Source organism: Flavobacterium sp., from assembly GCF_027531905.1.
GTDB lineage: Bacteria > Bacteroidota > Bacteroidia > Flavobacteriales > Flavobacteriaceae > Flavobacterium.
On record NZ_JAPZSU010000043.1, the window covers coordinates 1 to 57,671 of the forward strand.

Below are 57,671 nucleotides of genomic sequence, written 5' to 3' on the forward strand. Positions count from 1 at the left end.
CTTCTAGTTTTTCTTCATCAATTTCTAATTTTGATAATTTCCAGCCGTCTTGAATCGGTAAAATAATTTTCTCTAGTATCGTTTTTATATCGTATTCCATTTTGTAAATTTAACCTTTTCACAAAATATCCAGTAGAAACAACAAAACCAATACGATTCATTTTTAGACAGAACTCAAGAAGAGCGTTACGATATCGCATTTAAAAGAGTGCAAAAAATAAAAGGATTTTATGTGCATCTAATGGTGTATGTTTTAGTCAATATCGGATTAATCGCTATGAGAGCAAGGCATTTGGATTCATTAGATACCAATTTTTGGAGTTGGCAAACACTCAATACCGCCTTCTTTTGGGGCATTGGATTGGTAGCACACGGAGCTTCTGTTTTTGGGAAAGATTTGTTTTTAGGCAAAGATTGGGAGAAAAGAAAAATTGAGGAATTTTTAAAGGAAGAAGATGAAAAACAACAACAGTGGAAGTGATTTCTGTTTTCGGTTCTGAGTTTTCAGTTTTCTGCCTTCTCACATCTGCCTTCTTACTTCTTACTTCTAACCTCTAACCTCAAATAATGACTACTTTAATCATCGAAGACGAAAAACCAGCAGCGCGTTTGTTGCAACGTAAACTCGAAAAATTACAAATCAATGTAACCGTGTTGTTGCACTCGGTAGAAGAGGCTATCGAATGGTTTTCGAACCATCCTCATCCTGACCTTATTTTTTTGGACATTCAATTATCGGATGGCTTGTCTTTTGCCATTTTTGAAGCAGTCGAAATTAAGAGTGCTATCATTTTTACCACCGCTTATGACGAATATGCTTTGCGTGCTTTTAAACTCAACAGTATTGATTATTTACTCAAACCCATCGATGAAGATGACTTGGAAATTGCAGTGAATAAATACAAATCTCGAGTGCCAGAAAAGGCACCTGAAAATCCTTCTCTTGCGTTAGATTTTGAAGCTATCAAAAAGATGCTGACCAACCCATTTGAGAAAAATTATAAAAAGCGATTTACACTAAAAATTGGGCAACATTTGAAAGTGATTTCAGTGGATGAAATTGAATGTTTTTACAGCGAAAATAAAGGAACCTATTTGCATACTTTCGATAACAGAGATTATCTTTTGGAGACCACTTTAGAGGTTTTGGAGCAAGAATTAGACCCTGCTGCTTTTTACAGAATCAGCCGAAAATTTATCATTCCACTAAAAGCTATAAAGGAGATTGTGGTGTACAGCAACTCCCGTTTGAAAATTATTTTACCTACTTATAAAGCAGAAGAGGTGATAGTTAGCCGAGAAAAAGTAGCCGATTTCAAAAATTGGATTGGTTAAGAATTGACTTTATTTTTTAGTTTAGATAAAAACAGTTAAAAATACTGGTTATTAGTTGTTTAGATATTTGTTATAGGATTTATCTATGAGGCTTTTATTCGCAAATAAATCGTTTTCTGATAGATATAAGAACAAAAACCATAAGTGTATAAGCAATAAAAAACGGAGCTATATATTCAATAAGATGCAAAGGTAACATCACGGCTATAATTAGCAATTGAAACCCTAAACCATAAATGGATAACAAGCTCATAAACCAATTTGGAAACGTTTTTACTTTGTAAGCTTCTTTATCTAGAGCGTGAATTATTTTGTCAAAAAGTCCATAAACGATTGTATAAATTCGGAACAAAAGAGTCACCGATTTTTGTGTTTCTCCAGGTAAAGCTTTGGGTGTTTTGTATTCAAAAATTTTACTAGTGCTGTCTCCTCCAACCGATTTATGTCTCAAAATTACATAGTAATAATTGTACAAAGTTCCTTGTAATTGGATGCCAAAAAAAGCGGCAAACGCATACCAAAATGTCGTTTTTGAAACCCAACAAATGGCCATAATAATCATAAAATTTAAGACGATATCAAAGACACTATCGAGGTATCTACCAACGTATGAAGGTTTGTTTTTTAGTCTCGCTAATTCTCCATCTGCAGCATCAATTCCTGATTTTAATACAATAAAAAAGGCAGCCAAAAAGTAGTGGTTTGTGAGTATACAAAAAATGGCAATTAACCCAGAAAGGCCAAAAAGTAGGGTTACGTGAATAGCTGTGAATCGGGTTTCTTTTAATTGTTGTGCAAGGAATTTACCAAATGGACGACCATAATCGGAGAGGTCGAAGAACTTATCTTGTGCAGCAAGTTTAGACATTAATAGTAGATAAAAAAGGAAGGACAATATAGTCGAGGGGCAAAAGTAGCTCTATTTAAGAGAAATAAATGCCTAAACAATAGTTTACTTTGTGTTAAAGTAAAAAAAGTGCGTTTCGAGTTTTAGTACTTTTATGATATTAAAAAACCAAATTTATTGTATTATGGCGGCACCAAATTTAAAAGTAATTCAAGCTCTTAGAGAAACAGCGAAACAAATTGCAAGTAGTGGTCGTTATGAATGGGGGCATATGGGAAGTTGTAATTGTGGGCATTTGGCACAAAATATAACTTCGTTTACCAGAGCAGAAATTCAACAATTTGCCTTGCAAAAACGCGGTGATTGGTCGGAACAAGTTATAGATTATTGCCCAACGAGTGGTTATCCTATGGATTTAATTATTGGCAGAATGATTGAGTTTGGATTTACAGCTTCTGACTTGAGACAACTCGAAAACTTGTCCAATCCTGAGATTTTAGCCCAAGCTGGTGTGACTTCTTTCAATAGAAATGTGATGTCAGATACGGTAAAATATATGAATGCTTGGGCAGATTTGTTAGTGAGTCAATGGATGGAACAAAACATAAATCACATTGTTTTACCTACTTTTGAAAGAGAAGAGATGGTGTATTAAGCCATCTCTTTTTCTTATTTAGTGAAACGGTGTAGCGTGTAAGTCATAGCTGTCAATAAAAAGAAAGCTGTGATTTGGTGCGCCAATCCTAACCAAAGGGGTACGCTATACAACAAAGTCAAAACGCCTAGTGCAAATTGCACAAAAACAAGTATGACAAGCGCATTGAGTCCATTTTGTTGCGCAATTGACAAAGAGTATTTTTTGCTTTTGAAATACAGCAAAACCATCAAAGCCACCACCAGATAAGCGGTAGTACGATGTACGAATTGCACGCCGCTTTTTCCTTCAATCAAGTTAAGGATAAAACTGTTTTTTTCGATAAATACACTATCGTGAATGAATTGACCATCGCTCATTAATGGCCAATGGTTGTGAATTAATCCAGCGTTGAGTCCTGCAACAAAACCTCCGTAGATGATTTGAATAATCAAAAATACAAAGGCAAATCGAGCAATAGTTCTCAACTGAGGATAAAAGTTGTCTTTGTTAGGATAAATTAAATCCAAAGCCACCCAGAGGGTATAAGCAAAGGTGATGAAAGCAAAAGTAAGGTGTAACGCCAATCTAAAATGGCTCACATCTGGATTGTCGATTAATCCGCTTTTTACCATAAACCAACCCAAAAAGCCTTGGAATCCTCCCATACACAAAAGAACAATGCATTTTTTGATAGTAGATTTGTCTAATCTTTTTTTGGCTAAAAAATAAAAGAAAGGAATTAAAAACACCATCCCGATGATTCGACCAATAAAACGGTGAAACCATTCCCAGAAGTAAATAAATTTATAATCGGATAAGCTAAAATCATTATGGATGTTGATTTTTTGATACTCAGGAAACTTTTTGTATTCTTCAAAAGCTTGATTCCATTTCGCCTCTGTCATAGGAGGGAAGGTATCGGTAATCAAATGCCAGTCGGTCATAGAGAGTCCAGAATTAGTCAAACGGGTAATTCCGCCAACCACAACCATTAAAAACAAAAGAAAGCAGCCAGAAAGCAGCCAAATGATAATAGGTTTATTCGTTTTATTCATTTTTTTTAGTGATAAAAAATCAATTATTTAGATGCAAATTTATGGGTTTATCAAAGAAAAAAAGGACTAACAATCGTTAATCTTTAGGCCTAATTTGGCTCCTTTTTTTAAGATAAATTCATAAGCTGCTTGGTACTCATTTTGTATTTCTCCTTCTAAAATAGCTTCTTTTACGGCTTCTTTTAGGATGCCAATTTCTCTAGACGGTTTTAAGTTGAAGAGCGCCATTATTTCCTCGCCACTGATTGGAGGTTGGAAATTACGGACGTGGTCACGTGCTTCAACTTCTACAATTTTTTTGCGTACAATTTCAAAATTACTGTGGTATTTTTTGAACTTGTTTGGGTTTTTAGTGGTGATATCGGCCTCACAAAGGGTCATTAAGTTTTCTACATCTTCTCCTGCATCAAAAACCAAACGACGTACTGCTGAGTCGGTAACAGTGTCTTGCGCCAAGACAATTGGTCTCGAACTCATCACTACCATTTTTTGTACAAATTTCATTTTGTGGTTCAAGGGCATATGCAATCTTTCGAAGATTTTCTTAACCATTTTACCGCCCAAAAACTCGTGACCGTGAAACGTCCACCCTTGTTTTTTGTTGAAGCGTTTCGTTGGAGCCTTTCCGATATCATGCAATAAAGCAGCCCATCGCAACCAAACATCGTCTGTATTCGGGCAAATGTTATCGACTACTTCAAGTGTGTGATAAAAGTTGTTTTTGTGCGTGTGTCCTTCTATCTCTTCTACTTGATTCAAGGCGGTTAATTCAGGTAGAATCAGTTCTAATAATCCCGTTTTGTAAAGCAACAAAAAGCCCAAAGAAGGTTTTTCAGTTAGAAGAATTTTGTTTAACTCTTCAACAATGCGTTCTCCTGAAATTATTTGTATTCTTTCTGCATTTTTGGTAATAGAAGCTAAGGATTCTGGATGTATTTCAAAACCTAATTGCGTCGCAAAACGAATGCCTCTCAACATTCTTAGCGGGTCATCCGAAAAGGTGATATCTGGGTCAAGCGGCGTTTTTATTGTTTTAGATTCTAAATCAGAAATACCAGCAAAGGGATCTAAGAGTTCTCCGAAGTTAGATGGATTCAAAGACAAAGCCAAGGCGTTTATGGTGAAGTCACGGCGGTTTTGATCATCTTGTAGCGTTCCGTTTTCAACGATTGGATTGCGGCTATCGTGGGTGTAGGATTCTTTTCTGGCACCTACAAATTCAATATCGGTATCTTCAAAACGGAGCATAGCAGTTCCGTAAGTTTTGAACACTTGTACCTTTGGTTTTTTAGGTAAAAGTTCTGAAACTTTGAGCGCCAATTCGATGCCACTGCCTACAGCCACCACATCGATGTCTTTTTTGGTGCCTCTTTTTAAAAGTAAATCCCTAACGAACCCACCAATTACATAACTTTCTATGTTTAGTTCTTGGGAAGCTTTTGATATTACTTCGAATATTGTGTTATTAAGTGCTGATTTGTAATTCATATCTTGTTTTTACCACGATTTTTTACCGCAGATTCGCTGATTTTGTATTAAAAATTATGATTTTCAGCTAATTTTTCGACATTACTATTCGTTTGTGTTCTAAAGATGTTTTATTAAAATTTACTAAAAGCGCTAATTTAGTTTTCGACACTTTTAAATAATTTAAACATTGAGAAATATGACTGTTATTAAAAGATTCACAGGATTTTATTTCAAGAATAATACTATCAAAAACTACAAAATCAGCATAGAATTTGTGTTTTAAAATGGTGTTTTTATAATTTACGACATATTCCTTTTCTCTTTCAAATGGAATGTTAGCTGTATTAAATTCATATTCTAAAGCATCTTTATATACAATTTCAGAAAATCCTTTTCCTAGATTTTTATGAACTTCAAATAGAATTCCTATTATTTTATAGGTTTCTTTTTCAAATAAATATTGAGCCATAAATTATAAGATCATATTAATTTCTTCTTTTTTTAAAATCTGCGAATCTGCGGCAAAAAAATTATTTTCGAATCACTTTTACCTGCGAATCATTCGTAAGTTTTATTATGGTTGAAGGTTTTCCTGCAATTTTTTCGTGCTGCAAATTTACAACATAGTCTACGCCTTTTATAATTTCAGGGCTAATTTCTTTGAAAGAACTTGGTGTGGGTTGTCCAGAAATATTAGCAGAAGTAGAAACTAGCGGTTTCTTCATACGCTCCAATAGCTTAAAGCAAAAAGGCTCTTTTACCAATCGAATTCCTAAGGATTGGTCTTCGGCAATAAGGTTTGGAGCCACATTTCTTGGGTTATCTAGTATTAAAGTTGTGGGTTTTTCAGATAAATCTAGAATTTGCCAAGCTACTTCGGGAATTTCCTTGAATACATTGTACATCATTTTTTCCCCATTCATAAGGCAAATCATACTTTTGCTTTCGGTTCTTTGTTTGAGTTGGTATATTTTGGCCACGGCTTCAGGATTCGTCGCATCACATCCTATTCCCCAAACCGTATCAGTTGGATAAAGAATGATGCCTCCGTTTTTTATAACTTCAAAAGCATTGATAATCTCTTGATTCATCTGCATTTTATTTTAATGATTTTGATTTTGTTCCATAAAATGCAAAACTATCCATTTGATTTTTGATAGCGTATAAAAAAGCGTTTTTTTTCTTTGTTCAGAAATAGATTCGGGATGAATGTTAGCTATTGTTTCAAAAAGGGTTCTTGTTCTGAAAGTTTTTAAGAACTACAACTTAGCATCGAACACCCAATTTTAACTCTTGCCCAATCGGGGCGTTTGGCAAACCATTTTTCATATTCGGGTTGTTCTTCGTAAGGCTTTTGTAAAAGTTCAAACAATTCTTTTAGTATCGAATAATCCTCTTGTTCCGCGGCATCAATACATAATTGCGCCATATAATTGCGAAGGACGTATTTTGGATTAACTTGGTTCATTGCAATGCTTCTTTCTGCATCAGATACTATTTCTAATTGCAATCTGTCGATATATTTAGAGAACCAATTGTGCCATTTTAGAGTTATGCTTTCATTACAATCATTAGCCTTATAAAAGGCAAATTCAATTTTTGATAAAGCAGTTGCAGGAGTATCATTTTTGAGCACTAAACTTAAGTTTCGAAAGAAAATAGTCATATCGGTCTCTATTTCTTGTAGCAAATCAATAAGTTCTTGAATTAAGCTGCGATCTGCTATATGTTGTATTTGTAAACCTAATTTTGATTGCATCATTTGAAGATATTTGGCATCATATTCTTTGGTGTAAGCGTCCAAAATTGCCTCGAGACCTTGGGTTTCTTCGATTAATGGATATAAGGCATTGGCCAATTGATACAAATTCCATAACCCAATTTGAGGTTGATTTTTAAATCGATATCTTTTGTGTTGATTGTCAGTTGTGTTTGGTGTCCAAGTTGGGTTGTAGTCCTCTAACCAACCGTAAGGGCCATAGTCAATTGTAATGCCGTGAATTGACATATTATCTGTATTCATAACTCCGTGCACAAAACCTACTCTTTGCCAGTTAAGAATCATTTCTAGTGTGCTTTTAGAAACTGCTTCAAAAAATTGAATGTATTTTTCTTTGCCAGTTTCATTTATGGATGGAAAATAATGTTGAATGGTAAAATCAGCCAATAGTTTCAGATTCGTGTGATCTTGTCTGGCGGCAAAAATTTCAAAATTTCCAAATCGAATAAAACTTGGTGCTACTCTACAAACTACAGCACCTTTTTCGTAAGCTGGATTCCCGTTGTACATAATGTCTCTAAGTACTTCGTCTCCAGTTGAAATCAATGAAAGAGAACGGGTTGTGGGTACTCCTAAATGATGCATAGCTTCGGCACACAAATATTCACGAATGGACGAACGCAGGACGGCAAATCCATCTGCGGTTCGGGAGTAGGGCGTGGGTCCAGCACCTTTTAATTGTAACGTAAAGTTTTTCCCCTCGTGAGTTACTTCCATCAAATTAATGGCTCTTCCATCTCCCAATTGCCCTGCCCAATTTCCAAATTGATGCCCAGCATAACACATGGCAAAAGGTTGTGTGTTGGGATATATTTTTGTTCCTGAAAAAACAGCTAAGAAATCGTCGTCCTCTAATTCTTCTGGTTCTAAGCCAATTTGCTTTGCTACATCAATGCTCAAATGAATTAAGGATGGATTTGAAGGTATTTTGGGTGAAACAAATGAAAAGCATGCTTGATATACTGGTCTAGGAGTATTGTCCGATAGATTGTCTGCGGGTAATTCTTTGGTGAATAGATTGTTGAGGGTGAGCGTCATTTTTTAGCTAAAAATAGTAGTATTTCTTCAAATTTTGCTCCATGTCGAAATACTGAATTAGCTAGTAAAATTAAATCAATCTGTTTTAATTTCTTATTCTTTTTGAATTTTATTAACGAATGATTAGTTTCAGAAATTCAAAGGGTTATACAGAATAATTAATTTTAGTTCTGTTTTTTTAACTATTTTTATAATGAGTTTTGTGATTTTTGTTTGAACAGTGGCTTCAAAACCAGTTTTTTATTTCATTATAATTCCATTTTTTATGAAAATCAGTCCAAAAAGAGTGCGTCAAAATGTTTTCGTTTTAAATTTTAAAAGATGCGTTAGTGTACTCTTTTTTGCCATGACTTTAATCACTTATGGTCAATCCAAAGAAGGGATAAAAAACGATGCAAAAGCAAAAGAGAATAAACGATTAGATAGTCTAATGCAGCAATTAAATGCGGCAAGTTTGAAGGAAAATAAAACAAACTACGCATTTAATGTGCTGACCAATAGACAAAATTCAAGTTTTAATTTAATTAATGAAGAAATTCAAAGAGCTAATACAACATTAAAAGAAGGTATTGATTATAAGGGATTTACAAAAGAGCTGGCATTATTGGTAGAATGGAAAGATAAATCAGTAAAAGGCATTGTGAAGAATGTAAGCAAGATGCAAACCGTTAGAGATTTAACGACAACTTCACTTTTATTGAAAGAATTATTAAAGAGAACCGATTATCAATTAGACAGAATTTCGTCAAACAATAAGTCTTTAAGCGGAATACAGCGTAGAATAGATTCCTTGGCAACCGATAATATTTTTTATCAAATTCCTGTTCAAGAATCAGCCAAAAAAAATTATTACCAAAGGATGGTTTTAATGGTCAAAGATTTAAATAATGCCAATACTAACTTGAAAAATGCCATTGATAGCATCCAAAAGTTAGAAGTTAATGGGAAAATGTTCAAATTTAGTCTTGAGTCAGACTTGGCTATCGTAAATAATGTAAGGAAAAAGTTAAGTAAAAAAGTAAATTCGATATCGCCAGATGTTGTTGATCAAAAAGAAATAGGCTTAACATTAGCTGAGAATTTTATCCACTCCTTTATAAAAGGATATTTATTGTTTGTGTTTTATTTTGCTAATCAAGCAGGGATTTTATCCTTGTTACTTCTCTTTATCATAGGACTCACACTTTATTTGAGAGTCATTAGAAGTAAATATAAGAAGGCGAATTTATATGAGAATTTAAAATACCCGGGCCATGTTTTGAATTACCCTTTGGCAGCTTCTATGCTGATAATGATTTCCATATTTCAATTTTTCTTGCCTTCGCCGCCATTTGTGTTTAGTGCATTTTTGTGGATTATTGGAGGGTTAGCTTTAACTCGCATTTTGTACAAATCCGTAAGTAAATATTGGTTCTTCATTTGGATGGCATTTTTTGTTTGTAATAATTTAGCCTTTCAAGATAACTTATTACTACTATTTTCTGTGTCAGAGTCTCGATTTGTTTTGTTTCTAAGCGTTATTGGTTTTGCTTTAGGGTTTTATGTTTTTTGGAATAGAAAGGATAAAGAGAAAGAGATTCACGAAAAAAGTTTTGTAATTGCGCTGCTCGTCTTTGTGATTTTTGAATTATGTGCTATGATTTTGTCAATTGCAAATTGTTATAATTTGGCCAAAATTTTCATGACCAATGGATATTTTACCATTTTAATCGCGTATCAATTAATTTGGGCATTTGGCTTAAGTTTAGATATTTTAAATTTTTCAAAATACTTATCTCGATCTGAAGAGGAAGTTCTGTTAAAAGAAGAAAAAGAAGAGGAAAATTTTAAAGTACCTGCTTTTATTTACGTTTTATTTGCAATAGGTTGGTATATATTGATAAGTAGAAATTCTTATAGTTTTCAAAGTTTTATAGAACCAATTTCTGAGGCTTTTTATGAAGAAAAACAATTTGGGGAATTCAAATTCTCATTCAATGCCATATTCTTGTTTTTCTTTATTTTATTCATGTCAGGATTAAGTGCTAAAATAGTTTCATTTTTAACAACCGATAGTAAAGGAACAAATAGTGGAAAACCAAAATCAGGTTTAGGAAGTTGGTTATTGTTGATACGCATCGCCATAATCACCATTGGTGTTTTAATCGCTTTTGTTGCAGTGGGTATCCCAATGGATAAAATTGCGTTGATGATTAGTGCTTTAAGTGTGGGTATTGGTTTTGGTTTGCAAAATGTAATCAACAATTTGGTAAGCGGATTAATCATTGCATTTGAAAAACCTATCAATTTGGATGATATTGTCGAGGTAGGAGGGCAGACAGGAAAAATGAAATCAATCGGAATTCGTAGCAGTGTTATTACTACTTGGGATGGGGCTGATGTTATTATTCCAAATGGTGATTTATTGAGTCAACATTTAGTGAATTGGACCATGGGAAGCAATCGTCGTAGATTTGAGATTGATTTGGGCGTGGCGTATGGCTCAGATTTAAAGGAGGTAAAAACAATTTTGATTGACATTTTAATGCAGCACGAGCTAGTATTGAAAAATCCTGCACCAATGGTTTGGGTAACTAAGTTCAATGATAGTTCTATTGACTTTGCCATAAAATATTGGGTACCTCATTTTAACTTTGGTAATGATGTAAAAAATGATTTGATTATAGCTATAGATGTTGCCTTTAAAGTCAATGGAATAGAAATACCATTTCCGCAACAAGATCTTCATATTCGTTCCAATGTTTCTAATTCTAATGATGAAAATCTAGATAAAGAATAATTTTTTCGTTATCAAATGCATCCTTTTGTCAAAGAAAAATATTTATCCGTAATTAGAGTATAATAGAATTTTAGTAACTATTTTAATATTAAAATGAAATGAAAAAAGTAATTGTAGTACTTGTCCTTTTTGTTTTTTGGGTAATATCTTCTTGCAAGAAAGAAGTAAAACCAGAAGAATCAACCACTGATACAACCACTGTTGCGGTAGATTCTTCGAAAACCGAAGCTTTGGTAGATCCTGATCCAACAGATACCATTCCAGCAGGCAGCTACGGTATAAATTCGTCAAGTAGTAAAACCTCCGATTTGATCCGTTTGACTTTGAAAGAATTATATAAAGATGACTTAGCAAAGAATTTTATTGATGACAATAGTAAAAGGTTTATTTTCTTTGAATATGATTTAAACGAAGATGGGAAAAAAGAGATTCTAGTTGGATTAACTGGAGGTTATTTTTGTGGTACTGGAGGTTGTACTCTGCTGCTGTTGGATGATCAAGGAAATGTAGTTACGCAATTTTCGGTATCGGGTAATCCAGTTGTAATTGATACAACTAAAACCAACGGATGGAAAGACTTGTTTATTTACAGCGGAAGTAAATACCATATTGTGAAGTTTAATGGAAAAACTTACCCATCTAATCCGTCAACATTGTCAGAATTAAAAGTTACACCTGGGGATGGTTTACCAAGAGCCTTAGATTTTGAACATGAGCCTTATGCCTGGTTTAAGTTCTAAACAATAAAAGGCTTTTTGAAATAGTATCAAAAAGCCTTTTTTAATTCGGTTTATTCTACTTAATTATTGTTGTTTTTTATAAATGGCATAAATAACATTTAGTGTTTTTTGATCTAAAACTGAGTCGATTTCTGTTTTGATATAATGCAATTTAAATGCTTTGATGGCGGCATTCAAGTTTTTAGTGTCATACCCAATTATTCGTAAAGCCATTTCTGCATTAAAATCTGTAGGAGCGGTTTCTAGTTGTGCGTCTGGCCAGATTCCGAACCCTTTTTCTGCTAATAATTGCCACGGAAATAAAGCGCTAGGATCTACTTTTCTGGTTGGAGCAATATCAGAATGGCCTATGAAATTTTGTGTAGGAATGTTATAGTCTTTCTTCAATTTTGTTAATAGAGCCAATAAACTATTAATCTGTGGTTCTGAAAAGGGTTCAAATCCATTGTTGTCAAGTTCAATCCCAATAGAAGCAGAGTTGATGTCGCTATTTTTTCCCCAAGTTCCATTGCCAGCATGCCAACCTCTCAAATAGTCATTTAGCATTTGCACTACTTTTCCATCTTCTGCTATTACATAATGTGCACTCACTTTGGTACTGGCTAATGTGAAAGTTTTTAAAGTTTGTTTTAAAGAATCTTGTGCGGTGTGATGTATAATTACAAAATTTGGTTTTCTTAGATTAAAGTTTACTGTCCCAATCCATTCTGTAGTTACATTTTCTAACGCTGTTGGGTTAAATTTAGAGATAGAATCCTTTAGGGTATTAATTTGTTTCGTGTAAAGTGTGTCCAAAGAAGTGGTGGTTGTCTCTACTTTTTTTAGAGCTATTGCTTCTTTTTCAGCTAGTTTTTGCTGTAACACCTTTAATTGCTGTTCGTATACTTTATTGCTTTCCTTGTATGGATTAGTTCCACATGAACTTATAAGTAAACCCAAAGTGATACTAAGTATAAGTTGTCTAAACATCGATAATTAGTTAGTTGGTTGAGTGGCTAGCTTTTATTTCTTTTTCTTCTTTTTAAATCCTCCTGCAATAATTTTTTTGTAAAGATCTTTTTGATCGGGATTTAATAACTCTAGTATTTTACGGTCTGTATTTTCGGAAATTACCTTAATATCCTCGCTTTTACTTTCGTTAGAACCTTCTTTTTTGATAATTACGCCTTGGGCATTTAAACTTTGAACCAAAATATTTTTAATAGCAATCTCTTGCAGTGCATCCAAATTGAGTTCTGTTTTAAGATTTTCCATTACTTTGCTAGCCGTTTCTTCATTAGAGGGTGGCTTTGGTGCACTTTGTGTAGGTCCAGATCCCATTTGATTCATTTGGCTCATTCTTCCATTATTGCCATATCCATTATTGAATTGTGCCCAATGGGTTTGAGTGAAAAACAAAGTGCATCCTAAAATAAATAAAAATTGAATCTTTTGCATTGCGATTGATTTATAAATTCAAATATACTAATTAAACGGGTTCTCCGTATAAGTCAAATTCAGTTGCTTCTGTAATTTTAATCATGACGAATTCACCAGTTTTTACATAATGTTTTGAAGCATCAATTAATACTTCGTTATCAACATCTGGACTATCAAATTCGGTTCTTCCAATAAAGTGCGCTCCTTCTTTGCGATCAATAATACATTTGAATGTTTTGCCTACTTTTTCTTGGTTCAAATCCCATGAAATTTGAGATTGTAGTTCCATTAATTCGTTTACACGAGCCTGTTTTACCTCGTCTGGAACATTGTCTTCTAGTAAATAAGCGTGTGTGTTTTCTTCGTGCGAATAAGCAAAACAACCCATTCTATCAAATTTCATTTCTTGAACAAAATCTTTCAAGGTATCAAAATCTTCTTGAGTTTCTCCAGGATAACCTACAATTAAGGTAGTACGAATTGTGATACCTGGAACAGCCGCTCTAAAATCTTTCAACAATTGAGTAGTTTTTGCTTGAGTTGTTCCTCTACGCATAGATTTAAGAATGCTGTCCGAAATGTGTTGCAACGGAATATCAATATAGTTACATATTTTTGGTTCGCGCTTCATAATCTCCAATACATCCATTGGGAAACCAGTAGGGAATGCATAATGCAAACGAATCCATTCAATACCTTCCACTTTTACCAACGCTTCTAGTAAATCGCCAAGGGCACGTTTTTTATATAAATCAAGACCATAATAGGTCAAGTCTTGAGCAATTAAAATCAATTCTTTTACCCCATCTTTGGCTAATCCTTCTGCTTCTTTTACCAATTTTTCAATAGTTTGAGAAACATTTTTTCCTCTCATTAAAGGGATTGCACAAAAACTGCAAGGTCGGTCACAACCTTCCGAAATTTTCAAATAAGCATAGTTTTTAGGGGTTGTAGTTAAGCGTTCACCTAATAATTCATGCTTGTAATCTGCGCCTAAAGCCTTTAATAAACCAGGCAATTCAGTAGTTCCAAAGTATTGATCTACATTCGGAATTTCTTTTTCTAAATCAGGACGGTATCTTTCAGAAAGGCAACCTGTTACAAAAACTTTGTCAACCAAACCTTTTTCTTTCTTATCCGCATATTCCAAAATCATGTTAACCGATTCTGCTTTAGCATTATCAATAAAACCACAAGTGTTAATTACTATGATATTTCCTTCGTCCTCGGCTTTTGCTTCATGAGTAACTTCTTTTCCGCTGGCACGAAGCTGTCCCATCAAGACTTCGCTATCATATACATTTTTAGAACACCCTAAAGTGATGACATTAATTTTATTCTTTTTTGTTGACTTTGTTCTCATAATATAAATTCCCCTTCTTCTAGGAATTGGCAAAATTACGCTTTTTTTTCTTCAGAAAAAGCATAAATTAGGGTTGTTGTCCCATTATGTATTGGATTGTAGATAGATTTTTGAATTGTTTTAGGAGCAGAAAAAGCAGGCTTTCTTGGAGTCAAAGACCCGTCATCCGCTATATCTTTGCCTTTTGAAAGAAAAAGGCAAAGGATGCTCCTGCCGGGGCTAGAAGGAAAATTTGGCTTTTTTGCTAACATTCAAAGGAAGGCTCGATAAAGTAGCAGCAAAAAAAAGAAGCCGAACTTGGCTTCTTTCATTATGTCTTTTTATAATTCAAACAACACCGTTAGCGATACATTGTTATTGATAGCGTCTATACTTGCTGCGTTGGTAAGTCCCGTGCTAAAAAAGCCTTGTTGGTAATTTCGTTTTGCATAAGAATAAGCCAAGTCAACTCGGGTTGCTCCAAAATTGTATCCTAAACCTCCAGAATAGCCAGTTAAGTCTCCAATGGTGGTTTTGTTTTTATAAGGACTTTGTTCCATACGGTAGCCGCCTCTCAAACTCAATGCTTTAATTTTATATTCAGCTCCAATTCGTAATTCACTTGAATTATGAAGAGTTGCATTCATTTCAGCATTCAATCCTCTAAAATAATCGTCGCTTGTAGGTCTAAATTTGACATTATTATAATCTTTTATAGCGTAATCAATACTTATTAATCCTTTTTTGCCAAATACGTAAGCCGCACTTCCAGTAAATTTACTAGGTGTCTGTAATCGATACGGAGCATAATAGTTAGTAATACGCGGATCAATTACATCGGCAGGTAATTCCCCAGAAGTATTACTTCTAACGGAGCTCAGTCGTTGTGTCAATTCGTCACTCAAATTCATCCATGTTGGAGATTCATACGCTGCACCCAATCTTAACCCGTCAGTAATTTTTGCAATTGCGCCTATTTGAAAAGAGAATCCTGTTCCGTTAGTGTATAAATCATTGCTAAAGCGCATTCTGTTAATGCGGTCCACGTTTGTTAAGGTATTGTCGTTGTCTTCGTAAAACCTAGAAGATTGCGTAAAATTAGAAAAATGCGAGTTAAGGTTAATACCTATATAAAGTTTGTCTTTATAGGAAGAAGAAAAATTAAAGGATAGTTTTCCGTTATATCCATTAGAATAAATACCGTTCTCTTGGAAGTAATTGCCTCCCTCACGAACATTTGAAGTATAGGCAGTATTATTCGTAGAATTCGAAACTGGGTTGATAATGTATCCTTGATAGCCCAAAAAAGCCTGTTGTTCTGCGTTATTTAATGCTGAATAATTTCCATTTTCTAAAACATTTAAAGGGATTCCATTAGCAAAATTCAAAAAATAATTCGCAATTGAATTCGTTGGATTTACACCCGCCGAAAATTTAGCGTTGTCAAAATTGTTGGTGTTTTCATAGTTAACGGCAAAGGCTATTTTAGTCCATTTGGCATTTTTATCATGGTTTTTAAAAACAAAAACACCTCCCGCTTGATTCAAATCAAAAGAATTTTCGCTTTCGCTAGTTTGGGTTCCAAAATAGTTGGAATTATTTTTAGTGCTATAATTGCTTATCGTTAGTCCTAATTGGTTGTTGTTAAACACAGCAGAACCTGCGGGATTTACATTGATAGACGATAAGTCACCACCTAATGCTCCAAAAGCGCCACTCATTGCTCTATATCGTGCAGTACCATTTAGGTCATCTACAGAATAACGTAACGCATCAGATATTTCTTGAGCATTTGCTGATGTAAACACAAAAGCAAGTAGTATAAAGAGTTTCTTCATATTGATTGGGTTATTTTGATTGAATAGTTGTAAAAAAGAAGTTTTTATCCTCTTCCGCCTCTTCCTCCGCCGCTAGAAGATCTTGATCCACCCCCTCCGCCTCCAGAAGAGCGCATGCTTCCGCTTGAAGAACTTGAAGAACTTGGAGAATAGGAGCGAGTAGGAGTGTAACTATTATTTCTTGATACTGAAGAGGAGTTAGAGTTTGTGTTGTAATTACTGCTTTCTCTACTTGTTCTCATCGGGTTGTAGGAAGAGTTGTTTGAGTTAGAGCTGCTATTTCTTCTGGTAAAAGAGCTGTTAGAACTGTAATCGGAGCTACTGTTTCTTCTATTGAAAGAGTTGTTAGAGGTGTAATCGGAATTCGAATTTCTTCTATTTAAAGAATTGTTAGAACTGTAATCAGAATTTGAATTTCGTCTAGAGTCAGTACTACTTCTTCTGTTGAAATTGGTAATATTTTGACTGTTGCGGCTGTTATAGGTTCTGTTGATATAGGTTCCGTTAGAGTATCCCGAGCCTCTTCTACTAGAGTTGTAGGCGTAATTGTTGTATCTATAACTTGGGTAACCCCAATGTCCTCCAGGGTAACCCCACCAGCCACCGCCAGGATAACCCCAGCCAATATTCCATCCCCAGCCGGTATTCCAACCCCAACCATCATTCCAGCCCCAAGGGTTATTCCATCCCCATCCGCCATACCAGTTGTTCATGCCCCATCCCCATCCAGCTCCATACCAATTGTTCCAACCGTTGTTGTTAAAATATATAGTGGTACTTTGTGGGTTGCTTCCCCAGCTAGCAAAGCCAGTGTTTGGAGCTTGAATGCTATCATTAACATCTACATAATTATTATAACTTTCTACATCAGTAAAAATGTCTGCTGATGAATTGGTGTTTTGTAGCGAATTGAAATATTCTTGATATTGATTTCCTGCGGTGTTTTGTGATTCATTATAAACAATTCTTGGAGAATTTGATCCATAAACACCATCTGATTCGTAGTAAGAACTATTTTGATAAGAACCACACGAAACTATTACTAAACTTAGAAGCCCAACAAAAGTAAATTGGACAATATTTTTTGAGGGAAAAACGGTAGTTTTCATATCTATAGGAATTTTTATTGTTGAACAATACAAAAATAGTTAGTTTTGCCTAACTTATACGTTAAAAAAAATAAAACAAAATTTGTGCCAAACTATTTGATATGAGCAAGAACCTTACTACAAGAGAAGAAGATTATTCTAAATGGTATAATGAGCTAGTTGTAAAAGCTGATTTAGCCGAGAATTCAGGGGTTAGAGGCTGTATGGTAATTAAACCTTACGGATATGCTATCTGGGAAAAAATGCAAGCAGAATTGGATCGTATGTTTAAGGAAACAGGACATCAAAATGCTTATTTCCCATTGTTTGTGCCCAAAAGCATGTTTGAGGCAGAAGAGAAAAATGCTGAAGGGTTTGCAAAAGAATGTGCTATTGTAACCCATTATAGATTAAAAAACGATCCAGACAAACCTGGGAAGTTAATGGTGGATCCAAATGCAAAATTAGAAGAGGAACTAATTGTGCGTCCAACAAGTGAAGCGATTATCTGGTCAACCTATAGAGGATGGGTTCAGTCTTATAGAGATTTACCTTTATTGATTAATCAGTGGGCAAATGTAGTAAGATGGGAGATGAGAACGCGTTTGTTTTTGAGAACTGCTGAGTTTTTGTGGCAAGAAGGTCATACCGCTCATGCTACAAGAAAAGAAGCGATAGAAGAATCTGAAAAAATGATGAATGTTTATGCTGATTTTGTTCAGAACTTCATGGCGATTCCAGTAATCAAAGGGTTGAAAACTGAAACAGAACGATTTGCAGGAGCCGAAGAAACGTATTGTATAGAGGCTTTAATGCAAGATGGAAAGGCTTTACAAGCTGGAACATCTCATTTCTTAGGTCAGAATTTTGCTAAAGCTTTTGATGTTAAGTTTGCCAATGCCGAAGGAAAGCAAGAATATGTTTGGGGAACTTCTTGGGGAGTTTCGACTCGATTGATGGGTGCGCTAGTAATGACGCATTCTGATGACAAAGGATTGGTTTTGCCTCCAAATTTAGCACCCATACAAGTGGTGATTGTGCCTATATATAAGTCAGATGAACAATTGCAAGCTATTTCTGCTGCTGTTGCTATTGTTTCAGCTGCGCTACGCAAACTTAATATTAGTGTTAAGTATGATGATAGAACCACGCAGAAACCAGGATTTAAATTTGCAGAGTGGGAATTAAAAGGTGTTCCTGTTCGAATTGCAGTGGGTCCAAAAGATTTAGAAAATGGAACTTTTGAAGTAGCTCGACGAGATAATTTGTCTAAAGAGGTCGTTGCTGCAGATGGAATTGAAAATTATATTGCTACTTTACTTTCTCAAATTCAAACGGATTTATTTAGTAATGCGCTAACCTATAGAGAAAGTCATATTACGGAAGTAAATAGTTTTGAGGAATTTAAATCCATTTTAGAAGAAAAAGGAGGGTTTATTTCGGCTCATTGGGATGGTACTGCGGCTACTGAAGAAAAGATAAAAGAGTTAACAAAAGCAACTATAAGATGTATTCCTTTAGATAGAGTAGAGGAGGCGGGAAGCTGTGTGTTTACTGGGAATCCTTCGGTTGGAAGAGTGCTTTTTGCAAAGGCATATTAAAAAAATTTAATTTTTTTTGCATCAGCTATTGTGCTTCTCAAAAATAGTTGTATTTTTGCATCCGCAATACAGAAGCAGGGTCCGTTCGTCTATCGGTTAGGACGCCAGGTTTTCATCCTGGTAAGGGGGGTTCGATTCCCCCACGGACTACAAATTTTGTTTTAAATATAGTTTTCCTGGACTTTAATCAGGATATTGGTCCGTTCGTCTATCGGTTAGGACGCCAGGTTTTCATCCTGGTAAGGGGGGTTCGATTCCCCCACGGACTACGAATTTTTATTGAATTGATTCCCGAACTTAGAAGAATAATGGTCCGTTCGTCTAGGGGTTAGGACGCCAAGATTTCATCTTGGTAACAGGGGTTCGATTCCCTTACGGACTACAGAAAAATAATAAAGATAAAAAAATAATACAATGGCAAATCATAAGTCAGCTCTAAAGAGAATCAGAAGTAACGAAAAGAAAAGAGTGTTAAATAGATACCAACACAAAACTACTCGTAATGCTATTAAAGCATTAAGAATTGCTACGGATAAAGCTGATGCTACAGCTAAATTGTCTGCTGTTATTTCTATGATTGATAAGTTAGCTAAGAAAAATATTATCCATGATAATAAAGCTTCTAACTTGAAATCTAAGTTAACTAAGCATGTTGCTAAATTGTAATACGATATTTTTTATATAGCATACTAAAAAAAACTCCTTTAAGGAGTTTTTTTTATGCTTATTGTTATTTAAATTTTTCTTTCAAATAATCTAGCATTCCTACGGTGATCGGTTTTGGAAGAAAATCAGCAACCACACTAAACGTTTTTGCTTTTGCGAGGTCTTGTGGGTCAATAGTTGATGAAAGTATAATTACTTTTATGTTATTGAATTCTGAATAACAATCACTTGTGAACAATTCAAGAAATTTCCATCCTCCCATAACGGGCATGTTTAGGTCTAAAAAGATTAATTCAGGTATTGAATTTGGATTTGTTGAGGTGTTTTTTTTAGTGGCATCATACATTCGTATGGCTTCTTCTCCATTTAAAGCGGTAATGACTTCCTTTGCAAAGGCAGTTTTTGAGATGATTTTTTTGCTAATCATCAATGATATTGGGTCGTCATCAATGCAAAAAATAGTGTTGTACATTCTGCTTTTATTTAAAAGGTTAATGTGAATTGAGTGCCTTTGTTTACTTCGCTTTCTATACTTATGTTACCGCCTAATGATTCTATTTGCGATTTGACTAAGTAGAGTCCCAAGCCTTTGCTGTCTGGGTAATCATGGAATCTTTGATATAAACCAAAGACATGGTCGGAGTTTCGTTTTAAATCAATTCCAATGCCATTATCTTTGAATTTTAATACCGTTTTATTGTTGATTTTTTTCGTTGAAATTGAAATTTTTAATCTATTAGATTCGGATTTATATTTAATGGAATTGGTTAACAAGTTCATTAAAATACTCTCAAGATACGCTTTATTAGTATAGATTGTTTCAATTGGATCAATATTTACTTTTAATACGGGTTCGGATTGTTCAATTTGAAATTGAAGTTGATTAAAAACATGTTCCAAAACTTCACAAATAGAAACATTTTCTTTTTGTATAGAAATTTGATCTTTTATTACAATAATTTTGACCAAATCATTAATAGTATCGTTTAAAAGATGGGTAGATTTATTGAATCCGTTTATTATTTCTAACAATTCGCTATCAGTAATTGTTATGTCTTCAATTAAATTCAAAAGGCCTATTAAGTTTGATAATGGTGCTCTTAAATTATGAGAAGTGATGTAAGAAAATTGCTTTAGGTCTTTGTTGTTTTGCGTCAATTCGCGTATGAGTTGTTCTTTTTCTTTTTCTTGTTTTCTTTCTGTTGTAACATCTTTTTGAATTGAAATCCAATGGGACAGTTCTTTGTCGGCATTGTAAATGGGAATCATTGAAAAACGAACCCAATATTCTTCTTTGTTTTTTTTTCTAGTTAGAGTTTCGATTTGACATTCCCTTTTTTCGGCAAGTGCAGAGCAGAATTTTTCATATTCATTTTGATCAAAAATGTCTGTGTTGAAAGGATTGAAAGGTTTTAAAAGAATGTTTTTTGATTTATGCCCTGTCATGAGGCAAAAGGCGTCATTAACATAAATGATATTCGGAAACAAAGCACTTTCTGAATCGGATTTGGTAATTACTACTGCATCTTTTGTTTGGGTAACTACAGTTTCTAATAATTTCAGGTTTTGTTCTTCTTCTTTTTGTTTTGTAATGTCTTGAATGGCTCCAATCATCCGTAAAGCTCTGCCTTCTTTGTCTTTTAAAAGAAAACCTCGGTCAAGTACATATTTATAGGTATTGTCGGCGCATCTAAAGCGATATTGGTCTTGCCATTTTTCAGACTTTTGTTCAATGAAAGAATATAATTTCACAGACATTTTTATGCTGTCTTCCGGGTGAATCTTATCAAACCACCATGCAGAGGTATTGCCTACTTGGTCTTCGGTATACCCAAAAATGGATGCTATTCCTTTGTTCCAGGTGATAGAATCTTCTTGTATTTTCCAATCCCAAATAGTGTCACTAGTTGCTTTTGAAACAATGTCGTACTTTTCGTTCGATTCTTTTATTTCATTTGTATTTGTTCTTATTTTATCTAAAATTCTAATGTTGCGATTGTCGTTTTTGGATAAAATGTATCTAAACAACAATCCTACAAATAAAATAAAAATTATGTCTTTGATTAAGTTGTGGAAGAGTGGGTTTTCAAAATGGATTTTGTTTGAAAATTTATACCAAATTATGGCCATAAATATGGAGAAAAGAATGAAAATGCTAATTATTTGGTTGGTTTTACTTCTCATTAATCAAATATAAATAATTTATTTGTTAGAATTTTAAATTTCTGTTACAAAACTTTGTTTCTTAAAAATGACAAATAATGAACTGCTTGTTATTCATTGTTTTAGGAAACCGTGTTCGAAAGTTTTTTATATGAAAATAAAGTGTACATTTGCACCCACAAAAAATCACAGATGGAATCTATTAGAAACATTGCAATTATTGCCCACGTCGATCACGGTAAAACCACTTTGGTTGATAAAATTATGTATCACTGTCAATTATTTCGTGACAACGAAAATACAGGTGATTTAATTCTAGATAATAACGACTTAGAGCGTGAAAGAGGGATTACTATTACATCAAAAAACGTATCAGTTGAATATAAAGGAACTAAAATCAATATTATTGATACTCCTGGTCACGCGGATTTTGGTGGTGAAGTAGAACGTGTATTGAACATGGCAGACGGTGTTTGTTTACTAGTAGATGCTTTTGAGGGACCAATGCCTCAAACTCGTTTCGTATTGCAAAAAGCAATCGATTTGGGATTAAAACCATGTGTAGTTATCAATAAAGTTGATAAAGAAAACTGTACTCCAGAAGAAGTTCACGAAAAAGTTTTTGACTTGATGTTTGAATTGGGTGCACAAGAATGGCAATTAGACTTCCCAACGGTTTACGGTTCTGCAAAAAACAACTGGATGTCTGATGATTGGAAAAATCAAACAGAAAACATCGAGCCTTTGTTGGATATGGTAATTGAGAATGTTCCTGCACCAAAAGTGTCTGAAGGAACACCACAAATGTTGATTACTTCTTTAGATTTCTCTTCATTTACTGGTCGTATTGCGATTGGTCGTTTGGAAAGAGGTGTTTTGAACGAAGGAATGCCTATTTCTTTGGTAAAAAGAGATGGTAAAGTAATCAAATCAAGAATTAAAGAATTACATACTTTTGAAGGTCTTGGACGTAAAAAAGTGGCTCAAGTTGTTGCAGGTGATATTTGTGCTATTGTTGGAGTAGAAGGTTTCGAAATTGGAGATACCATCGCTGATTTTGAAAATCCAGAAGCTTTACAAACCATTGCAATTGATGAGCCAACAATGAGTATGTTGTTTACGATTAATGATTCTCCATTCTTTGGTAAAGAAGGAAAATTTGTAACTTCTAGACATATTAGAGAACGTTTGACAAAAGAATTAGAGAAAAACTTGGCTATGAAAGTAGGTGAGACTGATTCTGCAGATAAATTTATGGTTTTTGGTCGTGGTGTATTGCACTTGTCAGTGTTAATCGAAACGATGAGAAGAGAAGGATACGAATTACAAATTGGTCAACCACAAGTTATCATTAAAGAAATTGATGGTGTAAAATGTGAACCAGTTGAAGAATTAACTATCGATTTACCAGAAAATCTTTCAGGTAGAGCTGTAGAGTTTGTTTCTATCCGTAAAGGTGAAATGTTATCTATGGAAGGAAAAGGAGAGCGTATGATTGTAAAATTCAACATTCCTTCTCGTGGTATCATAGGTTTACGTAACCAATTGTTGACTGCAACTGCTGGTGAAGCTATTATGTCACACCGTTTTATTGGTTATGAACCTTTTAAAGGTGAAATTCCAGGACGTAACAACGGTTCATTGATTTCTATGGAAAACGGAAAAGCAATTCCTTATTCTATCGATAAATTACAAGACAGAGGTAAATTCTTCGTTGACCCTAACGAGGATATCTACGAAGGTCAGGTAATTGGTGAAAACACTCGTAGCGATGATATGACAGTTAACGTTACTAAAACTAAAAAATTATCTAACGTACGTTCTTCAGGTGCAGATGATAAAGCAAGAATTATCCCAGCGATTAAATTCTCTTTAGAAGAAGCTTTGGAGTACATCCAAAAAGATGAATATGTTGAGGTAACTCCAAAATCATTACGTTTACGTAAGATTTACTTGTCTGAAACAGATAGAAAAAGATATAAAATCTAATTCTTTTCAAATACAATACTTAAAATCCCAAATTCCAGAGGCAATGGAGTTTGGGATTTTTTTTATGGTGTTTCCCGCCAGAAAAAGGCGAGCCGGGCTATCCGCTATATCTTTTTGGGGCTAGAAAAAAGCCCCAAAAAGGATGCCGCTGCTATCCCTAACACAATATTGCTACCATCAGAAATTATAGCTTGTCATTCATTTTAATTGTAATTTTTGAGTCAGCAACAAGAGAAAACTTTGCATCTTCATATTTTGGTGGTCCCATAAATCCTTTAGCATTGTTCGAACAAGCTACAGCCTCTTTTGGCATCCCGATGAAGTTTTTGTCCAATTTTCCATTGTTGTTTTCGTCGTGATATACCATAACAGTGTATTCGGATTTGGGTAAATCACTAAACATTACTGTTGCTGTATTTGCTTTTATACTTGTTGAGGTTGTTTTATAAGCGGATTTTAAGAACTTTCCTTTTGAGTTGTAGACTTCTGCCGTAAGCTTTCCAGTATTGTTTTTTATTCCAGTGACAGTAACAGTAAGGCTTGTGTTTTGAGAAAAAGCTAGGCTGCTTATTCCAAATAATAGTGATAAAAGTTTTAACATCTTATATTTAATTTTTTAAAAGAAACAATAGAGGAATATCCAATCGCTTCGCCCAAGCTACTTCTGAATGGTTTTCACCAGGGAAGAATTTGGTTTCCCAATTTTTGTTGGTAAAACCTTTGGCTTTCATCACAACATCTACTTTTTCTTGAAAAGGTTTGTACATGGCATCCAAGGTTTGGTCGCCATAATCAAAGTAGATTTTATGATTTTTAGGATCAGGAAGTTTCTTTTGAAGGTATGCTACAAAGGCATTTGGAATGGGATTATTTTCAGAAGAAAAAGTGCCTGGCCAATGCGTCGATAAACAAGCGGCACCTCCAAAAACTTTTGGATATTCACAAATAGCATACATCGAAATAAGTCCTCCCATACTGGAACCTGCTATAAATGTGTTCTTTTGACTAGGCTTCGTCGAGAAATTTTTATCAATAAATGGCTTTAATTCGGTAACCAAAAACTGAAGGTACAAATCAGAATACGGTTTGAAGATTTCCTTGGTTCTACCGGCTTTTTGTAATTGAGCTGTAACTGTGTCTCTTTGAATTTGAGTCAAACTTTCAAAAGGCTTTTGAGGAAAATATTCGGGATGGCGTTTTGGGCCGTTGTTCCAAATGCCTACAACAATAAATTTTTGAGTTTTTCCCTCGGCAATTAATTTCCCTGCCATTTCATCTATTTCCCACGCTTGTTTATTCCAAGTGCTTTGCGCATCGTATAAGGCTTGCCCATCGTGCATATACAAAACGGCATATTTTTCTTTCTCAGAATAACCTTCAGGCAACCAAACATCAATGTTTCGGGCATCAATCAGTTTTGATTTGAAATTTTCAAAACGCTGTACTTTGCCTGAACTTACTTTTACTTGCCCCACGGAGTATTGAATAAAAAGGATAGAAAAGAATAGGATTAAGTTGATTTTCATTTGTTTATGTTTAGTATTTCTTTCCATTTCTAGCGAGTTTTTTTGACCTCGTAGGTATTGTTGCTATCTTGGAACATACCTACAAGGTTTTGAAAACCTTGCAGGAAATCAAAGGTTTGATAATTGAATTCGGTTTTTATAAGATATAAACTGTCTCCAGCTAAATCTGAATTCAATTAAAACTCGTATTACTTTATTTAATTTCTAAAATTAAAGCCGATTTTGGGGCAACTTCTAGTGTTCCATTGATATTTATTTCTTTACCACTTAGCGCATCTTTTGCCTTGAAGTTGGAAGGAATCATGTCTTGATAGGTTTTCATATCCAATGTGATTTTTTTATCGTTTTTATTCAAAATCACCATTATTTTTTGAGTGTCGTTGTATCGGAAATAGACGTAAGCATCATTTTTTTCGGGTGCATAATGTTTGAATTTTCCATTGTGAATAGCGGTGGCTGTTTTTCTCCAATTGAAAAGATGGGTAAAGAATTTTTGCGCCTCTACTTCTTCATTAGTTAATCCTTTTCCAGTGACAGCATTTTTGGAATCTCCTTCCCAACCGCCATAAAAATCGACCCTTCTGAATCCATCATTACCTGGTTTTTCTTGTCTGTACAATAATTCAGTTCCATAATACATTTGCGGAATTCCTCGCATAGTTGCATATAAGGTCATGGCTAATTTCCAATGGTCCAGATTGTGTTGTAATCTAGTATAAATACGGTCCATATCGTGATTGTCTGGAAAAATCAGCAAATTATTGGGGTTCGGAAATTGATAATCTTGCCCCATACCTCTGTATACTTCTTTCCATGTTGATTCCCAATCATTTTTATTGTTCAAGGCTTTTACCAAATTATCGGTTAGAGCAAAGTCCATTAACGAAGGCAAATAACATTGGTATCCGTCTACATTTTTTTTGTCTTTTTGCCAATAAGCAGCGATTTCTGTGACATGGGTCATTTCTTCTCCTACGATATTAAAGTTGGGATATTCTTCTAGAATGGTTTTGGTCCATTTGGCCAAGAAATCTTTATCAGCATACGAAAAGGTGTCTTCTCTAAATCCAGAAAGTCCAGCATATTCTATCCACCAAATGGTGTTTTGAGTCAAATAACTCGCCATCAATGGGTTTTTTTGGTTTAAATCGGGCATAGTGGTATCGAACCAGCCATCGGTATAGCCTTTTTTGTCTTGTTTTGTGGCATAAGGGTCCAAAAGTGTCGATTTCAAGTGATTGGTTCTTGTTTTGGTATCAGGAAAATTAACCCAATCTTTCATTGGCATGTCTTTGATAAAATAATATTCTAAACCACAATGATTTAAAACAACATCCCAAATCAAGCCTATGTTTCTTTTTTTGGCTTCTTGAACTAATTTCTTAAAATCTTCATTGGTTCCATAGCGAGGATCGATTTTGTAAAAATCGGTAGCAGCATAACCGTGATAGGAATACTTTGGCATATTGTTTTCTAGTAATGGCGTATTCCAAATTTGAGTATACCCAAGCGATTGAATGTAATCTAAGTTGTTAATAATTCCTTGAATGTCACCACCGTGTCTTCCATTTTCGTCAGCGCGATTGGCTTTTTCTAAACTACCGGGCAGATTATCGTTTTTGGGATTACCATTTGCAAAACGATCAGGCATTATTAAGAGTATAGCATCTTTGTTAGAGAAACTTTCTCTGTTGGCGCTGTTGTTTTCTCTTGCCAATAAGGGAAAATCTTTAGTAATGATAGTTTTACCCTTTTTCTTGAAGTCAATTTTAGCTTTTCCAACTTTAGTATCGGGAGCAATATTGATTGTCACAAAAAGATAGTTTGGATTCTCAACTTTTTCTGTTTTTACAATACTTACTCCTTCGTATTTTGTTGTAGGTTCTAAATCTTGAATATGGTTTCCGTAGACCAATAAAGTGATTTGATTGAGTTTCATTCCCACCCACCAATTGGCTGGTTCAATGCGTTGGATTTGTGCTTGAATTGTTGTAGAAATGAGAATTAAGAAGAGCGCTAATTTTTTCATTGCAATCATTTTATTTAGAAATATTTTTTTTGTATTCTCTATAGAATTTCAATAATGAAAATACAATATCCCTAAATTTACATTTATTGAAATAAATTAAATCTGATCTTAACTTTTATTTTAGGAAATTCCGTTACGCAAACGATGGTAGTTTGAAAAAAATAAGTTGAAAAAAATAGTCGTTTTATCGTTTCAGAGCAAAATGGCCTTTAATTTCTCGGCCATCTTCAAGTACGACTGTGTACCAATAGTCATCTGAAGGTAAGGGCTGTCCATTAAACGTTCCGTCCCAACCATTGCTATTAGGGAAAATTTGTTTTAGTAATTTACCGTATCGGTCAAAAATACGAATCACAGATTTCGAGTTGGCGACGGTATTGGTTCCTTTAACATTCCAATAATCGTTATATCCATCTCCGTTTGGAGTGAAGTATTTGGGAGCTCCAACCACGGCCACTTCTTTACTTACAATTCCACATCCATTTTTATCATTTACATAAATTGTGTGAATGCCAGAAGGGATGTTCTCAAACACATTTGAAGAAATAAATGGACCTGAGGCGTCATCTAAACTGTATTCATAATCTCCTTGGCCACTAACATTGATTGTAACTTTGTTTACATCAGTCAAATCAACAATTTCAACCGATACTATTTTGGCAATGTCCGATGCGGTTACTTTTATGGTTCTAGTTCTGCTGCATCCTTGTGGAGTAACAACATCAACGGTATAGAGCCCTTCGCTATTTACATTTAGAGTGTAATTTTTTTGTCCTGTTAGTACAGTTCCGTCTTTTTTCCAAACATAGGTGTAATTAGTTGTTGGACTTCCATCATTAATTCCTCCATTGAGTTGTACCGAGAAGGTCGGTAAATTTGTACATACCAAGGTATCTTCAGACCCATCGGTATTCAAATTAATATTGGGCAATGGATTAAGCACAAAAGCCAACAGGGTTTCTTCTATGCAAGTGGTGTTCTTTGGGTTTTCAACCGTTGCTCTAATGTTTTGCGTAGCGGTGGTGAACGGATTAGGTAGCGGACTTGGTAAAGGAGTATTGTTGGCATCAAAATAGCGAACCACCATTCCCGTTTGCCCCTTTAATAATTGGCTTTCTATAGTGCTGGTATCAAAAGTATTTAAACCATCCGTATCACTAGGGTTGGCATCATCACAAGCAGCAGGAATAGTTACTGCATTGGCTACGGGATGAACGTCTACTATGAATTTGATGGTGGTTTCGTCATAACAAGGAATGCCATTGTTGGTGTTGGTAATGCTATTTGTTACTCGAGCTTTTATGGTTTGTGATTTAGTCGAAAAACTAGACGGAAATGGACTAGGCAACGGATTGTTATTTTCATCAAAATAGGTAACCGCAACGTTGGTTTGACCTTTTAATAAATCAGATTGTAAGGTTGCCGTATTGAAAGTAAAAATACCGTCATTGCTAATTTCATCACATTCTTTGTAATCTGTAATTGGATTTGCAACAGGTAATTTTTCAACGGTTAATGTTACATAATTTCCTAAACCAAAACAAGCGTTGTCAAGAGTAGAATCGACGCGCACAAAAATAGGATGTTGATTTGCTATGGTATTTCTATAGGAAGCAGTATTCGTGATTTCGTTGGTTTCGGCTAGGGCATCGGCTAAATTTGGAAAATATTTTATAGTGTAAGCGGTAGAAGGGGAAGGTAATAATGCTTGAATGTCAGTAGTAACGCTACTAAAGTTAAAGGTTGCGATTCCGTCTTTGTCATCGTTTGCGGCATCTACATAATCATCGCAAACTGTAAAATTTCGTTTAAAAGTTGTTGGAATTTGTGTAGCCGAAACAATTAATTTTATCTCACTTGTACTAAAGCATCCATTGGCGTTTTCTACTCTTGCCCAAACGCTACCGATGCCACTAGTATATTTGGTCGGGTCTGCAATTTTTGTTGCCACATCATTGGCTGTAGCTCCAGCAGCCGTTTTGAAATAGGTAAAAGTTTCATTTAAATAGTTTGCACTGATGAAGCTATTTTTTTCGGTGAGATTAAAATCGGAGATACCGTCAATGTTATCATCGCATTGCTTTAACGTGATACTTGTGGCTACGGTTGGGAGCGCTAATGTGGTTAATGTTGCGGCAGCAGAGGTTAAACCACAGGAGTTTCCAACTCTGTTTAATTGCACACGATAGCTGTAGCTATTCATACTGGCTGCAATGGCATTGACTTGTAGTGTTTTGGTTGTAACGCCAGCATAGTTTGCGTTATTCGTTAGGGTAGTCCAAGTAGTGCCATCGGTACTCAATTCCCATTGGAAACTGTCTGCATTTGATACCACTTCAAAAGTAGTGCTTTGCAATAAACATTGAGATTTGTTGCTAGGTTGCGTAGTAATGGCAATGGGGGCTCCAATAGTATAATTGGTATTTGGAATAGTATATCCTGTACCCGATGTTACAATTCCTTTGTCATTTACCGTTACAGGACTATTTCCTAATAATCCATCAGCGTCACCATCTAGAAAGCCAGCTTCGATGACGTCTTTGCAACCATCATCATCACTATCTAATTCAAAATAGTTAAAGTTGCCATCTGCATCCGAATCCGCAATAGTGTATTTCAATTTTCCGCTATCTGGAGCAGTTTCCAAACTGTCTAATAAACCATTCAAACCAACATTCCCGTCTACTTTGCCATCTTTGTTAGCATCGGTGGCATTGTGACCAGCTTCAATAAGGTCATAAATACCATCATTATCACTATCTAAATCGAGTATATCTTTTACAAAATAGACTGTACCATTTACATCTGAATCAGAATTAATAGCAATTAATCCAGGTTCAAAGGCATTATCCAAGCCGTCTTTATTGGTGTCTACACCAGAGAATGATTTGAATCCTTTTCCTTGTGCTTCAATACTATCTGGAATTCCATCATTGTCACTATCAATATCTATTGCATCTGGAATAGTATCTAGGTCTGAATCTTTGTCTACCGTTTGTCCTATATAAAAAGCGGCTCGGTTAGCTACTGTTTCTGAAAGGTTGTAATGCTTAAAAGTTAAACTACTAACTTTATAACCTTGAATGGTAAAACGTGCAGTGCCTTGTTTTACAGCTGTCGCGCTTTTAAATCGAAAACGGATTTCAAAAGAGGTAAATTCTTTTACACCACTTTCGTAAATGCCATCAAAATTGGTGTCAATAAGCAAGTCACCGAATGGATCTTTAATCGTTAAAGTTTGATTCGTAGGTGCACTTACCACAAAATCGCCATCGCCATTGGCAAAATCTCCTGTTGGAGTGGTTTGAACGTTGCCATCAGCTATATAGCGAAAATCAATAATTTCAGGTTTTGTAAAGTTGATGGTATAAATAGTAGGATTGTTTTTACCAGGCAGAACTTCCGAAACAAAACCATAAACAGGATAGCCCGTTATAGTTCCGGAGCCAGTTACTGTCGCGTTAAAGTTACTAGCCGAAAGCGTGTTACTTTGGTTAAAAAAGTTTGAGCTACTCTCTATCGTGTTAAGCAGTCCATCATTGTCCCAGTCAATATCAATGTTGTTGTTGGTGCCATCATTGTCATCGTCTTTGGCGCAATCACTCACGGGGATTTTATCTGAAAAAACATCGCTCAAACAACCAGAAATACTTCCTCTAACTTGATAATAGCCTGGTGTAGTTGGTGTATAGGAATTGGTAGTAGCCGATGGAATAGCTACATCATCTTTGTACCATTGAAACGTATCATAAGCCGATAAGCTACTAATTTTTAAAACAACATTTGGAATACACGATGAGGTACCCACAGCGATTTTATCAGATACAATTTCTGGTTTTAAATCAAAACCTGAATAGTAACCCCCATAGGTTGCCGCTCCGTTTGTAGCAAAATAAGAAACATAAACTTGTTTGGTCGATTTTACAGCTATATTTCCTGTCAAATTAGAAACAGTGTATTTTACAAAGTTTGTATTTCCAGTAATCGGTTGCGGGCTTGCACCAATAGGAGCGTTGTTAATTAAAACAGTTGCTCCAGTTTCGGTAATTATATTCAAGCCACCATCATAAAAAGTACTTCCAATTTCTTGAATGTTAGGAATGTTATCCACTACATTCGGTGTCGAACAATTCAAAGGTGGGACAAAAAACATGTTTTGATTAGCAGGTGAGGTTGTTCCACCAATACTTTGGTAGGCAAAAACTTTTTCAGAAGTTTTAATATACAAACTACCGTTACTGAATTGAGATCCATCAATAGCGATATATTCTCCTTTGTTTAAGGTTGTAAAAGGAGTAGAATTTCCATTCAAAAAAACGCTTGTGCCGTCAAAATGTGCTACAAGCAAGACCCGCTCCAATTCATCTGTTCCAAAGCCCTTACCAAAAATATACTCGGTTCCTGTTCGTCCCAGAGGAACAATTTGATCAAAACCTACATCTCGTCCTATTGGACTACCAGCACCATTAACCACGGTGCTATTGCTTCCACAAAACGAACCCGCGTTAACCGCCACCGCTTTATCCGATTCTACCAAGGCACCAATCATTTTTCCGCTGTTAGAAGGTGTTCCGCCTGAATTATTATTTTCTAATGCCAGTACGTAACTTTCATTTTTGTTAAGTGTCACGGTTATTGGACCGTTGATCACAGTTCCATTGGTCAAAATAGTTCCGACAGGTAGATTAGAAATAGTAACCTTTGTCCCATTTTCAGTAGCTAAAATAGAGGCAAAATTCAATAATGTTGTATCAAAAAGTGGATTCAACATCGCTCCTAAGCGGAAAGTTTTTCCCAAAGCGCTATTCCCTTTTGAAACCAATCCACCAGCATGATTATAACCTCCAAAACCACTTCTTGCTGCATTCACGCGAATATTGGCATACACCAAATCTTCAGCTTCAATTATATAGCCTTTATTTTTAACAATACCAATGGTGTTTTTTGGGGTAAACAATTGCGTAAAATCCCCCGTTCCAATAAAATAACGAAAAGGAGTTACATTATTCACTACACCCGTAATTACGTTACCACCATTTTCAATGATTTTAAACGGAACATCTTTAGTGTTTGGAGTAGAAATATAAATATAATGATCTTCCACTATACCCGATTGAGCCGTAATAGGAGGCAAATAATGCGTTTTACTAAACTGAGCTTGAGAAGCCACAACAAAAAGGAGTAAAAAAAAGGAAAATAGGTTTTTCATAAGGTAGTTAAAAGCATTATAACGGTTCACCAAATTGTAAAAGGGCTTTTTTAGGAGCAGTAACAATAGGCTTTATTGGGCAACATCGTCCCGTTATCCGCTGTATCTTTTCCTTTTTAAAGAAAAAAGGAAAAGGATGCCGCTACTACCGGGGCTAAAAGCTAAGACATCGATTTCTTGGTTACAATCAAGAACAATGATTTTTAGATTTTAAAACCAAAAATAGGTTTAATAAGTGGATTAAAAAAGAGCGATATAAAGAATATTCTCAATTTTTTATGTAAACTCCTGTTGTTTTTTCTATTTTGTTGCTAGAAAACCAAAAAATATAAAATAGAAGAAATCGCTTAATTCTATTCATTACAGCATTTATTGAAAGCTGTTAATAGTAGAATTAAGCCGAATAAATTATCGCTTTAAACTAAAATGACCTTTAACGATCTTGCCATTGGGAATGATAAGTTGAAACCAATAATCATCCGAAGGCAATGCTACTCCTGAAAAAGTTCCGTTCCAGGAATCACTTGCGTTGTTTATCTCCTTAAGAAGTTTTCCATATCGGTCAAAAATCACAATTCTCGACGGAGGAAGAGCACTCCAATTATTGATTTTCCACGTATCGTTATAACCATCACCGTTAGGGGTGAAAAAACGAGGATAATCCAATACATAAATCAAATCACTAACAGTTATGCCGCAACCATTTTTATCTCTAATCATAATGGTGTAACTCCCGGGAGCCACATTGGTAAAAAGAGGATTGTCTTGATAACTTGTACCATCTAACGAAAATTCATAGTCGCCTTTTCCGCTATATTTTATTGTAATGGTGTTTTTATTCCCAGCAAAATCTTTTACTTCTGCACTCTCATATATCGCTTTTTCAGAGGGTTTTACTATAAAAGTCTTTGTTTTTTTACATCCCTTGTCGTTAGTAACGGCTACAGTATAAGTGCCCACTTGTTGCACAGTAATTGCAGCAGTGGTAGCGCCGGTATTCCATAGATAACTAGTAAATCCCGAATCTACACTCAAATTTAAACTACTTCCAGTACATAAAAAAGAAGCTTCTTCTTCAAAATTTATGGGATTAAAAGTGTTGACCACCAACGTAATTGGTGTTATACCATAGCAATCCTGACCATTTTTAATTCGAGCATAAATAGTTTGCTGAAAAGCTTGGGTATTGGTAAAAATAGGAGTTAATTTATTCTTTTCTGCCAAAGCATCGGCAAACGAAAGGTAGTACTCTGCCCCTAAGCCAGCAGGCAAACCATTCAAAAGCTTTGGGGTAACAAGTGTTGCCAAATCAAATTTATACAATCCATCTTGTGTACCATCTTCGTCACAAACAGCAATAGGATTCGGACTCGGGACCACTGTGGTAGCTGTACTCAACGTAACACTCGCAATTTTAGAACAATCAAAGGAAGAACTTGCCTTCACATAAAGCACTTGATTTGAACTCGTATTGCTGAAGGAAGTTAAATTAGTTATAGCATTGGTCGAGTTTTGAGCGTCTACCAAGCTAAGGTGCCAAGAAGTTTTTGTAATATTTGTGTCATTACTTTTTATGTTGGCATCTGTGGTGGTCAAATCAAAAGTGGTTAAACCGTCTCCATCAATGTCGCATTGCACTAGTGTACGGTTATTCAATATCAAATCTGGGGTAAACTCTATTTTTATTTCTTCAGAAATAATACAAGTTGGAGAAAAAGCCACGTCTACTCTGTACGTTCCTGCCGAGCTAACTTGGTAGGTAGGTTGGTTGGCGCCTGGTATTTTTATTCCATTTTTGAACCATTCAAATGAATTGGTTGCGGGTAAATTAGTATTCAAAAGCAGTTGTTCTCCAAAACATATCGGATTTTTAGTAGCCAATAAGCGATCTGGACCCAAATCGATTTTGGCACTAAAACTTCCAGCTTCAATAAAAACTGCCGAATCATAAACTTCTTCTCTATCATCGGCAACAACTAATTTAATGTGATAGGTTTTGCCAGCAGTAACTTTGGTTTCAGCAGTTAAGACTTTGGTTTGCCCCGCATAATTGATTGGACTATTGAAAGTATTGTATCCCCCAAAATAGATTTCGTTTTGGGCAGGACATCCTGGGATAACATTATTGCTAGTGGGTACAGGGTTGATCAACGGATGAACACTAGTTGAAGCTACAGGAATTGTTGTTCCAGGCAAAACAGCTAAATTTTTGTAAGGAGTAGTGCTTCCTTTCTCTTTGATTAAAAAAGCAAAACCGTCTGAGTATTGACAGGGATAATATAATTGGTATTCATTGGATGCAAAAAAATAATTAAAGCTCACATAATCTGTCAGAGGAACAAAATCAAATTCTATGACAGATGCATTAATACTCGAAATGCCAAGAGCTGCATCTAAATCAGCATCTCCTCCCCAGTTTTTAGAGCCTCCGCCTCTTTGATTATCTATGTAGGGACCTGGAGTGTTATTACTGCTCCATGTACTCAAAAAGATTCCTTGTTTAAAAGGAAATGCACTGCCGTTAAAATCAAAAAAACCTAAACTTTTTTTACCCGTTGTAAAGGTGTCGCCTGTTTCTTTAAAATTAGAAACTTGAGCACATGAACTATTGACCAACACTTTTTCAACTAAATGTTGAGTAGTAAACGTATCGTCTACCTTGATGTATTGCGCCTTTGCTTCTTGAAAAAAACAAAAAACAACTAGTAAAAAAAGTAAGGAATTTGTTTTCATAGTACAGCAAATATACTATAAATCACGTTTTTTTAATATTTTATAAGACAAGAAATTAAAAATAACTGTCCATGCCAAAACAATTAGAATGGCGGTAATTGCTACCCCGTAATCTTTGGTATTTTCGACCCCAATTTGACTGCCAATAGTTTTTACTAACGATAATCTAGAAAAAGGTTCTACAATTAAATTTGACATGGCTTCCAATGGAAAAAATTGGGTAATATAACCTGCCATTGGACTATCAGGGAAAGCTTCAAAGGTTAAAAACCCTTTTACAAAAGCTTCAATAAATGATAAAACCAACAAAAATCCCAATGCAAAAGCGGAACGTTTAACCAAAATTCCTAAGAACAAACACAAAGAAAAGAAACCAGTTAGTTTTACAAAAAAGGCAAAGACGTATTCTAAATCAGAGAATATAATGCTTACCTCAGTGTAGGAAGAGAAACACAATCCCAGAATTAAACTCATTACAAAAACAAATACAGTCGAAGCTAAGGCAAAAGCAACTACCGTCAAAAATTTAGAAAGCACTAGTTCTTTTTTACTCATGCCGTCGATGAGGTTTTGTTTTAATGTGCCATAACTGTACTCATTGGCCATCATCGATACAATGACAATTGCCAAAAAGAATTTTAAGATAGCAGCGATATAAGTGTTAAAATGCCAAATAAAAGGAAAGTTAAAAATCCCCATCTCTGCCAGATGAAATTGGAAAGCACCCAAATCAAATTTGATGGATGCAATTAAGGCAATGAAGGAAAGTAGAATAAAATAAGTAAGCGTAAGGACTCTACTGGCTTTGTTTAACCAGATTTTTTGAAGTTCTATAGAAAGTAATCGTTTCATGATTTATTTTTTGAGAAGGTTAAGAGATAAAAACTATTTTTTGGTTAATGCTAAGAATTGCTCTTCCAAACTGTTTTTTCGTTTGACCAAATGGTTTAGCGTAATACCATGTTCGAATAAATACCGATTCAAATCCGATGCTTTCAAATCACTTTTTAGATACACCAATACTTTGTTTTCGTCTGCTACAATTTTATCCACTGCTGGATGCGAAACAAGGACTGTTTTGAGGGTACTATTATCATCCGCTTCAAGTTCGAAAAAGCCTTCGTTAGCCGCCATTCCGTCTACTAAACCAGCATACAAAATTTCTCCTTTTCTCAAAACTACCACATGCGAACATACTTTTTCTACTTCGTCCAAAAGATGCGAAGCCAATAAAATTGTGGTGCCTAAACTGGCCACTTTCTTAATAATGTCACGAATTTGATGAATTCCTTGTGGGTCTAGACCATTGGTAGGTTCGTCTAGAATTAGAATTTCGGGATCGTTAAGCAAGGCAGATGCAATCGCTAAACGTTGTTTCATACCTAAAGAGAAGGTACTGAATTTACTATCTTTTCTCTCAATAAGGCCTACTAGTTCTAGTTTTTCTTCTATTTTATAATAATTGATGTTTTTTATTTTGCATACTAGTTTGAGATTTTCGTAGGCAGACATGTACGGATAGAAGTTAGGTCGTTCGATGATTGCGCCAACTTTTTTTAGCGCTTCGTGTGTTTCGAGAGCGCCGTCAAACCACTGGTATGCTCCAGAGGTGGCGTTTACTACATTGAGTGTAATGCCTAAAGTTGTTGATTTTCCACTTCCGTTAGGGCCTAAAATGCCGTAAACATTCCCTTTTTTGATTTCAAATGAAACGTTTTTTAACGCTTGAATTCTTCCATAGCGTTTGTTGAGGTTGTTGATGGTTAGAATGGTTTCCAATGGTATTGATTTTTAGTTTCTTGTAGGACGAACCAATTTGATATTTGTTACTTATAAAATAGAAAATACTGTAAATTTGTATAAAAGACAGATTTATGAGTGAGCCATTAATGGTTTTTAAAAAACCCACATACCCCATCAACAAACCTTTGATGGAATATTTAGAGCGATTTGAACGCATTTCTAAAGTCCCTATTTTTTATGATGATTTGTTGCGTTTTTCGGGTTCTATCAACGTCTACGATAAAAATAACAACGATACTTTATGGATTCGAGTATATTATAACGAGTTTGAACGCAAAGAAATCGATTTGACTTTGATGAAAATCTATTCTCTTTTGCATTCTGATGGAAACTTGAATATCATCAAATTCCTCAATGTCGATTCGATTGATTATTGCACTTTTGGTAATTCAAAACCTTTTAGAGTAAAAGTACGAAACATTCTCAACGATAATTACACCCATTTTTATATCAAAAAAGCAGATGCTTCAAGAGTGTATGGTTTGGAATTTGAACATATTTTATCGCCAGACAAAATCAATTTTTTGGTGTATAACGATACTTTGGTCGAAGAACATATTATGGGAATTCCAGGAGATGTGTTTATGAAAACAATTCTAAAAGATTGCACCGAAACCGCCAAAGCTCAAATTGCTAAAGAGTTTGTAAAGTTTAATGAAAGATGTATGATTCGGCTTTTGGGTGACATGCGTGCATATAATTATGTGATTGTACCAACGCATGATTTTGATCAAGTGGTCTATAAAATTCGCGCTATAGATTTTGATCAGCAGTGTTACGAAGGAAATTTTAAAGTGTATCGTCCTCAGTTTTTTAAAGAAAATTATCCAATGGTTATGTTGGTAAAAGAAAAATTGCAAGAAAGTTCGATTGAGCAATATAAAAATGAAGAACGTTCGGCTATGGCCAAAAGAGTACATTCTTCGGAAAACAGAATAAAGCGATTAGTTCAAATTATGTCTGCGGATACCTTAGCGCCAGTCGAACATTTGAATACACTTAAATTGGAACTGTATAACTATACTCACGATTTGAACTTCAAAAATGCAAAATCAATGGGGGGGATAATGACGGCGGTCTTTGATTTTATAACGCGCAATTTTAAAAACATGAATAGCATGCGTGCTGGTTTTTAAATCCTATTTTTATTTTCTTAATTCTATTTCTTTTATATGAAGACATCACCCAATAATGCCTTACTATTTATTTTTATTACCGTTTTAGTCGATGTTATTGGTTTAGGGATAATTATTCCTATTGTCCCAAAATTGATTGAAAATCTTACGGGACTCGGAATCAATGAAGCCTCAAAATATGGTGGCTGGCTGTTGTTTTCTTTTGCTATGATGCAATTTATTTTTTCACCGATTTTAGGAGGACTAAGCGATCGTTTTGGGCGCCGGCCTATATTGCTGTTGTCTCTTTTTGGGCTAGGGTTGGACTATGTTTTTCATGCCTTTGCACCTTCTATTGCCTGGCTTTTTGTTGGGAGAATTATTGCTGGAATTATGGGAGCGAGTTTTAGTACGGCTACTGCTTATATTGCCGATATCAGTTCACCAGAAAAAAGAGCACAGAATTTTGGTTTAATCGGAGCAGCTTTTGGTTTGGGTTTTATCATTGGACCAGTAATTGGAGGTATAAGTAGCAAATGGGGGACGAATGTACCTTTTTTGATTGCAGCCGGACTTACATTATTGAATGTGATGTATGGATTTTTTGTTTTGCCGGAATCCTTATCCAAAGACCATCGTAGAGCTTTTGATTGGAAGCGTGCTAATCCAATTAGTTCTTTGCAGAATTTGAAAAAGTATCCTGTAGTTTCAGGATTGGTAATTTCATTGGTACTCACTTTTATTGCCTCACATGCAGTACAATCCAATTGGTCTTTTTACACTATTTATAAATTCAATTGGACACCAGAAATCGTTGGATATTCACTCGCTGTAGTAGGAGTCTTAGTTGCTTTTGTTCAAGGATTTTTGATTCGGAAGATTATTCCTCGTTTGGGCGAGGTCAAATCCATTTACTTAGGGATGTCTTTTTCAGCCCTTGGATTATTACTTTTTGGATTGGCCTCAGAAAGTTGGATGATGTTTGCCTTCTTGATTCCGTATTGTTTGGGCGGAATAGCTGGACCAAGTATACAAGGGGTTATTTCGAGTCAAGTGCCCGCTAATGAGCAAGGAGAATTACAAGGTGCCCTTACCAGTTTAATGAGTTTGTGTGGCGTTTTTGGCCCTTTGTTAATGACCAATTTATTTGCCTTCGCTACCGCAAAAGACAGTTTATTTCATGCGCCAGGCGCTCCTTTTTTCTTGGCTTCATGCCTGACTTTGATTAGTTTTTATCTCTCGTATCGTACATTGTCTAGGAAAAAAGGTTAGAAAAAGTACCGTAAATTTGAAGATTGTTTGGCATTCTTGGTAGATGGAATTCTCGAATTTTCGACTTTTTTCTAGCAATAAAAAAGCCGACTTGTACCACACAAGCCGACTTTTTTAAACAAATAAAAACTAAAAAAAATCTTAGAAACAGTAAGCGTTTTCAGCTACTAGTTGCGTTGAAATAATTTCTCTTAAACCTACCACGTTTGGCATGTTAGTATATTTAGTATAACGACGAAGTCCCATTAACATCATGCGTTGCTCATCGCCTTCGGCAAAAGATACGATTCCTTCTTTTCCTTTTTGAGTAATAATATCTACTGCTTTATACAAGTATAATTGCGCCATAGCAATTTGTCCTTTTACAGCAGCTTCACCTTTAGCTTTAGCTAATTTTTCGGTTCTTAGAATAGTACTTTCTGCCATGTAGATTTCGATTAAGATATCAGAGGCTGCCATCAATAATTGTTGGTGAGCGTCTAAGTCTGGACCGTATTTTTGAACTGCTCCACCAGCAACCATCAAGAACGCTTTCTTCAATTTGCCAATCATTTCTTTTTCTTCAGCAAATAATTCTGAATAATCAGGTGTTTCGAAAGACGGAATTCCCATTAATTCTGCTTGCACTTCAGAAGCTGGTCCTAACAAATCTACGTGTCCTTTCATGGCTTTTTTAACCAACATACCTACTGATAACATACGGTTGATTTCGTTAGTACCTTCATAGATACGAGCGATACGAGCATCTCTCCAAGCACTTTCCATAGGCGTATCTTCAGAGAATCCCATTCCACCAAAAATCTGAATTCCTTCATCAGAACAGTTTTGAACGTCTTCAGAAACCGCCACTTTCAAGATAGAACACTCGATAGCATATTCTTCAACTCCTTTTAATTCTGCTTCTTGATGCGTAGAACCCGCAGCTTCGCGTTCTGCGATTCTGTCTTCGATGTCTTTAGCAGCACGGTATGATGCACTTTCACCGGCATAGCATGAAGTAGCCATTTCAGCTAATTTAGAACGGATAGCTCCAAATTGAGAAATAGGAGTGTTGAATTGAATTCTTTCATTAGAATAGTTAACAGCTCCCGAGATTACTCTTCTTTGAGCATCCAAACAAGCTGCTGCCAATTTGATACGTCCTACGTTCAAGGCGTTCATTGCAATTTTGAATCCGTTTCCTCTTTCAGACAACATGTTTTCTACAGGAACTTTGGTTTCGTTAAAGAATACCTGACGAGTAGAAGAAGCACGAATTCCTAATTTATGCTCTTCTTCATTCATAGAAATTCCGTTAGCTGGATCGTTTTCTACGATGAAACCTGTAATGTTTTTGTCATCGCCAATTCTAGCGAAAACAATGAAAAGCGAACAAAATCCTGCGTTTGAAATCCACATTTTTTGTCCTGTGATAGAATAATATTTTCCGTCTTCAGATAAAACTGCTTTTGTTTTTCCTGAGTTTGCATCTGATCCAGCTCCTGGCTCAGTCAAACAATACGCACCAAACCACTCACCTGAAGCCAATTTTGGAACGTATTTTAATTTTTGTTCTTCTGTTCCGTACAATGTAATTGGCATAGTTCCAATTCCTGTGTGTGCTCCAAAAGCTGTAGAGAATGATCCCGTAGCTCCAGAGATATAGTCACATACCAAGACCGTATTTACAAATCCCATTCCCATTCCGCCATAAGCTTCGGGAACCGCAACACTTAAGAATCCTAGATCACCAGCTTTACGCATCGTTTCTTCGGTGTAAGCGTAATCTTTTTTTTCAAAACGATCTTTGTGCGCCCATAATTCTTTGTCAACGAACTCTTTTACAGAGTCACGCATCATTAACTGCTCTTCATTAAAATCTTCTGGTGTGAAAATATCTTCACATTTTGTTTCTTTTACGATGAATTGACCACCTCTTGTTTTATTGCTCATAGTTTTTTATTTTTTTAGATGAAAGATGAAAGAATCAAGAAGGAAAATTGTTGTCTAATTTACTTATGAAACCTGTTGTCATCTTTTGAAATTCAATTATTTTATTTTCTATTTCTTCAGTTTTTTCTTTTGATAAATAGCCATTTTGAAAAGCTATCAGTAATTGTGTCTGTAATTCAAATGAAGAACCTAAACTAATATTCAAATAATGTTGAAAATGTTTATTTCCTCTATTTGAACCTTCTGCAATATTTGAAGGCATTGAGACTGAACATCGATTCATTTGACTGGATAAACTATAAGTTTCTGATTTTGGAAAAGTAAAAGTCAGCTTGTAAATGTCATTTGTAATGTCCATAGCTAAAATCCAAATTTTCAAATTCTTAAAGTTATGCCTCATAAATTCTAGTTGCTTTGCTCTTGTACGTTGCTTCTTTATTCTTGCTTCTTTGCTCTTCTTTATAAAACTTCGTATATCCCTGCACTTCCTTGTCCTGTACCTACGCACATAGAAACAATTCCGTATTTGTTGCCTCTGCGTTTCATTTCGTCGAATAATTGAACCGAAAGTTTAGCACCTGTACAACCTAGAGGGTGACCTAAAGCAATAGCTCCACCGTTTACGTTGATGATGTCAGGATTTAAGTTCAATTCTCTAGTTACTGCTAAAGCTTGAGAAGCAAAAGCCTCATTTAGCTCAATCAAATCGATGTCATTTAGTGTCAATCCTGCTTGTTTTAAGGCTTTTGGAATCGCTTTTACCGGACCAATTCCCATAATTCTTGGTTCTACACCAGCAGAAGCAAAGTTTACCAAACGAGCAATCGGCTGAATGTTTAATTCTTTTACCATTTCTTCGCTCATCACCAAAACGAAAGCAGCACCATCACTCATTTGAGAAGAGTTACCAGCAGTTACACTTCCATCGGCAGCAAAAACAGGACGCAAACCTGCCAAGGCTTCCAATGAAGTACCAGCTCTAGGTCCTTCATCTTTAGTGACTACATACGATTTGGTTTCTTTTTTACCATTTTCATTGATAAAAGTTTGCTCAACTGTAATAGGTACAATTTGGTTGTCAAATTTTCCTTCTGCTTGAGCTTTTAAGGCTTTATTGTGCGATTGAAAAGCAAACTCATCTTGGTCTGCGCGAGAAATGTTGAATTGTTTTGCTACCGCTTCAGAAGTCAATCCCATTCCCCAGTAGTAATCTTCGTGACCAGCTGCAGCCACTTTGTAATCTGGAGTTGGTTTGTAACCTCCCATTGGAATATAACTCATACTTTCAGCTCCACCTGCAATGATGCAATGCGCCATTCCAGATTGAATTTTGGCTGTTGCCATCCCGATAGTTTCTAATCCAGAGGCACAGTATCTGTTTACGGTTACACCTGGTACATCATTCACTTTTAATCCCATCAAAGAGATCAAACGTCCGACATTCAGACCTTGCTCAGCTTCTGGCATGGCATTTCCTACCATGACATCGTCAATGCGAGTTTTGTCAAAATCAGGCAACTCATTCATCATGTACTGAATGGTTTCTGCTGCTAATTCATCAGGGCGTTTGAATCTAAAAACTCCCTTTGGTGCTTTTCCTACGGCTGTACGATAAGCTTTTACTATATATGCTGTTTTCATTGTTATAAAGTATTAAGATTGGAGAATTAAGTATTAAGATTTTCCAATCGTTATTTGTTATTAGTTTTTAGAGATTTTTGAAGGGCAAAATTCATATTACTCACTTCAACTAAATTATGGATGATTGGAGTAATTTTTACTTCTTCAACTAATTCTAAGCGTTTTGAAATCATTAATTGAGTGATTAATTCATAAGTAGAACCATTTGCAATACCAAGAAAATGCGCAAACTCATTATTTGAGTTTCTTCCTGAGCCCTCAGCAATATTTAAAGGAATAGAAACGGCACATTTTTTAATTTGATGTGTTAAGTTAAATTTCTCATCAGAAGGTAATTCTGAAGTGACTTTGTAAACATCTACAGCAATATCCATTGCTTTTTGCCAAATCTTTAATTTCTCAAATTGATGCATATTTCTAGGTCTTGATACTTAATACTTAATTCTTTGTACTTCAATCTAGTTTCTCAACGGTTTCCCTTTAGTTAACATAAATTGAATTCTCTCCAATGTCTTTCTTTCTGTACAAAGAGATAAGAAAGCTTCTCTTTCGATATCCAATAAGTATTGTTCAGATACTAAGGTCGCTTCAGATAAGTCACCACCGGCCATTACATAAGCCAGTTTGTTGGCAATTTTCTTATCGTGTTCAGAGATGTATTTACCAGCTTGCATTTGGTCAGTTCCAACTAAGAACATTCCCAAGGCTTGTTTTCCTAATACTTTTACATCTTTTCTGCGAATAGGTTGCGTGTAACCAGCTTCGGCCATCAATAAAGCATGTTTTTTAGCTTCAGCAATCTGACGATCTTTGTTGACTACCACTATGTCTTTGCCATGTTGTAAAATACCTAAATCAAAAGCTTCATAAGCAGATGTAGATACTTTGGCCATAGCCACTGTTAAGAAATACTCTTGAAGTACGTTCAATTCTACGTCGTTTTTACGGAACAAATCAGACGCTCTCAACGCCATTTCTTTTGATCCACCACCACCAGGAATTACACCTACACCAAATTCTACTAATCCAATGTACGATTCAGCTGCAGCTACAACTTTGTCAGCATGTAAGCTCATTTCGCAACCACCACCTAATGTCATACCGTGTGGTGCAACTACTACTGGAATTCCAGAGTAACGTACACGCATCATAGTATCTTGGAACATTTTAATAGCCATGTTTAATTCGTCGTATTCTTGCTCTACAGCCATCATGAAGATCATTCCAATATTGGCTCCAACAGAAAAGTTTGCTGCTTGATTTCCAATTACTAAACCTTGGTATTCTTTCTCGGCTAGATCGATTGCTTTGTTGATTCCTTGCAATACATCGCCACCAATAGTATTCATTTTAGATTGGAATTCTAAGTTTAAGATACCATCTCCCAAATCTTGAATAATGGCGCCACTGTTGCTCCAAACTTTTTTGGTTTCGCGTATGTTGTTCAAGATGATGAATGCATCTTGTCCAGGAACTTTTGTTTGTGATTTTGTTGGAACGTTATAGAAATAAGTAGCCCCTTCTTTTACAGTATAAAAACTTGTATTTCCAGCAGCAATCATTTCGGTAACCCAAGCAGCAGGTGCTAGACCTTCAGCTTGCATGATTTCAATTCCTTTTTCAACACCTATGGCGTCCCAAATTTCGAATGGTCCATTTTCCCATCCAAAACCAGCTTTCATAGCGTCGTCAATTTTGTATAATTCATCTGATATTTCAGGAATTCTATTCGAAACATAAGCAAACATTCCAGCGAAACTTTTTCTATAGAATTCACCCGCTTTGTCTTTTCCTTTTACTAAAACTTTAAATCTATTGATTGGTTTGTCAATCGTTTTTGTCAATTCCAAAGTTGCGAAAGAAGCTCTTTTTGCAGCACGATATTCTAAAGTGTCTAAGTCTAAAGATAAAATTTCTTTGCCTTCTTTTTTGTAGAAACCTTGCCCGGTTTTACTTCCCAACCATTTGTTTTCCATCATTTTGTTGACGAAATCTGGTAGTTTGAACAATTCATGTTGCTCATCAGTTGGGCAGTTTTCGTAGATTCCGTTGGCCACATGTACCAAAGTATCTAGTCCTACAACGTCAACCGTTCTGAAGGTAGCCGATTTTGGACGACCAATAACTGGTCCTGTCAATTTATCAACTTCTTCAATAGTTAATCCCAATTCTTTTACCAAGTGAAACAAACTTTGAATGCCGTAGATTCCAATTCTGTTTCCGATAAAAGCTGGAGTATCCTTGGCTACAACTGATGTTTTTCCTAAGAATTTCTCACCGTATCCAGTTAAGAAATCCAGAACTTCTGTTGAAGTTTGTGGACCTGGAATGATTTCGAATAATTTCAAGTAACGCGCAGGGTTAAAAAAGTGAGTTCCACAGAAGTGCTTTTGGAAATCTTCACTACGACCTTCACTCATGAAGTGAATCGGAATACCAGAAGTGTTTGAAGTTACCAAAGTACCTGGCTTTCTGAATTTCTCAATTTGTTCGAAAACCAATTTTTTGATGTCTAAACGCTCAACAACTACCTCGATAATCCAATCTACACCTGCAATTTTCGCCATATCATCGGTAGTGTTTCCAGTACTAATGCGGTTAGCGAATTTTTGATTGTAAATAGGAGAGGGCTTTGATTTTAAAGCGGTAGCTAAACTATCATTTACCAATCGGTTTCTCACGATTTTGCTTTCGAGAGTTAATCCTTTTTTGGCTTCTGCATCCGTCAATTCTCTTGGAACAATATCCAAAAGCAAGACTTCAACACCAATGTTGGCAAAATGGCAAGCAATTCCAGAACCCATAATTCCAGATCCGATTACTGCGACTTTTTTAATTGTGCGTTTCATACTTAGTTACTATTTATTTTTTTTATTTTATTTTTTGAATGTTGTTTGGCTTTCCGAAAGCCTGCTATTGCTTGGTTTTTTCATTCATTACGACCATGTTCTCATTGGATTCATTTTCTGGTGAAGTGAAAATGCTTTTCTCAAGGATCAATTCGTTGATGATTTCGGCGACCTCCATAAAGTGGGCTAATTTTTCTTCCGAAACATGTTGTTTAACCTTTTCATTAAACTTTAGCACTGTATTTTTTGAAAGCTCTCTTTTCTCTTTTCCAAAAGGAGTTAGATATAGTAAAACCCCTCTGCCGTCGTCTGGATTTTTCTTTCTGAAGATTAGTCCCTTTTCTTCCATAGTTTTCAAAGTTCGGGTCAAACTCGTTGCTTCCATTCCCATTCTGGGTCCTAATGCAGTCGATGGTGTTCCTTCTTCTTTATCAATACTCAATAAGGCAAATCCTGTTGCCATCGTTGCATCATATTTTGCGGCTTCTTCGTTATACATTCTGGAAACGGCTTGCCATGTTGCTCTTAAAACATAATCAATTGTTTTGTCTTTCATAGTTTACTATATCGATTTCAAATATATATAAAAAATACTATGCATGCATATTATTTTTTTAATTTTTTTGTAAAAATAAAAAAACTCCTTTCTATTTCAGGAGTTTAAGTGGTTGTAAAACTATTTTTTTTCCCAATACATTATAATTTTGCTAACAAAAAGAAAAATGTATTGAGAAATGGCCAAAAGCGATTTGAATTTATGAATTGTATCCTAAAATTTTCCCAAAATCACCCACAAAAAAAGTCCTGAATTTGTAGTTCAGGACTTTTAGGTTGCTATCAAATCGTTTTTACGATTGACTATAAATTTTGTCGTATAAATGGCGGTACATTTCTAATACGATTTTGCGTTTTAGTTTTAGGGTAGGGGTAAGTTGGCCGCCATCAATAGACCAAACGTCTGGTGTTAACTCAAAGCGTTTGATTTTTTCCCAATTTCCAAATTTAGCATTCAAGTGGTCTACTTCTTCTTGAATACGCGCAATTACTTTTGGATTCGAGATGATTTCTTGATTGGTTTTGCCTACTTCAATTCCGTGTAGTTTTTCCCATTCTTTGATGAATTCAAAACTAGGCTGAATGAAAGCAGCTGGCATTTTTTCGCCATCGCCTATCACCATAATTTGTTCAATAAAACGCGATTGTTTCATCGTGTTTTCAATCAATTGTGGAGCAATGTATTTTCCACCAGAAGTTTTGAACATTTCTTTTTTACGGTCCGTAATTTTCAAGAAACCTTCAGTATCAATATTTCCAATGTCTCCCGTATGGAAATAGCCATTAGCTAAAGCTTCATTTGTTTTTTCTTCATCTTTGTAGTAGCCCATCATTACGTTAGGTCCTTTACAAAGAATTTCGCCATCTTCAGCAATTTTTACTTCAACCCCGTTGATTAGTTTTCCTACCGTTCCGACTTTGAAGCCTTTATTTCTCACATCATTTACAGAAATAACGGGCGAAGTTTCAGTTAGACCATATCCTTCCATTACTGGGATTTCGGCAGCAGCAAACACTCTTGTCAAACGCGGTTGCAAAGCAGCACTTCCTGAAACCATTAAATCAAGGTTGCCCCCCAAACCTTCTTTCCATTTACTAAAAATTAGTTTTCTGGCTATTTTTAATTGGAATTCATACCAGAATCCGTTTGCTCCATAAGGCTCGTAACGTAATCCTAAATCGATGGCCCAAAAGAACAGGGCTTTTTTTATACCCGTTAATTCGGCTCCTTTGGCATAAATTTTATCATATACTTTTTCTAGCAAACGAGGAACTGCTGTAATTACGTTTGGGCGTACTTCTTTGATGTTGTCGCTAATTTTTTCAATCGATTCTCCGAAATAAACTGAAACGCCATAATATTGGTACAAATACAAAATCATACGTTCAAAAATATGGCAAATAGGCAAGAAGCTTAACGCCGTATTTTTTCCGGGCTCAAACGGAATTCTTGGCGCACTGTTTAATACATTAGAAACAATATTTTGGTGCGAAAGCATAACTCCTTTTGGTTTTCCAGTAGTTCCAGAGGTGTAAATAATGGTGGCTAAATCTTGGGTAGTCACATTATTTTTGCGGTCGTCTACCACATCTTGATTGCTTGAATCAGCACCGAGTGTCAGTAGCGAAGTCCAGTTTTCGCAACCTTCAATTTCATTAAAAGAATACACTCCTTTCAAAGCCGGAACATTCGCTTGAATGTTTTTTACTTTGTTGTAGACTTCAATATCCGAAACAAAGCAGTATGACGAACCAGAGTGGTTCAAAATGTATTCGTAGTCTTCTTCGCCAATAGTTGGATAAATAGGCACGGTTTGGGCTCCGGTTTGGAGTACACCAATATCCATAATATGCCATTCAGTTCTATTATTGGAAGATATAATGGCAATTTTGTCGTTTTTTTGAATGCCCATTCTAATCAATGCCCTAGAAATGGTGTTTGCTTTTGCGATGTACTCTTCGGTTGAAGTTTTGTTCCAAACTCCATTTTGCTTAGTTACTAAAGCATCGGGAATTGAGTTGAATTTCTCTAATTGATAGTAAGGAAAATCAAAAAGGCGTGTGATGTTTACCATTATAAATGAATTGAATTTGTCGCAAATTAAATAAAAAATGCTAATATTTTTAGGTTTTTAAAAACTAATTATCGCTCTGAATACTAAATAAGTGTTATTCAACGAAATCGATTTCATAAAATCGTTTAAAAATTAAATAAAGGTGTTTTTTTGAATAGAAATGCTTATAATTAATATGTAAAATCTGAAGTAAACCAATTGGTTGAGTAGCCTATAAGAAAAATAGCGAAAACTAATAACTCAATCATCAACAAAGTAGCAAACATAAATACTCTAATCACAAAAGATCTTTTTTTGTAAAACTCTTTAAATGTTTGATAATAGCTTATGGTTGCTAATGTAAAAATGGCAATAATTGAAATAAAATCAGAAACATCAGAAATAAAATCTAAATGCTTTACAAAAGCAAAAAAAGACAATATATTGTTTGCAGTAACAATCAAAAGTATTCCTAAAAAAGTAAAAGCCGCAATGATAAAATGTTCGCTTAAGTTTAATTTTCTTTTTCTGAAAAGGATAAAACCATTTAAAGCTAAAACAGGAACAATAGAAAAAATTATGATTTTAGCATTATCGTTCATGAATTTATCAAGTTTAGTTTGAATAATACTTACATGTTCTGGAAATTTTGAGATATAATACTCGTAAAATTTATCATAGTATCCACTTAAAAATAAATTCACACCAATAAGAATTAGTATAAAATAAAAGACATTGTAATATCTAATTCTCTTTCCTTCAATATAGTCTAAAGCTGCTTTTCCAGGTCGGGTCAATACTTCTTTTGCCGTATAAAGCATTCCTTTTTCTAAATGAAATAGTCCGTGCAAAAGATCATGGCTTACAAAATGGTTAAAGGTAATTCTATGAATAGCTGTTTTTTGACCACAATTACTACAATAATTATGGTTTATTTCGTAATCACAATTTAAGCATTTTGAAGAATGATTCATTTTTTCTGAAATTTAGAATCCAATTTTATGAAAAAAAAACTATAAAGTATAGATTTTTCTAATTATTTTTTAAAAACAATTGTTTGTTACTAAGACACCTTCTTAACTGTAAGAATATATTAACACTTAGTTTTTGGAGTTGATTTCATTATGTTTTTAGGAGCAGTAGCAAAAGGCGTTCTTGTTTTCACAGGACCCGCTGTTCGTTATATCTTTCCCGCCGAACCCCGTCGGCAAAGGATGCCACTACCATCGGGGCTGACGAGGAGTTATAGTTTCTTTTTGTAGTCATTACGATTTCAACTTTTGATAAAAAAAGCTCATCCCGATTAGAATGAGCTTTTTACAGAAAGTAAAAATGTTTTATTGTTTTTCAATCCATTTTCTAGCGTTTACAAAAGCTTCTAACCAAGGCGAAACTTCATCTTTTTGCCCATTGTCTGGGTAATGTGCCCAGTTCCAAGGGAAAATAGAACGCTCAATATGCGGCATCATCACCAAGTGACGACCGGTAGCATCACATAACATAGCCGTGTTGTAATCTGAACCATTTGGGTTAGAAGGATAACCTTCGTAACCATATTTTGCTACGATATTATAATTCGCTTCTTGTTCTGGTAAATGGAATTTTCCTTCACCGTGTGACACCCAAACACCCAAAGTTGCACCTTCTAAGCTAGAAAGCATCACCGAATTGTTTTTTTGCACTTTTACCGAGGTAAAAATACTTTCGTGTTTGTTCGAAGTATTGTGGTGCATTTTTCCGTGTACTTTATCTTCTGGATTAATTAATTCTAATTCCATCCACAACTGACAACCGTTGCAAATTCCCACAGATAAAGTGTCTTCACGTTTGAAGAAATTTTTCAATGCAGTATTGGCTTTTTCGTTGTACAAGAAAGCACCCGCCCAACCTTTGGCAGAGCCTAAAACGTCCGAGTTAGAGAAACCACCCACAGCACCAATAAACTGAATGTCTTCCAAGGTCTCACGTCCCGAAATCAAATCGGTCATATGTACATCTTTCACATCAAAACCAGCCAAGTACATAGCGTTTGCCATTTCACGCTCGGAATTACTTCCTTTTTCGCGAATAATAGCTGCTCTTGGCCTAGGTTTGCTAGCATCAATGGTAGCTTTCTTTCCGTCAAAATGTGCCGGGAATTGATAGTCTAACGGTTGGTTTTTGTAATTGGCATAACGTGCTTCTGCCATTCCGTTACGAGATTGTTTGGCGTCTAACAAATACGATGTTTTAAACCAAGTATCTCTTAAACTAGGAATATCCAAACTCCAATCGCCAAATTCCAATTTACCGGTTGTGTTAGCAGTTCCTAAATTAAAGAATTCTATTTTTTGTTCTGCTAACAAAGTTTCAAATTCAATATTATTTGCAGGTTGTACGACAATCCCAATATTTTCTGAGAATAATACTTCTACATAATCTTTTTTATTACCCCATTTGTTGATTAATTCGTCAAAATTTAGTTTCATTCCTGTTTCAGCATAGTTGCTAGTTCCCCCTTCGGGGGTTAGGGGGCTGAAACATAGTTCTAATAAAGTAGTAATCAAACCACCGCTACCTATATCATGACCCGCTTTGATTTGGCGGTTTTTGATAGCTTCTTGCAGTACATTGAAAGCTGTTTTAAAATAAGCCGCATCGGTAATACTTGGCACATCCGTTCCCACTTTGTTCAAAATTTGAGCAAAAGAGGAACCTCCTAATTTGAAACTATCTTGTGATAAGTTCAAATAGTAAATATTGCCACCATTGCGTTGTAAAACAGGTTCTACAACTTTGGTAATATTAGTACAATTTCCTGCTGCCGAAATAATCACTGTTCCTGGAGCAATAACCTCGTCGTTAGGATATTTTTGTTTCATTGAAAGTGAATCTTTACCCGTTGGGATATTGATTCCTAATTCGATAGCAAAATCAGAACACGCTTGAACTGCTTCGTACAAACGAGCATCTTCGCCTTCGTTTTTACAAGCCCACATCCAGTTGGCCGATAAAGAAACCGATTGTAAACCGTCTTTTAAAGGAGCCCAAACGATATTAGAAAGTGCTTCTGCAATAGCAGTTCTTGTTCCCGCTACAGGGTCAATCAGCGAAGCTACTGGCGAGTGACCAACAGTTGTCGCAATTCCTTCTTTGCCTTTGAAATCCAAAGCCATAACTCCCACATTGTTCAGTGGTAATTGCAATGGACCAGCACATTGTTGTTTGGCCACGCGACCTCCCACACAACGGTCTACTTTATTCGTTAACCAGTCTTTACAAGCAACCGCTTCTAATTGCAGTACTTGATTAAGATAGTTAGGTATATTTTTAGTAGTATAATTTAGTTCTGTATAATTTACAGCTACTTTTTTGTCTGTCATTATCGTTTTTGGAGAACTTCCAAAGAAATCTTCCAAAGCATAATCCATCGGTTTTACTCCTGTAGTTTTGGATTCAAAAGTGAAACGATGGTCGTTCGTCACGTCACCAACTTGGTACATTGGAGAACGTTCTCTATCGGCAATGCGTTGTAAGGTGTCCATGTCTTTTTCGCCAATCACCAATCCCATACGCTCTTGCGATTCGTTACCAATGATTTCCTTAGCAGAAAGCGTTGGGTCACCTACCGGTAATTTATCCAAATCAATCAATCCACCAGTCTCTTCTACTAATTCCGAAAGACAGTTGAGGTGTCCACCCGCTCCGTGGTCGTGAATTGATACGATAGGGTTATGGTCGCTTTCTACTAGTCCACGAATGGCATTCGCGGCACGTTTTTGCATTTCTGGATTAGAACGTTGTACGGCGTTCAACTCAATTCCAGAGCCAAAAGCACCTGTATCAGCTGAAGAAACCGCAGCGCCACCCATTCCAATTCTATAGTTTTCTCCACCTAAAATAACGATTTTATCGCCAGCGGTAGGTTTCTTTTTAATCGCTTGATCTAATTTTCCGTAACCAATGCCACCTGCTTGCATAATGACTTTGTCGTAGCCAATCTTTTTACTTGTCCCACTGAGCTTGTCGAAGTGTTCGTGTTCGAAAGTCAAAACAGAACCCGTAATCAACGGTTGTCCAAATTTGTTTCCAAAATCAGAAGCTCCATTCGAAGCTTTAATCAAAATATCCATTGGTGTTTGGTACAACCAAGGTCTTTCTGCCATTCCTTTTTCCCAAGGTCTGTCATCCTGAGCGGAGTCGAAGGAGGTTAATCGAGAATACGCAGTCATATAAACCGCTGTTCCTGCTAATGGCAAAGAACCTTGTCCTCCTGCCAAACGGTCGCGAATTTCTCCACCTGAACCTGTAGCAGCTCCGTTGAAAGGCTCTACAGTAGTAGGGAAGTTGTGCGTTTCAGCTTTTAAGGAAAGTACGGCGTCAAATTCTTTTTCTTCGTAAAAATCTGGTTTATCGGCACTTTTTGGTGCAAATTGTGTCACTTTTGGTCCTTTTACAAAAGCCACATTATCTTTATAAGCAGATACAATATCGTTTGGATTCGTTTCTGAGGTTTTCTTAATTAATTTGAAAAGAGAAGTCGGTTTTTCTTCACCATCAATTACAAAAGTTCCGTTGAAAATTTTGTGACGACAGTGCTCTGAATTCGCTTGTGAGAACGCAAAAATCTCAGAGTCGGTTAATTTGCGACCTAATTTAGTCGCTAAATTAGAAAGGTACTCCACTTCTTCTGGACTCAAAGCCAAACCTTCGGATTGATTATAAGCTTCAATATCATCGATTTCCAATATAGGTTCTGGTTGGATATTGATAGTAAAAATGTCTTGATTTAATTCGCTAAATTTTTGCGAAAGCATAGGATCAAAATCCGAAAAATCTTCGGTAACACGTTGAAATTCCTCTATTCTGATGATGCCAGAAATCCCCATATTTTGAGTGATTTCTACCGCGTTGGTACTCCAAGGCGTAATCATAGTGGCGCGTGGTCCAACAAAAAAATCCGACAAGACGGATTTTTCTATTTTAGTGGCATCAGCAAATAGCCAGTTGAGTTTTGAGATGTCTTGAGCCGAAATTTCGTTCTGCGTGTGTACGGCAAAAACAGTGTTACTTTGGTTTTCAAAGAAATGAATCATTGTTGTAGGGTTTGTTGTATTGCGGTGCAAATTTAGTTAATTAAGGCCTAAAAAAAAAGCGGCAATTGCTGCCGCTTTAAATAAAATTATCTTATCGTTATCTAATTTACAATTAGCTTTTTGGTTGTTGATTTTCCTTCTTTTGTGACTTTGACCAAATAAATCCCTTTTTGAAGATTATTTACAGCTGTAGCAGCTGTGTTATTGTATTCTTTTTCAAAAACTTTTTGTCCCGAAACTGAAAATATGATAACGTCGTGTTTGTCGTTAGCATTTTCAAAATTGATTTTTACCGTTCCATTAGAAGGATTAGGATAAATGGCAAAGCTTTCTTTTTCTAATTCATCCACTGCAAGTATTGTGTTGCAACTCCAAGAGAGGTCATCAAATAGTACTCTGTTTGAAGTAGTACTGTTTCCAGTTATGCTGATTACGACATCTCCGGTTATATTAATATTTGGAATTGTTGTAGTATTAGAAGTAGCGCTATAAGGTATCGTACCTACTTCGGTACCATTTACATTGAGTTTAAATGTTCCAGCAGTCCCTGTATAAATTAATTTGGTTGTAACTGTCAAATCTTTGATTCCATTGGCTACTGTTGAGGAAGAGAGAGAGCCGTTTCTAATGATTATTGCTCTATTATTTAACGGTTGATCGGTTCTTGCATCAGTTGCTGTCCAAGTTATTCCGCCATTTGTCCAAGTGCGAGTAGCATAAGAAGTTGCATTAGCAGGAATATTTTCGAAATTTTCAGAAGCACAAGTGGTTGTTCCAGCGGCGGGCGCTTTAGTTGTTCCTGTTACTGATGCACTCGCCACAGAAGAATTTCTATCAGCGTCTCTAGCAATTAAATAAAAAGTATAGGTTGTTTCCGCCGCTAGGCCAGTGATGGTTGTGGTTACCCCAGTTACTGAAGTTTTTAAAGTACCATTTACGTATACATCATAGCCTGTAACTCCCACATTGTCTGTTGAAGCAGTCCAAGTTAAAGTTGCAGAATTGGTCGTAGTTTCGGTTACTACTAGATTGTTTGGGGCAGTTGGAGCTTCAGTATCAACAGTGCCTACTTTCCAAATTTCGGTTACATAGTTTGGGTTATCAATAAATGGATTTCTATTGTTTTGTCTTGTATAAATGGCGTTGTTTCTTGCAATTTCCCTTGCGCTTACGGGGTCTTGATTATGCCAAGCTAATAATTGATTTAAAAAAGCAGTGGTAAAAACTTGATTGCTGGTATTGTTGAACATAGCATAGTTATAACCTGCTACGGTATTTTCATATCTAGTAGCAAAGTAGAAATACATTCTAGCAATATCTCCTTTGAATTCATCGATGGGTTCAAAAACCAGTCCGCTGTAACCGGCTGTTGTGCTTGTTCCCAGTTTGCTTCCATTTAAGGTAGTTTGCGAAGGCGTTACTACAACTGAATGCGGATAGTTAGAACGGATTCCATTTACTTTTCCATCGGTTGGCGTAATAAAGTGCGCATCCGAAACCATTGGTGAAAGCTCATTAAAAACGGATTGCGGAATAATGTGTTCTCTGTTATAACAATCACCTTCGTTAGTATAATTACCACATCTTTGAGTGGCTGCAATGCTGTAGTTATAAGGGTCTGTTCCTGCAGGATTCTCCGAATACATATCTAAAACGGAACCGTCTTTTTCGAAAAAATTGTCAATGTCAGAAGTTTGATAGGTGACATATAACCCTGCATAATCAATAACAGTATGGTCTTTAATAATGTTGTACAATTGGGTTTTTAGCGTGTAGCCTGTACCTGTTGCGGTGGAATAATATCCAGCCGGAGCTTGGGCAAAACTCGCTGAAAAGAGGACTAAAAAAAGTAGGGAGTAGATTTGTTTCATAATGTGAAATAGGATAAAATGTTTAAAAGTTTGTAAAGCTATTCTTTACAAATGGAACCTAGGTTAAGAAATATTTAAATATTAGTGGATTGGGGTTTATTCTTTTATGAAGAAAAAAGTATTGAGTTAACATAAAAAAACGACACAATTGTGTCGTTTTTCATATTGGAACTGGTTGTAATTAGTTGATAATTATCTTTTTGTAGATAGTTTGTGTAGCGTCTTCTATTTTGACCAAATAAAATCCTTTTGGAATAGTGTTTAGGGTCTCCGAAGGTTGCGTAATGTTTTCTTTCTCAAAAATGATTTGTCCTAACAATGAGATAAGCTGAATAGAATAATTTTTGTTAGAATTGTTGTAATTAATCGTAAAATCACCGTGAGAAGGATTGGGGTAAATTGAAATTACATCGATATCAGTTACTTCTTCTTTGTTCACTTTAGTGCTTGTTTTGCTACCAAGGTTGTTGCAAGTGTCTGTTGTGAATGAGTCCCATTGGCTTGAAAGATTAAAGGTCGTGCTTGGTGACGTTACAGTTGCTTTTCTTCTCAAGGTTACATCGGCAGCGAAATTAGCCGTTCCTCCATTAAAAGTCCCAATGATATCAATCAATACTCCATTTTTGAACAGACCTACAGCATCATTTCCGTTAAAGGTCAATTCGGTTGCGGCTGTTGAAATATTGGCAGATGTTTTAGGATAGCAAGTGGATGTAATAGAACTATTCACTATGGTAAATTTACCACCACTTGTTAATGTTCCTGACAAAGTTAGTCCCGTGCTCCAAGCTCCGGCACCATTAGTTTGTTTTTTGATGGTATAGCTCGATAAGTTTACTGCCGCTCCAGTGTTATTGGCAATTTCTAATGCTTTGTTGTTCGATGAACCTTCTATGTATTCAGAGAAAAGCAAGTCGGTTGCAGCTGTTCCGCCGCTACTAGTTGTTACTGTAATGGTAGTACTTTTTGTTGAACTATTTCCTGCTGCGTCTTTTGCAACTACATAAAAAGAGTAAGCGGTAGAAGCAGACAATCCTGTTATAGAGGCAGTTGTGCCAGTAACAGTAGTTTTGAGGGTGTTGTTCATATAAATAGCATACCCAGTTACTCCCACATTGTCTGTTGAAGCAGTCCAATTTAATGAAACAGAAGTAGCTGTAATAGCAGAAGCTGTTAAATTGGTTGGAATAGTTGGTGCTTGCGTATCAGAAGAAGGAGCGGATCCCCAAATAGCTTGTACATATTCAGGATGGTCTATATAGGGGTTACGGTTATTTTGTCTAGCATAAATAGCGTTGTTTCGGGCTATTTCTCTCGCACTTACTGGGTCTTGATTGTGCCAAGCTAATAGTTGATTTAAAAAGGCGGTAGTAAAAACTTTGTTGCTTGAACCATCAAACATTGGAAAAGAATAGCCTGCTACGGTATTCTCATAGCGAGTGGCGAAGTAGAAATACATTCTAGCTATGTCACCTTTAAAATCATTTATTGGCTCAAAAACAGTTCCGCTATAGCCAGAAACACCACTCGAACCTAGTTTTCCTCCGTTCAAAGAGGTCCAAGTTGCTGTAGCTACATTTCCATGAGGATAGTTTGAACGCTGTCCGTTTACTTTTCCGTCGGTAGGAGTAATGAAATGCGCATCAGAAACCATTGGTGCTGCGGAATTAAAGGAAGACTGTGGAATAATATGTTCTCTATTGTAACAGTCTCCTTCCACAGAGTAAGTACCACATCTTTGAGTTGATCCTGAACTATAGTTGTAAGGGTCTGTACCAGAAGGTTTTTCGGAGTACATGTCTAAAATGCTTCCATCATTTTCATAAAAAGAATCGATATCAGAGGTTTGATACGTAGTGTACAGTCCAGCATATCCATTGTCGGTGTGGCCTTTGATGATGTTGTAAAGCTGTGTTTTCAAAGTGAATCCAGTACTAGTGGCAGTGCTATAATAACCAGATGGAATTTGTCCAAATCCAATCGAAGACGAAAGAATAAGAAGTAAAACGTAGAGTTTTTTCATAAGTGCAAGTTTTAGTTAAGTTAATAGATTAGGGTTTTATGTATTTGGTTTTCAATATTATAATCTAGGTTTAATAACAAAAGTACCTTTTTTTGTTATACATTATGTTAAGAAATAGTAATATAAATATGGTTTTTCTTATTTTTTAATGAAGTATGATATAATGGTAAATTTTGAGTAATTAGATAGCTATAATG

At 35.6% G+C, this 57,671-nt stretch carries 41 protein-coding genes and 3 tRNA genes; 13 read left to right on the forward strand and 31 right to left on the reverse strand.

Features of this window, described 5'->3' with window-relative positions:
- The first annotated feature begins 208 nt into the window (after nucleotides 1-208).
- Both O9307_RS11340 and O9307_RS11345 read left to right on the forward strand, forming a co-directional pair.
- Nucleotides 209-481: a 2TM domain-containing protein gene (locus O9307_RS11340; RefSeq protein ID WP_298299250.1), complete on the forward strand. Its 273-nt coding sequence runs from the start codon at nucleotides 209-211 to the stop codon at nucleotides 479-481.
- Between the two features lie 86 nt (nucleotides 482-567).
- A complete protein-coding gene (locus O9307_RS11345; protein ID WP_298299254.1) occupies nucleotides 568-1,335 on the forward strand; it encodes a LytTR family DNA-binding domain-containing protein in 768 nt (255 codons plus the stop codon).
- A gap of 94 nt (nucleotides 1,336-1,429) precedes the next feature.
- Here the strand turns inward: O9307_RS11345 and O9307_RS11350 are convergent, their stop codons facing one another.
- Nucleotides 1,430-2,203 (reverse strand): CDP-alcohol phosphatidyltransferase family protein, encoded by a 774-nt coding sequence (locus O9307_RS11350; protein WP_298299258.1) that lies wholly within the window; start codon nucleotides 2,201-2,203, stop codon nucleotides 1,430-1,432.
- A 163-nt stretch (nucleotides 2,204-2,366) separates the two neighbouring features.
- On the opposite strand from O9307_RS11350, the gene O9307_RS11355 reads away from it, so the two are divergent.
- Nucleotides 2,367-2,837 (forward strand): hypothetical protein, encoded by a 471-nt coding sequence (locus tag O9307_RS11355; protein WP_298299261.1) that lies wholly within the window; start codon nucleotides 2,367-2,369, stop codon nucleotides 2,835-2,837.
- 14 nt (nucleotides 2,838-2,851) lie between these two features.
- Here O9307_RS11355 and O9307_RS11360 read toward each other — a convergent pair whose 3' ends face one another.
- The 5 genes from O9307_RS11360 to O9307_RS11380 all read right to left on the reverse strand — a co-directional run bounded on the left by O9307_RS11360 (nucleotide 2,852) and on the right by O9307_RS11380 (nucleotide 8,162).
- Nucleotides 2,852-3,874, reverse strand: a complete 1,023-nt coding sequence (locus O9307_RS11360; protein ID WP_298299264.1) for a COX15/CtaA family protein — start codon at nucleotides 3,872-3,874, stop codon at nucleotides 2,852-2,854.
- Nucleotides 3,875-3,940: 66 nt separating this feature from the next.
- Complete coding sequence (locus O9307_RS11365; protein WP_298299267.1) at nucleotides 3,941-5,362, reverse strand: HD domain-containing protein; 1,422 nt, start codon at nucleotides 5,360-5,362, stop codon at nucleotides 3,941-3,943.
- A 67-nt stretch (nucleotides 5,363-5,429) separates the two neighbouring features.
- Nucleotides 5,430-5,813 carry a GxxExxY protein gene (locus tag O9307_RS11370; RefSeq protein WP_298299270.1) on the reverse strand — a complete coding sequence of 128 codons (384 nt, stop codon included), beginning with the start codon at nucleotides 5,811-5,813 and terminating at the stop codon, nucleotides 5,430-5,432.
- A 61-nt stretch (nucleotides 5,814-5,874) separates the two neighbouring features.
- On the reverse strand, nucleotides 5,875-6,441 hold the full coding sequence (locus O9307_RS11375) for an L-threonylcarbamoyladenylate synthase (RefSeq protein ID WP_298299273.1): 567 nt from the start codon (nucleotides 6,439-6,441) through the stop codon (nucleotides 5,875-5,877).
- A 155-nt stretch (nucleotides 6,442-6,596) separates the two neighbouring features.
- Entirely contained in the window at nucleotides 6,597-8,162 is a 1,566-nt protein-coding gene (locus O9307_RS11380; protein WP_298299277.1) for a protein adenylyltransferase SelO, read from the reverse strand.
- 265 nt (nucleotides 8,163-8,427) lie between these two features.
- Here O9307_RS11380 and O9307_RS11385 point away from each other — a divergent pair, with 265 nt between their 5' ends.
- Nucleotides 8,428-10,941 (forward strand): mechanosensitive ion channel domain-containing protein, encoded by a 2,514-nt coding sequence (locus tag O9307_RS11385; RefSeq protein WP_298299280.1) that lies wholly within the window; start codon nucleotides 8,428-8,430, stop codon nucleotides 10,939-10,941.
- A 98-nt stretch (nucleotides 10,942-11,039) separates the two neighbouring features.
- Nucleotides 11,040-11,681 carry a hypothetical protein gene (locus tag O9307_RS11390; RefSeq protein ID WP_298299283.1) on the forward strand — a complete coding sequence of 214 codons (642 nt, stop codon included), beginning with the start codon at nucleotides 11,040-11,042 and terminating at the stop codon, nucleotides 11,679-11,681.
- Between the two features lie 63 nt (nucleotides 11,682-11,744).
- Here the strand turns inward: O9307_RS11390 and O9307_RS11395 are convergent, their stop codons facing one another.
- From O9307_RS11395 to O9307_RS11415, 5 genes are all read right to left on the reverse strand, one after another.
- Nucleotides 11,745-12,650 (reverse strand): N-acetylmuramoyl-L-alanine amidase, encoded by a 906-nt coding sequence (locus O9307_RS11395; protein WP_298299286.1) that lies wholly within the window; start codon nucleotides 12,648-12,650, stop codon nucleotides 11,745-11,747.
- Between the two features lie 33 nt (nucleotides 12,651-12,683).
- Complete coding sequence (locus O9307_RS11400) at nucleotides 12,684-13,118, reverse strand: hypothetical protein (protein WP_298299288.1); 435 nt, start codon at nucleotides 13,116-13,118, stop codon at nucleotides 12,684-12,686.
- A 31-nt stretch (nucleotides 13,119-13,149) separates the two neighbouring features.
- Nucleotides 13,150-14,463 carry a 30S ribosomal protein S12 methylthiotransferase RimO gene (gene rimO / locus O9307_RS11405; protein ID WP_298299291.1) on the reverse strand — a complete coding sequence of 438 codons (1,314 nt, stop codon included), beginning with the start codon at nucleotides 14,461-14,463 and terminating at the stop codon, nucleotides 13,150-13,152.
- 320 nt (nucleotides 14,464-14,783) lie between these two features.
- Nucleotides 14,784-16,280: an outer membrane protein transport protein gene (locus O9307_RS11410; RefSeq protein ID WP_298299294.1), complete on the reverse strand. Its 1,497-nt coding sequence runs from the start codon at nucleotides 16,278-16,280 to the stop codon at nucleotides 14,784-14,786.
- A 44-nt stretch (nucleotides 16,281-16,324) separates the two neighbouring features.
- Nucleotides 16,325-17,389 (reverse strand): hypothetical protein, encoded by a 1,065-nt coding sequence (locus O9307_RS11415; protein WP_298299296.1) that lies wholly within the window; start codon nucleotides 17,387-17,389, stop codon nucleotides 16,325-16,327.
- Between the two features lie 101 nt (nucleotides 17,390-17,490).
- Here O9307_RS11415 and proS point away from each other — a divergent pair, with 101 nt between their 5' ends.
- From proS to rpsT, 5 genes are all read left to right on the forward strand, one after another.
- Nucleotides 17,491-18,969, forward strand: a complete 1,479-nt coding sequence (proS, locus tag O9307_RS11420) for a proline--tRNA ligase (RefSeq protein WP_298299299.1) — start codon at nucleotides 17,491-17,493, stop codon at nucleotides 18,967-18,969.
- Between the two features lie 78 nt (nucleotides 18,970-19,047).
- Nucleotides 19,048-19,119: transfer RNA gene (locus O9307_RS11425), tRNA-Glu, on the forward strand.
- A gap of 47 nt (nucleotides 19,120-19,166) precedes the next feature.
- Nucleotides 19,167-19,238: transfer RNA gene (locus tag O9307_RS11430), tRNA-Glu, on the forward strand.
- A gap of 41 nt (nucleotides 19,239-19,279) precedes the next feature.
- Nucleotides 19,280-19,351 (forward strand) — tRNA-Glu (locus O9307_RS11435).
- A 32-nt stretch (nucleotides 19,352-19,383) separates the two neighbouring features.
- On the forward strand, nucleotides 19,384-19,635 hold the full coding sequence (gene rpsT, locus O9307_RS11440; RefSeq protein WP_064715194.1) for a 30S ribosomal protein S20: 252 nt from the start codon (nucleotides 19,384-19,386) through the stop codon (nucleotides 19,633-19,635).
- Nucleotides 19,636-19,699: 64 nt separating this feature from the next.
- Here rpsT and O9307_RS11445 read toward each other — a convergent pair whose 3' ends face one another.
- Complete coding sequence (locus O9307_RS11445; protein ID WP_298299304.1) at nucleotides 19,700-20,107, reverse strand: response regulator; 408 nt, start codon at nucleotides 20,105-20,107, stop codon at nucleotides 19,700-19,702.
- A gap of 11 nt (nucleotides 20,108-20,118) precedes the next feature.
- The gene (locus O9307_RS11450; protein WP_298299307.1) at nucleotides 20,119-21,819 is read right to left on the reverse strand and encodes a PAS domain-containing protein; all 1,701 of its coding nucleotides are present in this window, start codon (nucleotides 21,817-21,819) and stop codon (nucleotides 20,119-20,121) included.
- A 171-nt stretch (nucleotides 21,820-21,990) separates the two neighbouring features.
- On the opposite strand from O9307_RS11450, the gene typA reads away from it, so the two are divergent.
- The gene (gene typA, locus O9307_RS11455; RefSeq protein WP_298299310.1) at nucleotides 21,991-23,787 is read left to right on the forward strand and encodes a translational GTPase TypA; all 1,797 of its coding nucleotides are present in this window, start codon (nucleotides 21,991-21,993) and stop codon (nucleotides 23,785-23,787) included.
- A 184-nt stretch (nucleotides 23,788-23,971) separates the two neighbouring features.
- On the opposite strand, the gene O9307_RS11460 is transcribed toward typA, so the two are convergent.
- From O9307_RS11460 to O9307_RS11490, 7 genes are all read right to left on the reverse strand, one after another.
- Complete coding sequence (locus tag O9307_RS11460) at nucleotides 23,972-24,388, reverse strand: DUF2141 domain-containing protein (RefSeq protein WP_298299313.1); 417 nt, start codon at nucleotides 24,386-24,388, stop codon at nucleotides 23,972-23,974.
- 7 nt (nucleotides 24,389-24,395) lie between these two features.
- Nucleotides 24,396-25,313, reverse strand: coding sequence for an alpha/beta hydrolase-fold protein (locus O9307_RS11465; protein ID WP_298299316.1), 918 nt, complete (start codon nucleotides 25,311-25,313; stop codon nucleotides 24,396-24,398).
- A gap of 193 nt (nucleotides 25,314-25,506) precedes the next feature.
- Nucleotides 25,507-27,342 (reverse strand): glycoside hydrolase family 13 protein, encoded by a 1,836-nt coding sequence (locus O9307_RS11470; RefSeq protein WP_298299319.1) that lies wholly within the window; start codon nucleotides 27,340-27,342, stop codon nucleotides 25,507-25,509.
- A 184-nt stretch (nucleotides 27,343-27,526) separates the two neighbouring features.
- Entirely contained in the window at nucleotides 27,527-32,551 is a 5,025-nt protein-coding gene (locus tag O9307_RS11475; protein ID WP_298299322.1) for a T9SS type B sorting domain-containing protein, read from the reverse strand.
- A gap of 408 nt (nucleotides 32,552-32,959) precedes the next feature.
- Nucleotides 32,960-35,284: a choice-of-anchor L domain-containing protein gene (locus O9307_RS11480; RefSeq protein WP_298299325.1), complete on the reverse strand. Its 2,325-nt coding sequence runs from the start codon at nucleotides 35,282-35,284 to the stop codon at nucleotides 32,960-32,962.
- A gap of 15 nt (nucleotides 35,285-35,299) precedes the next feature.
- Complete coding sequence (locus tag O9307_RS11485; RefSeq protein WP_298299328.1) at nucleotides 35,300-36,136, reverse strand: ABC transporter permease; 837 nt, start codon at nucleotides 36,134-36,136, stop codon at nucleotides 35,300-35,302.
- A 33-nt stretch (nucleotides 36,137-36,169) separates the two neighbouring features.
- Nucleotides 36,170-37,063: an ATP-binding cassette domain-containing protein gene (locus tag O9307_RS11490; RefSeq protein WP_298299331.1), complete on the reverse strand. Its 894-nt coding sequence runs from the start codon at nucleotides 37,061-37,063 to the stop codon at nucleotides 36,170-36,172.
- 95 nt (nucleotides 37,064-37,158) lie between these two features.
- On the opposite strand from O9307_RS11490, the gene O9307_RS11495 reads away from it, so the two are divergent.
- Nucleotides 37,159-38,223, forward strand: a complete 1,065-nt coding sequence (locus O9307_RS11495; protein WP_298299334.1) for a hypothetical protein — start codon at nucleotides 37,159-37,161, stop codon at nucleotides 38,221-38,223.
- Between the two features lie 36 nt (nucleotides 38,224-38,259).
- On the forward strand, nucleotides 38,260-39,474 hold the full coding sequence (locus O9307_RS11500) for a TCR/Tet family MFS transporter (protein ID WP_298299336.1): 1,215 nt from the start codon (nucleotides 38,260-38,262) through the stop codon (nucleotides 39,472-39,474).
- 141 nt (nucleotides 39,475-39,615) lie between these two features.
- On the opposite strand, the gene O9307_RS11505 is transcribed toward O9307_RS11500, so the two are convergent.
- The 11 genes from O9307_RS11505 to O9307_RS11555 form a co-directional block, all read right to left on the reverse strand.
- Nucleotides 39,616-41,406 (reverse strand): acyl-CoA dehydrogenase family protein, encoded by a 1,791-nt coding sequence (locus O9307_RS11505; protein ID WP_298299339.1) that lies wholly within the window; start codon nucleotides 41,404-41,406, stop codon nucleotides 39,616-39,618.
- A 34-nt stretch (nucleotides 41,407-41,440) separates the two neighbouring features.
- A complete protein-coding gene (locus tag O9307_RS11510; protein WP_298299342.1) occupies nucleotides 41,441-41,806 on the reverse strand; it encodes a four helix bundle protein in 366 nt (121 codons plus the stop codon).
- A gap of 59 nt (nucleotides 41,807-41,865) precedes the next feature.
- Entirely contained in the window at nucleotides 41,866-43,047 is a 1,182-nt protein-coding gene (locus O9307_RS11515; protein WP_298299345.1) for an acetyl-CoA C-acyltransferase, read from the reverse strand.
- A 50-nt stretch (nucleotides 43,048-43,097) separates the two neighbouring features.
- Nucleotides 43,098-43,460: a four helix bundle protein gene (locus O9307_RS11520; RefSeq protein WP_298299348.1), complete on the reverse strand. Its 363-nt coding sequence runs from the start codon at nucleotides 43,458-43,460 to the stop codon at nucleotides 43,098-43,100.
- 45 nt (nucleotides 43,461-43,505) lie between these two features.
- Nucleotides 43,506-45,896, reverse strand: coding sequence for a 3-hydroxyacyl-CoA dehydrogenase/enoyl-CoA hydratase family protein (locus tag O9307_RS11525; protein ID WP_159686189.1), 2,391 nt, complete (start codon nucleotides 45,894-45,896; stop codon nucleotides 43,506-43,508).
- 64 nt (nucleotides 45,897-45,960) lie between these two features.
- Complete coding sequence (locus O9307_RS11530) at nucleotides 45,961-46,452, reverse strand: MarR family transcriptional regulator (protein WP_298299353.1); 492 nt, start codon at nucleotides 46,450-46,452, stop codon at nucleotides 45,961-45,963.
- A 292-nt stretch (nucleotides 46,453-46,744) separates the two neighbouring features.
- Complete coding sequence (locus tag O9307_RS11535) at nucleotides 46,745-48,526, reverse strand: long-chain fatty acid--CoA ligase (RefSeq protein ID WP_298299356.1); 1,782 nt, start codon at nucleotides 48,524-48,526, stop codon at nucleotides 46,745-46,747.
- 170 nt (nucleotides 48,527-48,696) lie between these two features.
- Entirely contained in the window at nucleotides 48,697-49,479 is a 783-nt protein-coding gene (locus tag O9307_RS11540) for a DUF3667 domain-containing protein (RefSeq protein WP_298299359.1), read from the reverse strand.
- A gap of 363 nt (nucleotides 49,480-49,842) precedes the next feature.
- Nucleotides 49,843-53,580, reverse strand: coding sequence for a phosphoribosylformylglycinamidine synthase (gene purL, locus O9307_RS11545; protein WP_298299362.1), 3,738 nt, complete (start codon nucleotides 53,578-53,580; stop codon nucleotides 49,843-49,845).
- Nucleotides 53,581-53,681: 101 nt separating this feature from the next.
- Nucleotides 53,682-55,451: an endonuclease gene (locus O9307_RS11550; RefSeq protein ID WP_298299364.1), complete on the reverse strand. Its 1,770-nt coding sequence runs from the start codon at nucleotides 55,449-55,451 to the stop codon at nucleotides 53,682-53,684.
- 181 nt (nucleotides 55,452-55,632) lie between these two features.
- Nucleotides 55,633-57,474 (reverse strand): endonuclease, encoded by a 1,842-nt coding sequence (locus tag O9307_RS11555; protein ID WP_298299367.1) that lies wholly within the window; start codon nucleotides 57,472-57,474, stop codon nucleotides 55,633-55,635.
- Between the last annotated feature and the right edge of the window lie 197 nt (nucleotides 57,475-57,671).

Coding starts and splice junctions, on each gene's coding strand:
- O9307_RS11450 (WP_298299307.1), bottom strand. CDS start 21,819: ATGAGAAGTAAAACCAACCAAATAATTAGCATTTTCATTCTTTTCTCC.
- O9307_RS11445 (WP_298299304.1), bottom strand. CDS start 20,107: ATGTACAACACTATTTTTTGCATTGATGACGACCCAATATCATTGATG.
- O9307_RS11555 (WP_298299367.1), bottom strand. CDS start 57,474: ATGAAAAAACTCTACGTTTTACTTCTTATTCTTTCGTCTTCGATTGGA.
- O9307_RS11485 (WP_298299328.1), bottom strand. CDS start 36,136: ATGAAACGATTACTTTCTATAGAACTTCAAAAAATCTGGTTAAACAAA.
- O9307_RS11480 (WP_298299325.1), bottom strand. CDS start 35,284: ATGAAAACAAATTCCTTACTTTTTTTACTAGTTGTTTTTTGTTTTTTT.
- O9307_RS11410 (WP_298299294.1), bottom strand. CDS start 16,280: ATGAAGAAACTCTTTATACTACTTGCTTTTGTGTTTACATCAGCAAAT.
- O9307_RS11415 (WP_298299296.1), bottom strand. CDS start 17,389: ATGAAAACTACCGTTTTTCCCTCAAAAAATATTGTCCAATTTACTTTT.
- O9307_RS11355 (WP_298299261.1), top strand. CDS start 2,367: ATGGCGGCACCAAATTTAAAAGTAATTCAAGCTCTTAGAGAAACAGCG.
- O9307_RS11500 (WP_298299336.1), top strand. CDS start 38,260: ATGAAGACATCACCCAATAATGCCTTACTATTTATTTTTATTACCGTT.
- O9307_RS11530 (WP_298299353.1), bottom strand. CDS start 46,452: ATGAAAGACAAAACAATTGATTATGTTTTAAGAGCAACATGGCAAGCC.
- O9307_RS11510 (WP_298299342.1), bottom strand. CDS start 41,806: ATGAGGCATAACTTTAAGAATTTGAAAATTTGGATTTTAGCTATGGAC.
- O9307_RS11385 (WP_298299280.1), top strand. CDS start 8,428: ATGAAAATCAGTCCAAAAAGAGTGCGTCAAAATGTTTTCGTTTTAAAT.
- typA (WP_298299310.1), top strand. CDS start 21,991: ATGGAATCTATTAGAAACATTGCAATTATTGCCCACGTCGATCACGGT.
- O9307_RS11365 (WP_298299267.1), bottom strand. CDS start 5,362: ATGAATTACAAATCAGCACTTAATAACACAATATTCGAAGTAATATCA.
- O9307_RS11550 (WP_298299364.1), bottom strand. CDS start 55,451: ATGAAACAAATCTACTCCCTACTTTTTTTAGTCCTCTTTTCAGCGAGT.
- O9307_RS11525 (WP_159686189.1), bottom strand. CDS start 45,896: ATGAAACGCACAATTAAAAAAGTCGCAGTAATCGGATCTGGAATTATG.
- O9307_RS11535 (WP_298299356.1), bottom strand. CDS start 48,526: ATGGTAAACATCACACGCCTTTTTGATTTTCCTTACTATCAATTAGAG.
- O9307_RS11515 (WP_298299345.1), bottom strand. CDS start 43,047: ATGAAAACAGCATATATAGTAAAAGCTTATCGTACAGCCGTAGGAAAA.
- O9307_RS11505 (WP_298299339.1), bottom strand. CDS start 41,406: ATGAGCAATAAAACAAGAGGTGGTCAATTCATCGTAAAAGAAACAAAA.
- O9307_RS11540 (WP_298299359.1), bottom strand. CDS start 49,479: ATGAATCATTCTTCAAAATGCTTAAATTGTGATTACGAAATAAACCAT.
- O9307_RS11350 (WP_298299258.1), bottom strand. CDS start 2,203: ATGTCTAAACTTGCTGCACAAGATAAGTTCTTCGACCTCTCCGATTAT.
- O9307_RS11475 (WP_298299322.1), bottom strand. CDS start 32,551: ATGAAAAACCTATTTTCCTTTTTTTTACTCCTTTTTGTTGTGGCTTCT.
- O9307_RS11470 (WP_298299319.1), bottom strand. CDS start 27,342: ATGAAAAAATTAGCGCTCTTCTTAATTCTCATTTCTACAACAATTCAA.
- O9307_RS11380 (WP_298299277.1), bottom strand. CDS start 8,162: ATGACGCTCACCCTCAACAATCTATTCACCAAAGAATTACCCGCAGAC.
- O9307_RS11520 (WP_298299348.1), bottom strand. CDS start 43,460: ATGCATCAATTTGAGAAATTAAAGATTTGGCAAAAAGCAATGGATATT.
- O9307_RS11345 (WP_298299254.1), top strand. CDS start 568: ATGACTACTTTAATCATCGAAGACGAAAAACCAGCAGCGCGTTTGTTG.
- O9307_RS11465 (WP_298299316.1), bottom strand. CDS start 25,313: ATGAAAATCAACTTAATCCTATTCTTTTCTATCCTTTTTATTCAATAC.
- O9307_RS11495 (WP_298299334.1), top strand. CDS start 37,159: ATGAGTGAGCCATTAATGGTTTTTAAAAAACCCACATACCCCATCAAC.
- purL (WP_298299362.1), bottom strand. CDS start 53,580: ATGATTCATTTCTTTGAAAACCAAAGTAACACTGTTTTTGCCGTACAC.
- rpsT (WP_064715194.1), top strand. CDS start 19,384: ATGGCAAATCATAAGTCAGCTCTAAAGAGAATCAGAAGTAACGAAAAG.
- proS (WP_298299299.1), top strand. CDS start 17,491: ATGAGCAAGAACCTTACTACAAGAGAAGAAGATTATTCTAAATGGTAT.
- O9307_RS11390 (WP_298299283.1), top strand. CDS start 11,040: ATGAAAAAAGTAATTGTAGTACTTGTCCTTTTTGTTTTTTGGGTAATA.
- O9307_RS11375 (WP_298299273.1), bottom strand. CDS start 6,441: ATGCAGATGAATCAAGAGATTATCAATGCTTTTGAAGTTATAAAAAAC.
- O9307_RS11400 (WP_298299288.1), bottom strand. CDS start 13,118: ATGCAAAAGATTCAATTTTTATTTATTTTAGGATGCACTTTGTTTTTC.
- rimO (WP_298299291.1), bottom strand. CDS start 14,463: ATGAGAACAAAGTCAACAAAAAAGAATAAAATTAATGTCATCACTTTA.
- O9307_RS11460 (WP_298299313.1), bottom strand. CDS start 24,388: ATGTTAAAACTTTTATCACTATTATTTGGAATAAGCAGCCTAGCTTTT.
- O9307_RS11370 (WP_298299270.1), bottom strand. CDS start 5,813: ATGGCTCAATATTTATTTGAAAAAGAAACCTATAAAATAATAGGAATT.
- O9307_RS11360 (WP_298299264.1), bottom strand. CDS start 3,874: ATGAATAAAACGAATAAACCTATTATCATTTGGCTGCTTTCTGGCTGC.
- O9307_RS11395 (WP_298299286.1), bottom strand. CDS start 12,650: ATGTTTAGACAACTTATACTTAGTATCACTTTGGGTTTACTTATAAGT.